At 51.4% G+C, this 57,671-nt stretch carries 48 protein-coding genes, 3 tRNA genes, 3 rRNA genes and 1 pseudogene (2 of these 55 only partly in view); 23 read left to right on the top strand and 32 right to left on the bottom strand.

Annotation, left to right across the window (positions count from 1 at the left end):
- The 3 genes from HVY19_RS20645 to yieF form a co-directional block, all read left to right on the top strand.
- Positions 1-540, top strand: the 3' portion of a protein-coding gene (locus HVY19_RS20645; protein ID WP_181682411.1) for a haloacid dehalogenase-like hydrolase. It extends 390 nt beyond the left edge of the window; 540 of the gene's 930 nt are visible here — the last part of the coding sequence; its start codon lies beyond the left edge, outside the window; the stop codon is at positions 538-540.
- Between the two features lie 204 nt (positions 541-744).
- Positions 745-1,494, top strand: coding sequence for a 4'-phosphopantetheinyl transferase superfamily protein (locus HVY19_RS20640; protein ID WP_181682410.1), 750 nt, complete (start codon positions 745-747; stop codon positions 1,492-1,494).
- Positions 1,495-1,504: 10 nt separating this feature from the next.
- Complete coding sequence (gene yieF, locus HVY19_RS20635) at positions 1,505-2,071, top strand: class I chromate reductase YieF (RefSeq protein ID WP_181682409.1); 567 nt, start codon at positions 1,505-1,507, stop codon at positions 2,069-2,071.
- Between the two features lie 103 nt (positions 2,072-2,174).
- Here yieF and adeP read toward each other — a convergent pair whose 3' ends face one another.
- Positions 2,175-3,512, bottom strand: coding sequence for an adenine permease AdeP (adeP, locus tag HVY19_RS20630; RefSeq protein WP_181682408.1), 1,338 nt, complete (start codon positions 3,510-3,512; stop codon positions 2,175-2,177).
- 166 nt (positions 3,513-3,678) lie between these two features.
- On the opposite strand from adeP, the gene yieH reads away from it, so the two are divergent.
- Positions 3,679-4,344 carry a 6-phosphogluconate phosphatase gene (gene yieH / locus HVY19_RS20625; protein ID WP_181682407.1) on the top strand — a complete coding sequence of 222 codons (666 nt, stop codon included), beginning with the start codon at positions 3,679-3,681 and terminating at the stop codon, positions 4,342-4,344.
- Positions 4,345-4,441: 97 nt separating this feature from the next.
- Here yieH and HVY19_RS20620 read toward each other — a convergent pair whose 3' ends face one another.
- The 26 genes and pseudogenes from HVY19_RS20620 to asnC all read right to left on the bottom strand — a co-directional run bounded on the left by HVY19_RS20620 (position 4,442) and on the right by asnC (position 32,556).
- The gene (locus tag HVY19_RS20620) at positions 4,442-5,161 is read right to left on the bottom strand and encodes a glucosamine-6-phosphate deaminase (protein ID WP_181682406.1); all 720 of its coding nucleotides are present in this window, start codon (positions 5,159-5,161) and stop codon (positions 4,442-4,444) included.
- 46 nt (positions 5,162-5,207) lie between these two features.
- Positions 5,208-6,377, bottom strand: coding sequence for an esterase family protein (locus HVY19_RS20615; protein ID WP_181682405.1), 1,170 nt, complete (start codon positions 6,375-6,377; stop codon positions 5,208-5,210).
- A 26-nt stretch (positions 6,378-6,403) separates the two neighbouring features.
- A complete protein-coding gene (locus HVY19_RS20610; protein WP_181682404.1) occupies positions 6,404-8,020 on the bottom strand; it encodes a carbohydrate porin in 1,617 nt (538 codons plus the stop codon).
- Positions 8,021-8,040: 20 nt separating this feature from the next.
- Positions 8,041-9,444, bottom strand: a complete 1,404-nt coding sequence (locus tag HVY19_RS20605) for a glycoside hydrolase family 1 protein (protein WP_181682403.1) — start codon at positions 9,442-9,444, stop codon at positions 8,041-8,043.
- Between the two features lie 21 nt (positions 9,445-9,465).
- Positions 9,466-11,349: a PTS beta-glucoside transporter subunit IIABC gene (bglF, locus tag HVY19_RS20600; RefSeq protein WP_181682402.1), complete on the bottom strand. Its 1,884-nt coding sequence runs from the start codon at positions 11,347-11,349 to the stop codon at positions 9,466-9,468.
- A gap of 131 nt (positions 11,350-11,480) precedes the next feature.
- A pseudogene (bglG, locus tag HVY19_RS20595) lies at positions 11,481-12,322 on the bottom strand (transcriptional antiterminator BglG).
- 298 nt (positions 12,323-12,620) lie between these two features.
- The gene (phoU, locus tag HVY19_RS20590; RefSeq protein WP_012907987.1) at positions 12,621-13,346 is read right to left on the bottom strand and encodes a phosphate signaling complex protein PhoU; all 726 of its coding nucleotides are present in this window, start codon (positions 13,344-13,346) and stop codon (positions 12,621-12,623) included.
- Positions 13,347-13,360: 14 nt separating this feature from the next.
- Positions 13,361-14,134, bottom strand: a complete 774-nt coding sequence (gene pstB / locus HVY19_RS20585; protein ID WP_220132935.1) for a phosphate ABC transporter ATP-binding protein PstB — start codon at positions 14,132-14,134, stop codon at positions 13,361-13,363.
- Between the two features lie 112 nt (positions 14,135-14,246).
- Positions 14,247-15,137, bottom strand: coding sequence for a phosphate ABC transporter permease PstA (gene pstA, locus HVY19_RS20580; RefSeq protein ID WP_181682401.1), 891 nt, complete (start codon positions 15,135-15,137; stop codon positions 14,247-14,249).
- Positions 15,137-16,096 carry a phosphate ABC transporter permease PstC gene (gene pstC / locus HVY19_RS20575; RefSeq protein WP_181682400.1) on the bottom strand — a complete coding sequence of 320 codons (960 nt, stop codon included), beginning with the start codon at positions 16,094-16,096 and terminating at the stop codon, positions 15,137-15,139. The genes pstA and pstC overlap by 1 nt, the downstream gene beginning before the upstream one ends.
- A 127-nt stretch (positions 16,097-16,223) precedes the next feature.
- The gene (gene pstS / locus HVY19_RS20570) at positions 16,224-17,264 is read right to left on the bottom strand and encodes a phosphate ABC transporter substrate-binding protein PstS (RefSeq protein ID WP_181682399.1); all 1,041 of its coding nucleotides are present in this window, start codon (positions 17,262-17,264) and stop codon (positions 16,224-16,226) included.
- A gap of 306 nt (positions 17,265-17,570) precedes the next feature.
- Entirely contained in the window at positions 17,571-19,400 is a 1,830-nt protein-coding gene (gene glmS / locus HVY19_RS20565) for a glutamine--fructose-6-phosphate transaminase (isomerizing) (protein ID WP_181682398.1), read from the bottom strand.
- A gap of 162 nt (positions 19,401-19,562) precedes the next feature.
- Positions 19,563-20,933 (bottom strand): bifunctional UDP-N-acetylglucosamine diphosphorylase/glucosamine-1-phosphate N-acetyltransferase GlmU, encoded by a 1,371-nt coding sequence (gene glmU / locus HVY19_RS20560; RefSeq protein ID WP_181682397.1) that lies wholly within the window; start codon positions 20,931-20,933, stop codon positions 19,563-19,565.
- Between the two features lie 136 nt (positions 20,934-21,069).
- Positions 21,070-21,489: a F0F1 ATP synthase subunit epsilon gene (locus HVY19_RS20555; protein ID WP_001251962.1), complete on the bottom strand. Its 420-nt coding sequence runs from the start codon at positions 21,487-21,489 to the stop codon at positions 21,070-21,072.
- A gap of 20 nt (positions 21,490-21,509) precedes the next feature.
- A complete protein-coding gene (atpD, locus tag HVY19_RS20550; RefSeq protein WP_181682396.1) occupies positions 21,510-22,892 on the bottom strand; it encodes a F0F1 ATP synthase subunit beta in 1,383 nt (460 codons plus the stop codon).
- A gap of 26 nt (positions 22,893-22,918) precedes the next feature.
- The gene (gene atpG, locus HVY19_RS20545; RefSeq protein WP_181682395.1) at positions 22,919-23,782 is read right to left on the bottom strand and encodes a F0F1 ATP synthase subunit gamma; all 864 of its coding nucleotides are present in this window, start codon (positions 23,780-23,782) and stop codon (positions 22,919-22,921) included.
- Positions 23,783-23,832: 50 nt separating this feature from the next.
- Entirely contained in the window at positions 23,833-25,374 is a 1,542-nt protein-coding gene (atpA, locus tag HVY19_RS20540) for a F0F1 ATP synthase subunit alpha (protein WP_006177557.1), read from the bottom strand.
- 12 nt (positions 25,375-25,386) lie between these two features.
- Positions 25,387-25,920 carry a F0F1 ATP synthase subunit delta gene (gene atpH, locus HVY19_RS20535; RefSeq protein ID WP_181682394.1) on the bottom strand — a complete coding sequence of 178 codons (534 nt, stop codon included), beginning with the start codon at positions 25,918-25,920 and terminating at the stop codon, positions 25,387-25,389.
- 14 nt (positions 25,921-25,934) lie between these two features.
- Entirely contained in the window at positions 25,935-26,405 is a 471-nt protein-coding gene (gene atpF, locus HVY19_RS20530) for a F0F1 ATP synthase subunit B (protein WP_003827022.1), read from the bottom strand.
- A 59-nt stretch (positions 26,406-26,464) separates the two neighbouring features.
- On the bottom strand, positions 26,465-26,704 hold the full coding sequence (atpE, locus tag HVY19_RS20525; RefSeq protein ID WP_000429386.1) for a F0F1 ATP synthase subunit C: 240 nt from the start codon (positions 26,702-26,704) through the stop codon (positions 26,465-26,467).
- A 46-nt stretch (positions 26,705-26,750) separates the two neighbouring features.
- Complete coding sequence (atpB, locus tag HVY19_RS20520) at positions 26,751-27,566, bottom strand: F0F1 ATP synthase subunit A (protein WP_047460083.1); 816 nt, start codon at positions 27,564-27,566, stop codon at positions 26,751-26,753.
- An 8-nt stretch (positions 27,567-27,574) separates the two neighbouring features.
- Positions 27,575-27,955, bottom strand: a complete 381-nt coding sequence (atpI, locus tag HVY19_RS20515) for a F0F1 ATP synthase subunit I (RefSeq protein ID WP_181682393.1) — start codon at positions 27,953-27,955, stop codon at positions 27,575-27,577.
- 622 nt (positions 27,956-28,577) lie between these two features.
- Positions 28,578-29,195: a 16S rRNA (guanine(527)-N(7))-methyltransferase RsmG gene (rsmG, locus tag HVY19_RS20510; protein WP_181682392.1), complete on the bottom strand. Its 618-nt coding sequence runs from the start codon at positions 29,193-29,195 to the stop codon at positions 28,578-28,580.
- A gap of 100 nt (positions 29,196-29,295) precedes the next feature.
- The gene (mnmG, locus tag HVY19_RS20505) at positions 29,296-31,185 is read right to left on the bottom strand and encodes a tRNA uridine-5-carboxymethylaminomethyl(34) synthesis enzyme MnmG (protein WP_181682391.1); all 1,890 of its coding nucleotides are present in this window, start codon (positions 31,183-31,185) and stop codon (positions 29,296-29,298) included.
- A 378-nt stretch (positions 31,186-31,563) separates the two neighbouring features.
- Positions 31,564-32,007 (bottom strand): FMN-binding protein MioC, encoded by a 444-nt coding sequence (gene mioC / locus HVY19_RS20500; RefSeq protein WP_181682390.1) that lies wholly within the window; start codon positions 32,005-32,007, stop codon positions 31,564-31,566.
- A gap of 90 nt (positions 32,008-32,097) precedes the next feature.
- Positions 32,098-32,556 carry a transcriptional regulator AsnC gene (gene asnC / locus HVY19_RS20495; RefSeq protein WP_000433014.1) on the bottom strand — a complete coding sequence of 153 codons (459 nt, stop codon included), beginning with the start codon at positions 32,554-32,556 and terminating at the stop codon, positions 32,098-32,100.
- A 150-nt stretch (positions 32,557-32,706) separates the two neighbouring features.
- Here asnC and asnA point away from each other — a divergent pair, with 150 nt between their 5' ends.
- A complete protein-coding gene (gene asnA, locus HVY19_RS20490; RefSeq protein WP_181682389.1) occupies positions 32,707-33,699 on the top strand; it encodes an aspartate--ammonia ligase in 993 nt (330 codons plus the stop codon).
- Between the two features lie 5 nt (positions 33,700-33,704).
- Here the strand turns inward: asnA and viaA are convergent, their stop codons facing one another.
- On the bottom strand, positions 33,705-35,156 hold the full coding sequence (gene viaA, locus HVY19_RS20485) for an ATPase RavA stimulator ViaA (protein WP_181682388.1): 1,452 nt from the start codon (positions 35,154-35,156) through the stop codon (positions 33,705-33,707).
- Positions 35,150-36,646, bottom strand: coding sequence for an ATPase RavA (ravA, locus tag HVY19_RS20480; protein WP_181682387.1), 1,497 nt, complete (start codon positions 36,644-36,646; stop codon positions 35,150-35,152). Before ravA ends, viaA begins: the two co-directional genes overlap by 7 nt.
- 219 nt (positions 36,647-36,865) lie before the next feature.
- On the opposite strand from ravA, the gene kup reads away from it, so the two are divergent.
- The 7 genes from kup to rbsR all read left to right on the top strand — a co-directional run bounded on the left by kup (position 36,866) and on the right by rbsR (position 44,775).
- Positions 36,866-38,734: a low affinity potassium transporter Kup gene (gene kup, locus HVY19_RS20475; protein ID WP_181682386.1), complete on the top strand. Its 1,869-nt coding sequence runs from the start codon at positions 36,866-36,868 to the stop codon at positions 38,732-38,734.
- A gap of 185 nt (positions 38,735-38,919) precedes the next feature.
- The gene (gene rbsD / locus HVY19_RS20470; protein ID WP_181682385.1) at positions 38,920-39,339 is read left to right on the top strand and encodes a D-ribose pyranase; all 420 of its coding nucleotides are present in this window, start codon (positions 38,920-38,922) and stop codon (positions 39,337-39,339) included.
- A gap of 7 nt (positions 39,340-39,346) precedes the next feature.
- A complete protein-coding gene (gene rbsA / locus HVY19_RS20465; RefSeq protein WP_181684343.1) occupies positions 39,347-40,852 on the top strand; it encodes a ribose ABC transporter ATP-binding protein RbsA in 1,506 nt (501 codons plus the stop codon).
- 4 nt (positions 40,853-40,856) lie between these two features.
- A complete protein-coding gene (gene rbsC, locus HVY19_RS20460; protein ID WP_181682384.1) occupies positions 40,857-41,822 on the top strand; it encodes a ribose ABC transporter permease in 966 nt (321 codons plus the stop codon).
- 24 nt (positions 41,823-41,846) lie between these two features.
- Positions 41,847-42,737 (top strand): ribose ABC transporter substrate-binding protein RbsB, encoded by an 891-nt coding sequence (gene rbsB, locus HVY19_RS20455; protein WP_181682383.1) that lies wholly within the window; start codon positions 41,847-41,849, stop codon positions 42,735-42,737.
- A gap of 106 nt (positions 42,738-42,843) precedes the next feature.
- Positions 42,844-43,773, top strand: a complete 930-nt coding sequence (rbsK, locus tag HVY19_RS20450; protein WP_181682382.1) for a ribokinase — start codon at positions 42,844-42,846, stop codon at positions 43,771-43,773.
- A 3-nt stretch (positions 43,774-43,776) separates the two neighbouring features.
- Positions 43,777-44,775 carry a ribose operon transcriptional repressor RbsR gene (gene rbsR / locus HVY19_RS20445; protein ID WP_181682381.1) on the top strand — a complete coding sequence of 333 codons (999 nt, stop codon included), beginning with the start codon at positions 43,777-43,779 and terminating at the stop codon, positions 44,773-44,775.
- On the opposite strand, the gene HVY19_RS20440 is transcribed toward rbsR, so the two are convergent.
- Positions 44,772-45,491 carry a FadR/GntR family transcriptional regulator gene (locus tag HVY19_RS20440; RefSeq protein WP_181682380.1) on the bottom strand — a complete coding sequence of 240 codons (720 nt, stop codon included), beginning with the start codon at positions 45,489-45,491 and terminating at the stop codon, positions 44,772-44,774. The two genes, rbsR and HVY19_RS20440, sit on opposite strands and share 4 nt — an antisense overlap.
- Positions 45,492-45,987: 496 nt before the next feature.
- Here HVY19_RS20440 and HVY19_RS20435 point away from each other — a divergent pair.
- The 6 genes from HVY19_RS20435 (at position 45,988) to HVY19_RS20410 (ending at position 51,317) form a co-directional block, all read left to right on the top strand.
- Positions 45,988-47,529: ribosomal RNA gene (locus tag HVY19_RS20435) — 16S ribosomal RNA — on the top strand.
- A gap of 84 nt (positions 47,530-47,613) precedes the next feature.
- Positions 47,614-47,689: transfer RNA gene (locus tag HVY19_RS20430), tRNA-Glu, on the top strand.
- A 192-nt stretch (positions 47,690-47,881) separates the two neighbouring features.
- Positions 47,882-50,788 (top strand): 23S ribosomal RNA (locus HVY19_RS20425).
- A gap of 198 nt (positions 50,789-50,986) precedes the next feature.
- Positions 50,987-51,102: ribosomal RNA gene (rrf, locus tag HVY19_RS20420) — 5S ribosomal RNA — on the top strand.
- The 16S, 23S and 5S rRNA genes sit together here with 3 tRNA genes alongside, the layout of an rRNA operon.
- Before the next feature lie 54 nt (positions 51,103-51,156).
- Positions 51,157-51,233 (top strand) — tRNA-Asp (locus tag HVY19_RS20415).
- Between the two features lie 8 nt (positions 51,234-51,241).
- Positions 51,242-51,317, top strand: a tRNA-Trp gene (locus tag HVY19_RS20410).
- A gap of 101 nt (positions 51,318-51,418) precedes the next feature.
- On the opposite strand, the gene hdfR is transcribed toward HVY19_RS20410, so the two are convergent.
- A complete protein-coding gene (gene hdfR, locus HVY19_RS20405) occupies positions 51,419-52,264 on the bottom strand; it encodes an HTH-type transcriptional regulator HdfR (protein ID WP_181682379.1) in 846 nt (281 codons plus the stop codon).
- A gap of 106 nt (positions 52,265-52,370) precedes the next feature.
- On the opposite strand from hdfR, the gene maoP reads away from it, so the two are divergent.
- A complete protein-coding gene (gene maoP / locus HVY19_RS20400; protein WP_181682378.1) occupies positions 52,371-52,709 on the top strand; it encodes a macrodomain Ori organization protein MaoP in 339 nt (112 codons plus the stop codon).
- Between the two features lie 24 nt (positions 52,710-52,733).
- Here maoP and HVY19_RS20395 read toward each other — a convergent pair whose 3' ends face one another.
- Complete coding sequence (locus HVY19_RS20395) at positions 52,734-54,254, bottom strand: YifB family Mg chelatase-like AAA ATPase (RefSeq protein WP_181682377.1); 1,521 nt, start codon at positions 54,252-54,254, stop codon at positions 52,734-52,736.
- 351 nt (positions 54,255-54,605) lie between these two features.
- Between HVY19_RS20395 and ilvL the strand changes: the two genes are divergently transcribed.
- The 4 genes from ilvL to ilvE form a co-directional block, all read left to right on the top strand.
- On the top strand, positions 54,606-54,704 hold the full coding sequence (ilvL, locus tag HVY19_RS20390) for an ilv operon leader peptide (RefSeq protein WP_042326053.1): 99 nt from the start codon (positions 54,606-54,608) through the stop codon (positions 54,702-54,704).
- Between the two features lie 139 nt (positions 54,705-54,843).
- Positions 54,844-56,490, top strand: coding sequence for an acetolactate synthase 2 catalytic subunit (gene ilvG / locus HVY19_RS20385; protein WP_181682376.1), 1,647 nt, complete (start codon positions 54,844-54,846; stop codon positions 56,488-56,490).
- Positions 56,487-56,750 (top strand): acetolactate synthase 2 small subunit, encoded by a 264-nt coding sequence (gene ilvM / locus HVY19_RS20380; RefSeq protein WP_181509874.1) that lies wholly within the window; start codon positions 56,487-56,489, stop codon positions 56,748-56,750. Before ilvG ends, ilvM begins: the two co-directional genes overlap by 4 nt.
- 18 nt (positions 56,751-56,768) lie before the next feature.
- A protein-coding gene (gene ilvE / locus HVY19_RS20375; RefSeq protein ID WP_181682375.1) for a branched-chain-amino-acid transaminase crosses the window boundary here: on the top strand, positions 56,769-57,671 show its 5' portion. It continues 30 nt past the right edge of the window; the window shows 903 of its 933 coding nt (coding positions 1-903); the start codon lies at positions 56,769-56,771; the stop codon falls past the right edge of the window.

Raw genomic sequence — 57,671 nt, 5'->3', positions numbered from 1 at the left:
GCCCGCAAGCTCGTGGAAATGGGGGCTCATATTCTGGTGCTGACGGGAAATCCCAATAACGGCGTGAGCAACCAGGCTCTGGGTAAGGCGGTTAAAACCATCCGGGAAGCAATTGGCGATAGCGCCATCATCATTACTGGAAAAATGCACGGTGCGGGCGTCGTGCGTGAGAGTGGAAGCGCAATTATCACAGATAAAGACGTGGCCTGGTTTGCCAGCCAGGGTGCGGATATCGTGCTTATTCCGGCACCAGGCACGATACCTGGTATGAGCCAGGAAAAAGTGGCCTCCCTCATTGAGTGTGCTCATCAACACGGCGCTCTGGCGATGACCGCCATTGGTACGTCTCAGGAAGGCGCGGATGAAGGGACCATTCGTCAGATTGCCCTCATGAGTAAAATGGCAGGGGCCGACCTTCACCATATTGGTGACACCGGCTATATGGGGATGGCGCTGCCGGAAAATATCCTGGCCTATAGCATCGCTATTCGCGGCGTCAGGCATACCTATACGCGTATTGCCCGCTCAGTTAATCGATAACCCAATTTTGGGACTGATTAATGCCCGGTAACTGCCATTTACCGGGCTCGGGTTTTGAACCAGAAACATGCAACGCGGCGTAAGAAATGTAAATGTTGCGCAATTCAGCCCCTTTTGGCGAACTTTTCGCCAACTAAGCCTGTCCATAATTTCCGTAAATGATAATCTCTTCATCCATCACTGACCATTAATCACGGAGCGAAAATGGCGACACATTTTGCCAGAGGGATATTAACGGAGGGACATCTGGTTTCTTCCCGTCTCCCGTCATCTTGCCACCTTGAAGCCCAAAACCTGCCACCTCATCGACAGTCACGCTTTCTGGCTTCCAGGGGGCTGCTCGCAGAGCTGATGTGCATGCTGTATGGCACTCTGGAATTACCAGAAATCGAACTTCAGGCAAAAGGAAAACCGGCTTTCCGCGACAGATCGCTGCCCAGTTTCTCCATCGCTTATGCGGGAAATATGGTGGGTGTCGCTCTGACAACCGAAGGGGTGTGTGGGCTGGATATGGAATTGCAGCGAGCCACCCGCGTTTTTCATTCGCCTCATACCACCGAAATTCCTACCTTCTCCAGCAACGAAAGCGTGTGGATCAGCAAGCAGAACGATCCTGAGGAAGCGCGCGCTCAAATGATTACCCTGCGCCAGAGCGTTTTGAAACTGACCGGTGACGTCCGCAATGACGATCCTCGCGAGCTACAGTTATTACCGGGATCAGGCCGTCTTAAATGTGCACATGTTACGCAGATAGAGGCTATCTGCGATGCTGAAGAGTTGCTGGTGTGGTCAGTGGCGGTTACGCCAACCATTGATAAACTTCAGGTTTGGGAGTTTGATGGTAAGCAAGGCTGGAAAAGCCTGCCTGATATCCAGACCCGCGCGAATGCCCCTACGGGTCGTCTGATGCGATTTGCGCAATTATCTGCGACGAAATCTTACACGCATAACTGATGGAGTCACCATGTCTGAAACGTTGAATGTTGTTACGTTACTGGGAAGCCTACGCAAGGGTTCCTTTAACGGTATGGTTGCCCGTACCCTGCCAAAAATTGCCCCCGCAGGAATGGAAGTCAAAGCATTACCGTCCATCGCCGATATTCCGCTTTACGATGCTGATATGCAGCAGGAAGAGGGTTTTCCGGCAAGCGTAGAAGCGCTGGCTGAACAAATCCGCCAGGCGGATGGGGTGGTCATCGTGACGCCGGAATATAACTACTCAGTGCCGGGGGGCCTGAAGAATGCCATCGACTGGCTGTCTCGCCTGCCCGAACAACCGCTGGCGGGTAAACCTGTTCTGATTCAAACCAGTTCGATGGGTGCCATTGGCGGCGCGCGCTGCCAGTATCACCTGCGCCAAATCCTGGTATTCCTTGATGCGATGGTAATGAACAAACCGGAATTTATGGGCGGCGTGATCCAGAACAAAGTGGACCCGCAAACGGGTGAAGTGATTGATCAAAGCACGCTGGACCACCTGACCGGTCAGCTCACCGCCTTTGGCGATTACATCCAGCGCGTGAAAGCATAAATAGAGTAAAGTCGCTATGTGCCTGATGGCGCTGCGCTTATCAGGCCGCACGTTCAGATCGTAGGCCGGATAAGCGTTAGCGCCATCCGGCATCAGCGAAAAGTTAGTGCGCGTCGATGAACACGATCTTCAGCACGAACAGCAGGGCAACCACTACCACGCACGGGCTGAGGTCACGCAGGCGTCCGGTTCCGATTTTCATCACGCAGTAAGAAATAAAGCCCAGCGCAATCCCTTCGGTAATTGAGAAGCTGAACGGCATCATCACCGCAGTGATAAAGGCCGGGACGGATTCAGTCAGATCCTCCCACTTCACGCGCGCAAGGCTGGACGTCATCAGCACGCCCACGTAGATCAACGCACCGGCTGCCGCATAGCCCGGCACCATTCCCGCCAGCGGCGACAGGAAGATAACCAGCAGGAAAAGCAGGCCGACAACCACGGCGGTCAGACCGGTACGCCCACCCACGGACACACCGGAAGAAGACTCAATATAGGCGGTGACGGAAGAGGTACCGATAAACGAACCGGTAACTGACGAGACGCTATCCACAAACAGCGCCTGCTTCATGCGTGGGAATTTACCCTTTTCATCCGCCAGGCCGGCTTTATCGGTTACGCCGATCAGCGTCCCGGACGAATCAAACAGGTTAACCAGCATGAAGGAGAAAATGACGCCAGCCAGACCAATGTTAAACGAGCCCGCCAGGTCGACATGACCAATGACCGTCGAGACGCTCGGCGGCGCAGAGACGATGCCGTTGTAGTGAACATCGCCCAGCATCCAGCCCAGCAGGGTGGTCACGATGATTGATACCAGTACGGCAGCATGAATGTTCCGTGAGGCCAGGATCGCAATGATGAAGAAGCCCAGCACGCCCAGCAGTACACTGTGAGAGGTCAGGTTGCCGATGCTCACCAGCGTTTCCGGGTTCGCGACGATCACACCCGCGTTTTTTAGCCCCATCATGCCGATGAACAGGCCGATACCGCTGGTAATGCCGACACGCAGGCTGACCGGGATATTAGCAATCATCCAGTAGCGCACGCGGAAGATGGTCAGCAGCAGCAAACCGACCGCACCCCAGAAAATCGCGCCCATACCGACCTGCCAGGACAGGCCCATTGCGCCGACCACCACGAACGCAAAGAACGCATTCAGCCCCATCGCGGGAGCCAGCGCCACCGGCAGGTTAGCGAACAGACCCATCAGAATGCTACCAAATGCGGCAATCAGACAGGTGGTGACGAAGACGGCGCTGGTGTCCATGCCAGCAACGCCCAAAATTTGCGGGTTAACAAAAACGATGTACACCATCGTCAGGAAGGTTGTGAAACCGGCGATCACTTCGGTGCGTGCCGTCGTGCCATGTTCGCGCAGTTTAAACACGCGTTCCAGCATCCCCTGACCAGAAGTCTGGGTTGTGTGTTGTTGACTCATTATCAATTTCCGAACAAGGAGGGAAAATTCGTCGCTATCCTATACCAAAATGCGACAATAGGGGGCGATTGTGCGATGTTTTTTTCATTGAATTTGCTTATACGGCAACGATTGCGTCTCACGATCACGCAGTACGTAAACGATAAACTAGTGAAAAGGGAAAGGTATGTCCGGAATTGAAGCGGTATTTTTCGACTGTGACGGTACGCTGGTCGACAGTGAAGTTATCTGTGCCCGTGCGTATCTCGCCATGTTCCAGGAATTCGGTATCACGCTCGATCTCGAAGAAATCTTCAAACGCTTCAAGGGCGTAAAACTATACGAGATCATCGATATCATTAACGAGGAGCAGGGCGTTACGTTGGCGAAAGCCGATTTAGAACCCGTCTACCGCGCCGAGGTCGCACGCCTGTTCGACTCGGAACTGGAAGTGATTGCCGGAGCAAACGCGCTGGTGGACAGTATGAAGGTGCCAATGTGCATCGTCTCTAATGGTCCGGTCAGCAAAATGCAGCACTCGCTCGGTAAACTCGGCATGTTGCACCATTTCGAAAACTTGCTGTTTAGCGGCTATGATATTCAGCGCTGGAAGCCAGATCCGGCTCTGATGTTCCATGCGGCAAAAGCGATGAACGTTAACGTTGAGAATTGCATCCTGGTAGATGACTCTTCTGCGGGGGCGCAGGCGGGGATTGATGCCGGAATGGAGGTGTTTTACTTCTGTGCCGACCCGCACAACAAACCGATCGATCATCCAAAAGTCACGACCTTTACCGATCTGGCGCAGTTGCCGGAACTGTGGAAAGCACGCGGCTGGGATATCACGCGTTAACAGTAAAGCCAAATAATCGCGTAGGCCGGATAAGCGTAAGCGCCATCCGGCGATCTGCCCGGTGGCATCAGCCTGCCGGGCCTACAAGACAGCGCGATTATTGGCTCAACAGCGACGCCGCAGCTTTATCGGCAATCACCGTCAATGACGGATGAAGTTGCAGTACAGAAGCCGGAACTTGCTCTGTGACCGGCCCTTCAAGCATATTTTTTAGCGCTTGCGCTTTCGCTTCTCCACTCACGATGACGATCAGGTTTTTAGCCGCCATGATACTTTTCGGTCCCATCGTCACGTAACTCTCTGGCACCAAAGAGAAATCACCGCCAAGCTCACCATGCGCTACGATATCAACCATTTTGCCTTTAATCGGAAATTCCACCGTTGTGTCGTGGAAATGGGTGGTATTGGGTAAATTGCCACAAAAATGGCCATCCGCCCCCAACCCCATCAACACTAAATCCAGACCGCCGTCCTGCGCGATTTTGGCGTCATGTTGTTTATAGTTATTAATGTCTAACTGCTGGATATTTTCTTCTGATATTTCTGCCGGTGTAAAAAACAAATTACGTAAATTGGTGATCGTCACTCCATCACCTGCTTTGCCGCGGAATGGAATTTCATCAAAGTTATAAAAATAGGCCTGCGGATAATACCCCTTCCCTTTTACCGCTTCAGTCAGATACTCATACATTCTCTTTGGCGTGCTGCCCGCGGTAATCGCCAGATTCACTCTTCGCGGTTGCGTCATATACCCCAACAAATGGTGCGCCGCAACCTGACTCATTTCTTCGTAGTCTTTCGTTACGATTAATTTCATAAACGTCTCCCGTAAAACCGGAGCCATACCCATGGCTCCGGTTATCTTATTTAAATAATTTCTGCACGAACTCAGCGTACGCAGGTCGCCAGACATCCATTTCATGATTCAGGCCTGGATAGGCGTGGTATTCAAAATTAATCTTCTGTTTCTTAAGTTCTTCCACCAGACCGGCAATGTCTTTTCCGGTCACGACGTCTTTATCACCCACAACTACGGTGAAATTTCGTAGCTGCTTATTGATAGACTGCGGATTGTTCAGGCGAGCGCTGACGCCAGCATCAGGCACCGTCGTTGTGGTGACGCCGCTAAATGTCGCGAGCCAGCCAAAGCTTTCCAGATGATTCATTCCTGACACCAGCGCCTGATATCCCCCCTGAGATAAACCAGCCAGCGCTCGGCCATCTGCATCTTTACGGACATTAAAACGTTTATCGATCAGTGGGATAATGTCGTTCATCAACTCATTATCTGCCGCTTTGGCATTCTTCGGATAGAATTCTTTGCGCCGGTCCTGTGGTACAAAGTCTTCTGGAACAATACCTTTCGCATCGGTTTCTGTATCCGGCACCACGACCAGCATTGGCTTAATGCGCCCTTCCGCAAGCAGGTTATCCATCATTTGCGCAATGCGCCCCTGGTCTATGGCGGAGCGTCCGGTATCGCCAAAACCATGATAGAAATAGAGCACTGGTAAAGGCTCACCCTGGCCGGTGTAACCTGGCGGTGTCCAGACGTACATCTGTCGCTCAGACTGCAATGCATTTGAATGGTATGTCAGGGTAATGAGATCGCCATGCGGAACCGCTTTGGTGTCCAGAATGCTGCCCGGAACTAACACCATGCTGGAATTCACCTGCCGCTGGGGTTTTGTCATTGCGGTACCCGTATCAATGCTTCGGACACCATCAACGTTGAAAAAGTATTCGTAGAGGTTAGGTTTGAGAACAGGCCCCTGCCAACTCCAGACGCCAGAACCGTCTTTCGTCATGGGATGTATATTTTCAGGCACTGGGATCCCAACGACGACGGAGACGCTTTTAGCCGTGGGGGCAAAAAAGCGCCAGGTCACGCTGTTATCAGCGTTCACCTGAGTCACGTAATGATTCACGGGTTTCGCCGGGTCTGGATTAACAGGAAGATCCCCTGCAAAGCACCCTTGTGATATCAGTGCACCAGCCAGCGCCAGTGCTAAAATCGGTTTTTTAAAGCTCATATCCATGATCCTTTATCAATTGTCCCTTACCACCAGATTTCAGCCTGCGCACCCAATGCAAACTGATCGGTTTTCTGATCTTCAAAGGTGAAGTTATCTAAATCCGTATCTTCCGCTTTAATATATGTCGCGTAGAAACGAATCTCCGGACGAGATGTCAGCATGCTGGTATTAACTTTGAAGGTATGGAATAACGTTGTTTTATAGCCGGATTCGTAATATTTATTACCCACAACATCTTTGTTTTGCTGGGTGAAATAACCCAACTCAACGCCTGTCTGGTTATACTGATCCCAAATATAGGCAGGGCGTACAACGGCACGAATAGACTCAAAGTCGGTATGTGCACCCGTTTCGTAGCTATAGACATCATTACCAAACGAATAGACCAGCGCATTGGCGACGATGAAATGATCACCAAAATAGGCTTCGCCCTGAGAGGCTAAGCGCACCGCCGTCCCATTGGTATGATCGCCATAATATTTACCGTTGAAGGTCGTATAGGGGCTTGAACCGGCATAACGCGAGAAGCTGCTTGCAATAGAGTTATTAGCCAGTAATAAGGAAAATTCGTTAAACCCGCCTTTATCAAATTTTTGGGTTAACGATGTCCCCACCATCCAGGTATCTTTCCAGCGGTAAAAATTATTATTATCCTGGTTATATTTTTCTGATGCACTTTGATTAGCCGCGACGTAACGGCCGCTTACCATTAACGATGCCTTATCCCACAAAGGAATATCTTTGTACCGCATATCAATGGTGTTGGTATTAATTTGCTGCTTGTTAGCTAAAGCGCGGTCGTAGTTATCGACATCTTCGCGAACCAATGCGATATCAATTTTACCGGGACCCATCTGCCAGTTTTCCAGACCGACACCCGCAGCGGCATCGGTGCGCTGCGTTTTCCAGTCCAGCATCTGGATTTCAATCTTCGGCGCACCGTGTTTACCCACCCAAAAATCGGCGTCAGGGGCAAACGGCAAGAAGCCTTTGGCGTTGACGTAAAGATCGGAGAACTGCATATAGTTCTCGTTACCTGCATTATCGCCAAACCAGCCGGTGGAGTATTGCTGACCGACATTACCATCCAGCATGACAATGGCGTCAACACGCTTATTACCCTCGTTATAGACCCGCTGTTTTAACTGCAAATCAAACCAGCCTGAGTATTCATTCCCCAGACGGCCAAGCGAACCAATAGCCCATGATTTCGGCGAACCGTGAGAAGCACTCCCCCAACCTGAACGGTAATAACCGTTATAGCTAAAGCCGATTTCATCTTTTACAAACTTACTGAAATCCTTCATGGTCATTGAGGAGTAAATGGATTCGTTGCCACCAGCACCACTGTTCTCATTTTTAACCAAAACGGCTTCGGGTTTCGCGGCTGAACGGGCAGGGAACGGATTCTCAACAACGCCTTTTTCGCTGGTGCTTTCCTGTTTTTGGGAGGCCCAGGCAATAGTGCGTTTGTTTTCTTCGTCTTTATACTTTTTAAGTTCGGTTTGTGTCTCTTTCAGGGCTTGTTCAAGTTGTTCCAGACGTTGTTCAACCGTTAATGACGTCGCTAAAACCGATGACGAAAAAGAGAACGGTGCCATTAAAAGAATGGCAGAGGTAATAATGTTCTTTTTAAACATAATAATCCTTTATCTTATTATTAGATGCTGTGGCGTTTTAACGATAACCCGTTGGTACGAATCACTTCTGCGTACCAGTAAAAACTCTTTTTCCGCGTTCTCGCTAATGTTCCATTACCTTCATCATCGCGATCGACATAAATAAAGCCGTAACGCTTAGACATTTGGGAATGGGATGCACTGACTAAATCAATAGGCCCCCAACTGGTATATCCCATCACATCCACACCATCTTCAATGGCTTCGTTAATTTGTACGAGGTGATCGTTTAAATATTGAATTCGATAATCGTCCTGAACAGAACCATCCGCTTCAACGCAATCTTTTGCGCCGAGTCCATTTTCAACAATAAATAATGGCTTTTGATAGCGATCCCACAGAGCATTCAGTAGTACACGTAGTCCGGTTGGATCAATTTGCCATCCCCATTCTGAACTTTTCAGGTTCGGGTTCGGGATCATATGCAAAATATTACCCTGCACATTTTTCTTAATCGTCTCATCATGAGAGACACAGCCGGTCATGTAATAGCTGAAGGAAATAAAATCTACAGTATGTTGTAGATCCTCTTTATCCTGATCGGTTATCTCAATGTGGATATTTTGCTCGCGGAAGAAGCGCAGCATATAGCCTGGGTATGAACCACGAGCCTGAACATCACCAAAGAAAAGCCAACTGCGATTTTCCTGCATCGCTTCTAAGATATCCTGGGGATGGCAACTCAGAGGGTAAACCAGTCCACCTAACAACATATTGCCAATTTTGGCATCAGGGATAATGGAATGGCAGGCTTTAACGGCGCGGGCACTGGCAACCAGTTGATGATGAATCGCCTTGTACACGTCCGCTTTACCACTCTCTTCCGGTAATCCCACACCGGTAAACGGCGCATGCAAAGACATATTGATTTCATTAAACGTTAGCCACAGTTTGACCTTATGCTGATAGCGGGTGAATACTGTTTTCGCATAATGCTCAAAATGTTGAATGACCTGACGATTAGCCCAGCCACCATAGTTGCTCACCAGGCCATAAGGCATTTCATAATGAGAGAGGGTGACCAGTGGTTTAATACCCGCGGCCGCTAACTCATCAAACAAGCGATCGTAAAACGCCAGACCTTGTTCATTAGGCTGTTGCTCATCTCCCTGAGGAAAAATACGCGCCCAGGCAATAGAAACACGCAAACAGGTAAATCCCATTTCGGCAAATAGCGCAATGTCTTCTGGATACCGATGATAAAAATCGATAGCCGTATCTTTAATATTTTCTTTACCGGCGATACGGTGCTCCATTTTTCCCATTACGCCATGTGGTTGTAAATCTGAAGTAGATACGCCTTTACCATCGGCTTGCCAGGCACCTTCTATTTGGTTTGCAGCGGTTGCGCCGCCCCAGAGAAATGACTCAGGAAATGCTTTCATTACCATTAACTCCTTTTATGTTTATTGAATTACAGATAGCAGTGGTTCACCGGCATTCACTTTTTCATCAGCCGGAACCAATACGTCGGTAAAATCGTCACTATTACTGATCACCACCGGCGTGGTGAGATCGAATCCCGCTGCACGAATGGCGGGGATATCAAAGGAGATCAAGCGATCACCCGCCTTAACAGGATCACCTACATTGATATGAGCGCTAAAATGCTGGCCTTTCAGTTTGACGGTATCGATTCCGACATGAATCAATATTTCCTTCCCATCTTCAGACTCAATGCCTATGGCATGCAGTGTTTCGAAAAGTGAGGCAACAGAACCATTAACCGGTGATCGAACCTCACCAATAGTCGGTTTAACCGCAACCCCTTTACCCAGCAAACCGCTTGCAAAGGTGGGATCGGTAACGTCAGACAGCGGAACGATCTCTCCGGTGAGTGGTGATAACACCATTGAAATATCATTACTTTTCTTTTCAACAAACGCTGACGGCGGTTGAGTAGTCTCTGTCCGGACACTCTGTTTCTGTTTAAAAATCAGACTGCACACAAGAGTGCCGACAAGCGCGCAACCTACGGCAATCGCGCCCCCTAACACACAAGCCCATACCGTGAAGTCAACGCCGGTTGAAGGTATGGTCTGCATAAATGTGAAAATGCTCGGTATGCCGAAGGAATAAACTTTGGTCTGCGCATAGCCAATTACTGCGGCGCCCAGCGCTCCGCTCAGGCAGGCGATAATGAAAGGGTATTTCCGGGGTAGAGTAACGCCGTAAACCGCAGGCTCTGTGATACCAAACAGTCCGGTAATGGCCGCTGAACCGGCAACCACTTTCTTCTGTGCGTCGCGCTCGCTGAAAAATATCCCCAACGATGCGCCGACCTGCGCCATGATCGCTGGCATCAACAGAGGAAGCATTGTGTCGTAGCCAAGGACGGTAAAGTTATTGATGCAGAGCGGGACAAGTCCCCAGTGCAGACCAAACATGACAAAGATTTGCCATAACCCCCCCATGACGGCCCCCGCAAACCACGGCACCGCGTTGTAAAGGTATAAATAACCTGCGGCAATGAGTTCGCTTATCCATGTTGATAGTGGGCCCACCACCAAAAAAGTCATTGGTGTGATAACGCTCAGGCATAGCAATGGGGTAAAGAAATTTTTAATCGCCGACGGCAGCCAGGCGTTGAGTTTTCGCTCCATGATGCTGCAAAGCCATGCTGAAAAAATAATGGGGATTACTGAGGAGGTGTAATTGATAAAAGTGACCGGTATTCCCAGAAAATGTGTGAGCGCCGCTTCCGCGCTCTGGCTACTTTCAAAAGCTTTCAGAATGAGCGGATGAACGAGAGCCCCGCCAATCACCATTGTGATAAAAGGGTTACCACCAAACCGTTTCCCTGCCGTATAACCAAGGATGAGCGGAAAGAAATAAAACAGTGAATCACTGACGCTAAACAGAATCAGCCAGGTTCCGCTTTGCTCTGTCAGCCATCCGCAACTCACTGCAACAGACAAACTGCCTTTTAGAATCCCGGTTGCCGCCATAAGTCCAATTAGTGGAGTAAAAATACCGGAGATAACAAAGACAAGGCGATTCAGGAGATTTTCCTTTTTGTCTGTTGATGACGCTTGCTGCGGCTTATCGCTTATGCCGGTTACCTCATTGACAGCTTTATAGACATCGGCCACATGGTTACCAATGACTACCTGAAATTGCCCGCCGCTCTCTACGACCATGATAATTCCAGCCATATTTTTTAATTTTTCAGGCTGCGCTTTAGTCGCATCTTTCAACTTAAAACGTAAGCGAGTTGCGCAGTGCATCAAACTGATGATGTTATCTGCGCCACCAACACCAGCCACAATGTTTCTGGCTAATTCCGTCATACCTCTTCCCTAACCGCGTTGCGGCGATTTTCAAAAAAAAACCTGAAGAAGGGTGCCTGTTTATTAACAAGCACCCTTCTTCAGGTTTTGCCCGCGAATGCGGTAACAATCCTGGCTTAAGTGGAAAAAATTTAATGCTCTTTACGCACTCTTTCGATATTGATCGCTAAGAACATGATCTCTTCTGTCGTAATTTTGCGGTGATACTGCAGGCCAATAAAAATCGCTATTCGCTCAGCGCAGCGCAGCGCCATGCTTCCAGATAACTCTTTTTTATTGCCTGTTGTAATGCAATATCATCATCAGTAATTGAAGCTTGTTCCAGAATACGCCAGGACAAAAATTTTAAATGCGTCAGCAGCCGCTGATAACTTAAGCTCTCTTCCTGATAATTAATGCCGAACTGGAATTTTATGAGCTGCAGCATTTCTCGCATTAACTGCGTCACACCCACAACATCCTCCATGTTACCGCTCATTTGTGCACTCACCAGGTGCATAGCGATAAAGCCCACTTCGTCTTCAGGTAACTGAACACCCAGCCGTTTGTGTATTATCGCTAATGCTTCTTCACCAAGCTGGTACTCCTTAGGATAAAGGCGTTGAATATCCCATAACAGAGGGTTAGGCAATCGGATATTCTGTTCGCAACGCTTAATCGCAAACTGGCAGTGGTCGGTAAGCGAAATATAAACGCTATCCTGTAATTTTCCCAGTCGTTCCTTGGCCAGCGAAATGATACGATCGCAGGTTGTCATTATTTCCAGAGGGATATGACTTAATAGTTCACTTAATCTGCCGGTTAATTCATGACTACTTAGTGCGTACTCTTTCTCCACCTGTGATGAACTGAGACGATCCCCTGTTCGCTTTTGAAAACCAATACCTTTTCCCATAACAACCTTTTCTCGTTGGTTGTCATCAATCACCACTAATACATTATTATTCAAGACTCTGGTGATTTTCATATTCATGAGAAAATCCTTTTCCATAAATAAAAAAACCCGACATCACCAGTAAGACTGGTTCAATCAGGTTTTGCCTGCAAATGCAGTAACAATCCATTTATTTACATATTTTTATCGAGATGAATAATTTTATTTAGTAATCTCGAAGAGTGTTAATGTGAATTTAATTCTGGAGAGTAAAAAAAGCAACATGCTCTTTTTTAAAGTGTGACAATGTTCGCTGTTATTAAATCACAACACAAAAATAGGAATTTATAAATATAATTAATCCCAATGTATTACGCATTGGGATTAATTTCACTAATTACTCTTTCGGGTCTTTACCCGCAAGTAGCTTGTCCAGCTCATCCCCGCCGACGTGACGGAAATCCTGCCCTTTCACGAAGTAGAAGATGTATTCGCAGATATTCTGGCAGCGGTCACCGATACGCTCGATAGAGCGGGCGCAGAATAGTGCGGTTAGCACGCTGGGAATGGTACGGGAATCTTCCATCATGTAGGTCATCAGCTGACGCACGATACCTTCGTATTCCTGGTCAACTTTTTTATCTTCACGATAGATACGCACCGCTTCGTCCAGATCCATTCGTGCGAAGGCATCAAGCACATCGTGCAGCATCTGTACGGTATGACGCCCCAGAGATTCCAGGCTCACCAGCAGCGGCTGGTGTTGCTGGGAGAATTTCTCCAGCGCGGTACGACAGATTTTATCCGCCACATCACCAATACGCTCCAGCTCAGCGATGGTTTTGATGATCGCCATCACCAGACGCAGGTCGCTCGCCGTCGGCTGACGTTTCGCAATAATGCGCACGCAGGCTTCGTCGATTGCCACTTCCATCATGTTGACGTGCTTGTCGCCGTCGATGACGCGCTTCGCCAACTCACTGTCCTGGTTGTGCATCGCGGTGATCGCATCAGAAAGCTGCTGTTCCACCATGCCGCCCATGGTCATAACCTGAGTGCGGATGCTCTCCAGTTCAGCGTTGAACTGGCCGGAAATATGTTTATTAAGATTAAGGTTATCCACAACGCGCTCCAGAATTAGCCATAACGACCAGTGATGTAGTCTTCAGTTTGTTTCTTCGCGGGCTTGGTGAACAGATCGTCCGTGTTGCTGAACTCAATCAATTCGCCCAGATACATAAACGCCGTGTGGTCGGAACAACGTGCAGCCTGTTGCATGTTGTGGGTGACGATCACTACGGTGTAATCCTGCTTCAGCTCGGTGATCAGCTCTTCGATACGACCGGTTGAGATCGGGTCCAGCGCTGAACATGGCTCATCCAACAGCAACACTTCCGGGCGAATGGCGATACCACGCGCAATACACAGACGCTGCTGCTGGCCCCCGGAGAGAGAGTACCCGCTCTGGTGCAATTTATCTTTGGTTTCAGCCCATAATGCGGCTTTGGTCAATGCCCATTGTACTCGCTCATCCATATCCGCACGGGATAGCTTCTCAAACAGGCGTACACCGAAGGCGATGTTGTCATAGATCGACATCGGAAACGGCGTCGGTTTCTGAAAGACCATGCCCACTTTGGCACGCAGCAGAGCGATATCCTGGGTGTTAGTGAGGATGTTATCCCCATCCAGCAAAATTTCACCTTCCGCACGCTGTTCCGGATAGAGCGAATACATCTTGTTAAAGGTACGCAATAAGGTGGATTTTCCACAGCCAGATGGCCCAATAAACGCCGTCACCTGGTTCTTTGCGATATCCAGGTTGATGTTCTTCAGGGCATGGAATTTGCCATAGTAGAAGTTCAAATCACGAACCTGAATCTTACCCGGAGCAGTATCAACCATACTCATTTCACTCTTTTCCTCATCATGCCTGATGGCGCTACGCTTATCAGGCCTGGATATATGTCAATCCGTAGGCCGGATAAGGCGTTTACGCCGCCATCCGGCAAGGTATCAAAACTTAACCGTGTTTATTCTTAGCGAATATCACGCGCGCCAGAATGTTCAGCAGCAGTACGCACAGCGTAATGATCAGCACTCCGGCCCAGGCCAGTTGCTGCCATTCGGCAAACGGACTCATCGCAAATTTAAAGATGGTCACCGGCAGGTTGGCGATCGGCTGCATCATGTCGGTACTCCAGAACTGGTTGGAGAGCGCGGTAAACAGCAGCGGGGCAGTTTCACCCGCGATACGCGCAATCGCCAGCAGGATACCGGTCATGATCCCGGAGACGGACGCTTTCAGGGTGATCGCAGAAATCATTTTCCATTTCGGCGTGCCCAGCGCGTAAGCCGCTTCGCGCAGGCTATCCGGCACCAGTTTCAGCATATTTTCGGTAGTACGAATCACGATTGGTACTTGCAGCAGCGCCAGTGCGATCACGCCAGCCCAACCGGAGAAGTGCTCCATTTTCGCCACCACAATGGTGTAAACGAACAGGCCAACCACGATAGACGGTGCGGAAAGCAGAATGTCATTGATGAAGCGAATCACTTCCGCGAGCCAGGATTTACGTCCGTACTCCGCCAGATAAATCCCCGCCATAATACCGAGCGGGGTACCTAACACTGTCGCCCAGAGAATTAACAGCCCGCTACCCGCCAGGGCGTTCGCCAGCCCGCCACCCGCGGTATTCGGTGGTGGCGTCATTTCAGTGAACAGCGCCAGCGACATTCCATCGATACCCCGAGTCAGGGTGGACATCAGGATCCAGATAAGCCAGAACAGGCCAAACGCCATGGTGCCCATAGAGAGCGTCAGCGCGATACGATTTTTCATCCGCCGACGCGCCTGCATTTTGCGGCGAGATTCAGCCAGTGCTTCGGTGTTTTGCATTTCAAGCGTAGCCATTAGCGCGCCCCCTCATTCTTCGCCAGGCGCAGAATCATAAACTTAGACGCGGCCAGCACGATGAAGGTGATAACGAACAGAATCAGACCCAGTTCCATCAGCGCGGCCACGTGCAGACCGGATTCCGCTTCCGCAAATTCGTTCGCCAGTGCAGAGGTAATACTGTTGCCCGGCATATACAGCGAAGCGCTGTCGAGCTGGTAGGTGTTACCGATGATAAAGGTCACCGCCATCGTTTCACCCAGCGCGCGCCCCAGTCCCAGCATAATGCCGCCAATGACGCCATTTTTGGTGTACGGCAACACAATGCGCCAGATGACTTCCCAGGTTGTACAGCCGATACCGTAAGCGGATTCTTTCATCATTACCGGCGTTTGCTCGAAGACATCACGCATAACCGCCGCAATGTACGGGATGATCATAATGGCGAGGATCACACCCGCAGCCAGAATGCCGATACCAAACGCTGGGCCGGAGAACAGCGCACCAACAAACGGAATGTTGGAAAGGACGTTGCCTACCGGTTCCTGGAAATAAGTGGCGAACAGCGGGGCGAAGATAAACAGGCCCCACATGCCGTAAACAATACTTGGGATTGCCGCCAGCAGTTCAATGGCGATACCCAGCGGGCGACGCAGCCAGTTGGGCGCAAGTTCAGTCAGAAATAACGCGATGCCGAAGCTCACCGGAACGGCAATCAGCAGCGCGATAAAGGAGGTCACGAGCGTGCCGTAGATCGGCACCAGCGCACCGTAGATGTCGTTTGGCGCGTCCCAGTCTTTGGTCCACAGGAACGAGAATCCAAACTTCTCAATGCTTGGCCAGGAGGAGATGACCAGAGAGACAATAATGCCACCCAGCATCAATAGCACAATCAGCGCAGCCAGTTTTACCAGCACGCTGAATATCATGTCACCCTTTTTACCCGGTGGGTTAAATGCAGGCTTGGTTGCAGCCATAAATTACTCTTCTGATTGTGACGTTGTACGAATATGCCCGGTGGCGCTAACGCTTACCGGGCCTACAGGGTGAACTGTAGGGCGGGTAAGCGTTAGCGCCACCCGCCATTTTCGCCAGAAAACTATGTTAATACAATGCTTTACCGCTGCTGTCCTTCACATTGGTCTTCCACGCGGCACGAATCTGCTCAACGACGCTATCCGGCAGGCTGGCGTAGTCCAGGTCATTCGCCTGTTTGCCGCCATTTTTGTATGCCCAGTCGAAGAATTTCAGCACTTCTGCGCCCTGCTCAGGTTTCTTCTGCTCTTTATGCACCAGAATGAAAGTGGTGGAGGTGATTGGCCACGCATTGTCACCCTTCTGGTTCGTCAGATCCTGTGCGAAGGACTTGCTCCAGTCAGCACCTTTCGCGGCGTTGGCGAAGTTCTCTTCGGTCGGGCTTACCGGTTTGCCATCCGCAGAAATCAGTTTGGTGTAAGCCAGGTTGTTCTGCTTCGCGTATGCATATTCTACGTAACCAATAGAGCCAGGCAGACGCTGTACGAACGCAGCGATACCGTCGTTACCTTTACCGCCCAGACCGGTCGGCCAGTTAACGGTAGAGCCAGCGCCGACTTTGGTTTTCCACTCTTCGTTTACTTTCGCCAGGTAGCTGGTGAAGACGAAGGAGGTACCAGAACCGTCAGCGCGACGTACCACGGCGATGTTCTGAGAAGGCAGTTTCACACCTGGGTTCAGTTTGGTGATGGCTTCATCATCCCACTTCTTGATTTTGCCCAGATAGATGTCACCCAGCGTTTTGCCGTCCAGCACCAGTTCGCCAGACTTCAGGCCAGGGATATTCACTGCCAGCACCACGCCGCCGATCACGGTCGGGAACTGGAACAAACCTTCCTGATTCAGTTTTTCGTCAGACAGCGGCGCATCAGAAGCACCGAAATCAACAGTATTCGCAGTAATTTGTTTTACACCACCGGAGGAACCAATCCCCTGGTAGTTAACTTTGCTACCCGTTTCTTTCTGATAAGTATCCGCCCATTTGGCATACACCGGCGCAGGGAAAGTTGCACCAGCACCTGTCAAACTTGCTGCTGCGAATACAGAGAAAGAACTCATGGATAAGGTCGCGGCGACAACAGTTGCGACAGTGGTACGCATAACTTTCATAATGTCTCCTGCTAGGATTTTCGTAAATCATTGTTAAGTGGCTACGATGAGCAAAATAGGACAAACAGGTGACAGTTAAATGTACGAAATATGACAGTTTTATGACAATGAAAATCCCACTTAAGATACTGTAAAATAATTCTCTATAAACAATGAGTTAGTGTGATTTATGACAGCGCTATGTCAGAAAAATTTTCTTTTTGTGATACTGAAAAAAGTAGCTGAAGATGACGGTTTGTCACCTAAATTCGTAGAGGGAGTTGATGCAGGACAGAAAAAGGCCCCGCTTTCGCAGGGCCATTATTTTTACTCAACGGTAACCGATTTAGCCAGGTTACGCGGCTGATCCACATCGGTGCCTTTAATCAGCGCCACGTGATAAGCAAGCAGTTGCAGCGGAACGGTATAGAAGATCGGCGCAATCACCTCTTCTACATGCGGCATCTCAATGATGTGCATGTTGTCGCTGCTAACGAAACCCGCATCCCGATCGGCGAAGACGTACAGCTGACCGCCACGCGCGCGGACTTCTTCGATGTTGGATTTCAGTTTTTCCAGCAGTTCGTTGTTCGGCGCCACCACGATAACCGGCATATCGGCATCGATCAGCGCCAGCGGGCCGTGTTTCAGCTCGCCAGCCGCATAGGCTTCTGCGTGGATGTAGGAGATCTCTTTCAGCTTCAGCGCGCCTTCCAGCGCGATCGGATACTGATCGCCGCGCCCAAGGAACAATGCGTGATGCTTGTCAGAGAAATCTTCCGCCAGCGCTTCAATACGTTTGTCCTGAGACAGCATCTGCTCAATACGGCTCGGCAGTGCCTGCAACCCGTGAACGATATCGTGCTCAATAGACGCATCCAGCCCTTTCAGGCGCGCCAGTTTTGCCACCAGCATCAGCAGTACGGTCAACTGTGTGGTGAACGCCTTGGTAGACGCCACGCCGATTTCAGTACCGGCGTTGGTCATCATCGCCAGATCCGATTCACGCACCAGGGAAGAACCCGGCACGTTACAGATAGCGAGAGAGCCCAGATAGCCCAGCTCTTTCGACAAACGCAGGCCCGCCAGCGTATCCGCTGTTTCACCAGACTGAGACAAGGTGATCATCAGGCTGTTACGGCGCACGGCGGATTTACGGTAGCGGAACTCAGAAGCGATTTCGACGTCGCACGGAATACCAGCCAACGATTCAAACCAGTAGCGAGACACCATTCCGGAGTTGTAAGAGGTGCCGCATGCGATGATTTGAATATGCTCAACCTGAGACAGCAGTTCGTTTGCCTTCGGTCCCAGCTCGCTTAAATCCACTTCACCGTGGCTGATACGCCCGGTCAGTGTGTTTTTAATCGCGTTCGGCTGTTCGTAGATCTCTTTCTGCATGTAGTGGCGATAGATACCTTTATCACCAGCGTCATATTGCAGATTGGATTCGATTTCCTGACGCTTAACGTCCACGCCATTTTTATCGAAAATAGAGACAGAACGACGGGTCACTTCCGCAATATCGCCTTCTTCGAGGAAGATAAAGCGACGGGTTACCGGCAGCAGTGCCAGCTGATCGGAAGCGATAAAGTTTTCACCCATGCCCAGACCGATAACCAGCGGGCTACCTGAACGAGCCGCCAGCAGGGTATCTGGATGACGAGTGTCCATGATCACCGTGCCGTATGCACCGCGCAGTTGCGGGATCACACGCAGAACCGCTTCACGCAGCGTACCGCCCTGTTTCAGTTCCCAGTCCACTAAGTGAGCAATCACTTCGGTGTCGGTTTCAGAAACAAAGGTGTAGCCGCGCGCTTTCAGTTCTTCACGCAGGGGTTCATGGTTTTCGATGATGCCGTTATGCACCACCACAATGTGTTCAGAAACATGCGGATGTGCGTTAGCTTCTGAAGGTTCGCCGTGCGTTGCCCAACGGGTATGAGCAATACCCGTCCCGCCGTGCAGCGGATGTTCTTCCGCTGCCTGAGACAGCATCTGCACTTTACCCAGGCGACGCAGACGGGTCATATGACCTTCTGCATCTACCACAGCCAGACCGGCTGAGTCATAACCACGGTATTCCAGACGACGTAAACCTTCGAGGAGGATTTCTGCTACATCACGCTGCGCGATAGCGCCAACAATTCCACACATAGTTTTTAATTCCGATTTTGGCAGTATGCCAGTCGTTGTCGGTCAACCTGTATGCCCGTATTTTCGGGCGCCCCGAGCCTTGTAGAGAGTGGGGTTATTTTTATAGGTACTACTCCTGTCTGCCTGATGGCGGCTACGCCTTATCAGGCCTACAAAAATCACTTACTTCTTTTTCACCGGACGCTGCCAGCCTTGTTTATTGACCTGCGGCACGCGACTCAGGACCAGTTCATTCTCGGCAACATCGCGGGTCACCGTCGTCCCCGCCGCAATCGTTGCACCTTTGCCCACGGAGACCGGTGCCACCAGCTGCGTGTCGGAACCGACAAACACATCATCGCCAATAATGGTTTTGAACTTATTCGCGCCATCGTAGTTGCAGGTAATCGTCCCCGCGCCGATATTCACGTTGTCGCCAATTTCCGCATCGCCAAGGTAGGTCAGGTGACCCGCTTTAGAACCTTTGCCCAGACGCGCTTTTTTCATTTCGACGAAGTTGCCCACGTGAGCGCCTTCCAGCAATTCTGCGCCAGGGCGCAGACGTGCAAACGGACCGATGGTGCAGGCCGCTTCCAGATGTGCATCTTCCACTACGCTGTATGGACTGATTTCACAGTCATCGCCAATCACGCTGTTTTTGATGACGCAGCCGGTACCAATTTTGACGCGGTTGCCCAGCGTGACGTTGCCTTCGATGATAACGTTAGTATCAATTTCGACATCACGCCCGTGAGAGAGTGAACCACGCAGATCAAAACGCAGAGGGTCGCGCAGCATAACGCCCGCGAGCAGCATTTTTTCCGCTTGCTCAGACTGGAAAATACGCTCCAGACGGGAAAGTTGCAGACGGTTGTTTACGCCATCCGTTTCGCTGATGCGCGCCGGATGAACGGCGGCGATTTCCCGCCCTTCCTGATACGCCAGCGCAATGATATCGGTAATGTAGTATTCACCCTGCGCATTGTTGTTCGTCAGCTTCGACAACCAGCGCTTCATATCCGCACCGTTAGCGATCAGGATACCGGTATTGATTTCCTGAATCTGGCGCTGTTCCTCGCTGGCATCTTTATGCTCAACGATGCCGGTCACTTTGCCGTTTTCACGCGTAATTCGGCCATACCCGCTTGGGTCGTCCAGCACAACGGTTAGCAAACCAATACCGCCCTGCGGTTTTGCATCACGCAGGCGCTGTAACGTTTCCAGGGAGATCAGCGGTACATCGCCGTAGAGCATTAAAATATCTTCGTCATCGCCAAAGTAAGGCGCCGCCTGCTGCATGGCGTGTCCGGTTCCCAGCTGCTCTGCCTGAAGTACCCAGTTGAGGTTGTCCTCTTTCAGGGTCTTTTTAAGCAGATCGCCACCGTGACCATAGACCAGGTGCACCTGAGAGGCACCTAATTCATTAGCGGCATCAATGACATGCTGAACCATCGGCTTCCCTGCGAGCTGGTGCAGCACTTTTGGAAGTTCGGAATACATGCGGGTTCCTTTGCCTGCGGCAAGAATAACCACGCTCATCGCACTATTTGACATATACATCCTGACTGTAGTTTGAGTGAGAAGTTAAAACGTTTAATGCCAAAAATTCTACATCTTTTTTATCATGAAAAAAGAGACAAAAAAAAGCCAGCCTGGAACCCAGACTGGCTTTTGTGCTTTCAAGCCGGTGTTACATCGCTTTTTTGGTCAACTCGATAACGCGCAGTTTAGCGATCGCTTTGGCCAGTTCCGCAGACGCCTGAGCGTAATCCACGTCACCATGAGAGCTCTTAATATGCTCTTCGGCCTTACGTTTCGCTTCCAGAGCTCGCGCTTCGTCGAGATCCTGGCCGCGAATCGCGGTATCAGCCAGTACGGTCACGTTGCCAGGCTGCACTTCGAGAATGCCGCCAGACAGATAGATAAACTCTTCATGACCGTGCTGTTTAACGATGCGAATCATACCAGGCTTAATGGCGGTGAGCAGCGGTGCGTGACCCGGGTAAATACCCAGTTCACCTTCACTACCCGTTACCTGGATTTTTTCGACCAGACCAGAGAACATTTGTTGCTCTGCGCTGACGACGTCCAGGTGGTAAGTCATTGCCATATCACCCTCCGATTAAGGCGTTAAAGTTTTTTGGCTTTTTCCACGGCTTCGTCGATAGAACCGACCATGTAGAACGCCTGCTCCGGCAGGTGATCGTATTCGCCTTCCATAATGCCTTTAAAGCCACGGATGGTGTCTTTCAGGGAAACGTATTTGCCCGGAGAACCGGTAAATACTTCCGCAACGAAGAACGGCTGGGACAGGAAGCGCTGGATCTTACGCGCACGTGCTACCACCAGTTTGTCTTCTTCAGACAGTTCATCCATACCCAGGATGGCGATGATGTCTTTCAGTTCCTGGTAACGTTGCAGCAGGGACTGTACGCCACGCGCGGTGTCGTAGTGTTCCTGACCAACAACCAGTGGATCCAGCTGACGGCTGGTGGAGTCCAGCGGGTCAACGGCCGGGTAGATACCCAGAGACGCGATCTGACGGCTCAGTACCACGGTTGCATCTAAGTGCGCAAAGGTGGTTGCTGGTGATGGGTCAGTCAAGTCATCCGCAGGTACATATACCGCCTGAACGGAGGTGATAGAGCCGGTTTTGGTAGAGGTGATACGTTCCTGAAGAACACCCATCTCTTCCGCCAGCGTCGGCTGATAACCTACCGCTGAAGGCATACGACCCAGCAGTGCAGATACTTCAGTACCGGCCAGGGTGTAACGGTAGATGTTATCGACGAACAGCAGTACGTCACGACCTTCGTCACGGAACTTCTCAGCCATGGTCAAACCGGTCAGCGCAACGCGCAGACGGTTTCCTGGCGGCTCGTTCATCTGGCCGTAAACCAGGGATACTTTGTCCAGAACGTTGGAGTCAGTCATTTCGTGGTAGAAGTCGTTACCCTCACGAGTACGCTCACCTACGCCCGCAAACACAGAGTAACCGGAGTGCTCGATCGCGATGTTACGGATCAGCTCCATCATGTTTACGGTTTTACCTACACCCGCACCACCGAACAGACCAACTTTACCGCCCTTCGCAAACGGACACATCAGGTCGATAACTTTGATGCCGGTTTCCAGCAGTTCCTGAGAGCTGGAGAGCTCTTCATAGGAAGGTGCCGCACGGTGGATAGCCCAACGTTCTTCTTCACCGATGTCGCCTTTCATGTCGATGGGCTGGCCCAATACGTTCATGATACGACCCAGTGTTGCTTTACCTACCGGGACTTCGATCGGGTGCGCAAGGTCAGTCACTTCCAGACCACGACGCAGACCGTCGGAAGAACCCATCGCGATGGTACGCACGATACCACCACCGAGCTGCTGCTGAACTTCCAGCACCAGGGTCTCGTTACCATTCTTAACCTCAAGAGCATCGTACACGCGCGGTACGGCATCCTGAGGGAATTCGACGTCAACCACGGCGCCGATTACCTGGACAATTTTTCCAGTAGCCATCTTGAATCCTCTACGAATTAACCTGGTTATACCGCGGATGCACCACCGACGATTTCGGTGAGTTCCTGAGTAATGCTGGCCTGACGAGCTTTGTTGTATACCAACTGCAGCTCTTTAATCAGGCTGCCGCCATTGTCGGTAGCGGCTTTCATCGCCACCATACGTGCGGCCTGCTCGCTGGCCAGGTTTTCTACCACGCCCTGATAAACCTGAGATTCGACATAACGACGCAAGAGAGTATCCAGCAGCGCTTTCGGATCCGGTTCATACAGGTAATCCCAGGATTTATGTTTCAACTCTTCATCCTCTGCCGCGGGTAAAGGCAGCAGTTGGGTGATCGTCGGAACCTGAGACATGGTGTTAATAAATTTGTTGCTGACAACGTACAGCTTGTCCAGACGGCCTTCGTCATAGGCCTGCAACATCACTTTAACCGGGCCGATCAGTTCGGACAGGGACGGGTTATCACCCATACCTGTAACCTGAGCAACAACATTGCCGCCCACGGAGTTAAAGAAAGACACGCCTTTAGAGCCGATCATTGCGAGTTCGCACTGAACGCCTTTATCGGACCATGCCTTCATTTCCGCCAGCAGTTTTTTGAACAGGTTAATGTTCAAACCACCGCACAGACCACGGTCGGTAGACACCACCAGGTAGCCCACGCGCTTAACGTCGCGTTCTTCCAGGTAAGGATGCTTATATTCCAGATTACCGTTAGCAAGGTGACCAATCACTTTGCGCATGGTATCTGCATAAGGACGGCTGGCCGCCATGCGATCCTGCGATTTACGCATTTTGGAAGCGGCGACCATCTCCATCGCTTTAGTGATCTTCTGCGTGTTCTGGACGCTTGCGATCTTACTACGTATCTCTTTTGCGCCGGCCATGAGCTTCTCCTCAATGCCTTGCGGCCTGTCCTAAGACAAGCCGCCGGACGTTACCAGGACTGGGTTGCTTTGAAGGAATCGAGGATAGCTTTCAGCTTGCCTTCGATTTCGTCGTTATAGCCACCGGACTGGTTGATCTCTTGCATCAGCGGAGCGTGATCACGGTCAACGTAAGCCAGCAGAGCGGCTTCGAAGCTACCGATTTTCGCCAGTTCCACATCTTCGAGGTAACCGCGTTCAGCCGCGAACAGGACCAGACCCTGCTGAGCAACAGACATTGGAGCGTACTGTTTCTGCTTCAGCAGCTCGGTCACTTTCTGACCGTGGCTCAGCTGTTTACGGGTTGCTTCATCAAGGTCAGAAGCAAACTGCGAGAACGCAGCCAGTTCACGATACTGTGCCAGCGCGGTACGGATACCACCGGACAGTTTCTTGATGATCTTGGTCTGAGCAGCACCACCCACACGGGATACGGAGATACCTGGGTTAACCGCCGGACGGATACCGGAGTTAAACAGGTTGGTTTCCAGGAAGATCTGACCATCGGTAATGGAGATTACGTTGGTCGGAACGAACGCAGAAACGTCACCCGCCTGAGTTTCAATGATCGGCAGAGCGGTCAGAGAACCTGTTTTACCCTTCACTTCACCTTTGGTGAAGTTCTCGACGTATTCCGCGTTAACGCGGGAAGCACGCTCCAGCAGACGAGAGTGAAGGTAGAATACGTCGCCCGGGAATGCTTCACGTCCTGGCGGACGACGGAGCAGCAGGGAAACCTGACGATAAGCAACAGCCTGTTTGGACAGGTCATCGTATACGATCAGTGCATCTTCGCCACGGTCGCGGAAGTATTCGCCCATTGCGCAACCGGCATATGGCGCCAGGTATTGCAGTGCAGCAGATTCAGAAGCGGTTGCAACAACAACGATGGTGTTAGACAGCGCGCCGTGCTCTTCCAGTTTACGAACCACGTTAGAAATGGTGGACGCTTTCTGGCCGATAGCTACGTATACGCATTTGATGCCGGAGTCACGCTGGTTGATGATGGCATCAATAGCCATCGCGGTTTTACCGGTCTGACGGTCACCGATGATCAGTTCACGCTGACCACGACCGATTGGGATCATGGCGTCAACGGACTTATAACCAGTCTGTACTGGCTGATCAACGGACTGACGGTCGATAACGCCTGGCGCGATAACTTCGATAGGGGAGAAGCCATCGTGCTCAACCGGACCTTTACCGTCGATTGGCGCACCCAGGGTGTTAACAACGCGACCCAGCAGGCCACGGCCAACCGGCACTTCCAGAATACGGCCAGTACACTTAACTTTCATGCCTTCGGCAAGGTCAGCGTACGGACCCATCACAACTGCACCCACGGAGTCGCGCTCCAGGTTCAGTGCGATAGCGTAACGGTTACCCGGCAGGGAGATCATTTCACCCTGCATACAATCGGCCAGGCCGTGGATGCGGATAACACCGTCACTTACAGAAACAATAGTACCTTCGTTGTGAGCTTCACTCACAACATTGAACTGAGCAATGCGCTGCTTGATCAGTTCGCTGATTTCGGTGGAATTCAGTTGCATGCTCCAGTCCCCTTAAGACTGCAAGACGTCTGCAAGGCGTTCAAGACGGCCGCGTACGCTGCCATCAATGACCATATCACCCGCACGGATGATAACGCCTGCCATTACAGACTTATCGATTTTGCAATTCAGCTTAACTTTGCGTGACAGACGTTTTTCCATCGCAGCGCTAATTTTCGCAAGCTGTTCTTCACTCAGTTCGGTGGCGGAAGTGACTTCTACCTCAGAGGTAGACTCACTCGCTGCACGCAGGTGAATGAACTGCTCCAGTACATCCGGGAGCGCGTTCAGACGGTTATTTTCAGCCATGACCTTAATCAGGTTCTGACCGTTTTCGTCCAACTGCTCACCGCAGACTGCGATAAACGACTCAGCGAGCGTTTCCGGCGCCAGTGCGCCAGAGAGAAGCTCTGCCATTTGTTCGTTCTTAGTTACCTCGGCGGCAAACGCCAGCATGTCCTGCCAGCGCTCTACACTTTGGTGTTCGACGGCAAAGTCAAAAGCTGCTTTGGCGTAGGGGCGAGCTACCGTAACAAATTCAGACATCGGCCCCTCCCTCCTTACAGTTCAGCGACAAGTTTATCCACGATGTCGCTGTTAGCAGCTTCATCCACGGAACGTTCGATGATCTTCTCGGCGCCAGCGACAGCCAGGATAGCAACTTGCTTACGCAGCTCTTCACGGGCACGTTTACGCTCGGCATCAATTTCCGCCTGCGCCTGTGCGACGATTTTAGTACGTTCCTGCTCTGCTTCAGTTTTGGCTTCGTCCAGGATCTGAGCGCGGCGTTTGTTCGCCTGCTCAATGATTACCTGAGCTTCCGCCTTCGCTTTTTTCAGCTGGTCGGTCGCGCTGGCCTTTGCAAGGTCAAGATCCTTATGTGCTCGTTCAGCAGAAGCAAGGCCGTCAGCAATTTCTTTTTGACGCTTTTCGATGGCAGCCATTAACGGCGGCCATACATACTTCATGCAGAACAGAACGAACAGGACAAACGCGATGGCCTGGCCGAGGATTGTTGCGTTAAGATTCACAGCACAATGCCTCTATCTAGTTAACGTTCTGATATTGCTCTTAATTCAAGCAACGCTTACTACGCGACAGCGAACATCACGTACAGACCCAGACCTACAGCGATCATCGGGATAGCATCCACCAGACCCATAACGATAAAGAACTGAGTACGCAGCAGAGGAATCAGATCTGGTTGACGCGCTGCGCCTTCCAGGAATTTACCCCCGAGGATGCCGATACCGATCGCAGCACCGATTGCCGCCAGACCCATCATCACAGCGGCAGCCATGTACAGCAGATCCATATTCAGGTTTTCCATGACAGTCTCCAGTTTGTTTCAGTTAAAACGTAGTAGTGTTGGTAAATTAATGCTCTTCAGACGCCATCGACAGATAGACGATCGTCAGAACCATGAAGATGAAGGCTTGCAGCGTAATAATCAGGATGTGGAAAATGGCCCACGGCACATTCAGGATCCACTGTGACCACCACGGCAACAGACCAGCAATCAGAATGAAAATCAGCTCACCGGCATACATGTTGCCGAACAGTCGCAGACCGAGAGAAACCGGTTTGGACAGCAGACTTACCCCTTCAAGGATTAAGTTGACAGGGATGAACGCCCAGTGATTGAACGGCTGCAGCGTCAACTCTTTCGTGAAGCCACCGATGCCTTTCATTTTGATGCTGTAGAACAGAATGAGGATAAATACGCCGAGCGCCATGGACAGGGTGATGTTCACGTCAGCAGACGGAACCACGCGCAGTGCAGGCAGACCGAAGATATGCTCGCCGATGTACGGCAGCAGGTCGATTGGCAGTAAGTCCATCAGGTTCATCAGGAATACCCAGACGAAAATCGTCAGGGCCAGCGGTGCAATCAGCTTGCTTTTGCCATGGTACATGTCTTTCACGCTACCATGCACAAAGCCGATTACCAGCTCAATCGCGGTCTGAAATTTGCCTGGTACGCCGCTGGTCGCCTTTTTGGCCACGCTGCGGAACATAAGCAGGAACAACAGACCCAGAACCACCGAGAAAAACATGGAGTCAATATTGAGCGTCCAGAAGGTGGCTGGGGGGTTATGCGGATCCACCAGCGAGAATGTACGCAGGTCCAGCTGAAGGTTATTCAGATGGTGTCCTATGTAATCCTGCGGCGTCATATTTTCTGAAGCCATGATGCCTTTTACCCTTTGTTGTTAATTACAGCCGGCGCCAGTATCTGAACCACCAGCACCAAAACCCACGTCACGATGAGCGGCAAAAAAACCGCCTTCAAAACCGCCAGCGCCACCACCAGCAAAACAAGCATCGCTAACACCTTCAACGCTTCACCGAAGGCGAACGTCCAGGCCACTCGGCCTTTAGCAGGTGTATGCGCCTGGTGACGCCAGGCAAATATCATAAACAACACGTTTGGCAGAAAGACTGCCAAACCACCGCAAATTGCGGAAGTGCCCCAGAAGGGGTCTTTGAGGCCGAACAGCAATCCACTTGCTGCTACTGCCAGAAACTGAATGAGCAAAAGCTTACGAGCAACGTTTCGACTCAAGAGCGACACAGACATCACGTTTTTACTCCTGCTCCCTACGAGGTATGCCGCGTGTCGTATAAAACGTTCTTTGAGGCCAGGAGTCAAGCATCAAAAAGCGGTCAAATTATACGGTGCGCCCTCGTGATTTCAAACAATAAGTAGCCAAAAGGTGAATAAATGTTTAAATAATTTTCGTCAGCCCACATTTATCACTTTTAGCCAAACTGTGAACGATCATGCAAAACTGCAAATACCGCGAAAACACTGGTTATAAAGCGTGCTTCAGATCACAGAACGAGCATCTTCGCTCTGACCCTGTTTATTTACTTGGCAAATGATGCCTTATCAACATTTTGATATTTAAGCCTAAAATCACTCACTGTTTTAAAAACGCTTACTTACAACTCAAAAACCCACCATTGACATTTTTAATAATAATTTAACAGCCCAGTTTGATTCTGTGACTCGATATTTAGCAGCCTGATATTTTCATGGTTGACTATTTTTTGTTTTTACCAAAAAAAGCCACGTTGCTCTGTTGATAATAGACAGTAAACATGGCGTTAAGTGTAACGAGCTATATCGCTTGAATGACTAATGATTTTTAACAAGTTCGTTTGCGATTTTTCTCGAATATTTTTGATAAAAATTAATATCAGTTTGGCTTAATGACCACCAGATGACGCTCGCCTTCCAGTTGTGGAACGCGCAGTTTCACCACTGACTCGACGCAAAATGCAGCAGGGAGCGTAGCAATTTCATCTTCCGGCAACAGACCTTTGAGCGCATAAAAACGACCATTCTCGCCAGGCAGGTGGTGACACCAGCCTACCATGTCGTTCAACGAGGCAAATGCCCGGCTGATAACGCCATCAAACGGTGGCTCCGCAGGAAACTCTTCGACGCGACTCTGCACCGGCGTAATATTATCCAGTTTCAACTCGTGCTGAACCTGACGAAGGAACCGAACACGCTTGCCCAGGCTGTCCAGCAGGGTGAAATGCGACTCTGGACGCACGATAGATAACGGTATCCCCGGTAACCCAGGTCCTGTCCCCACGTCGATAAAACGATCGCCCTGCAAATGAGGGGCAACAACGATGCTGTCGAGGATATGACGCACCAGCATTTCACCAGGTTCCCGCACAGACGTCAGGTTGTACGCTTTATTCCATTTATGCAGCATTTCAACATACGCAATCAGCTGATTTTTCTGGTGATCGGTAAGAGAAATGCCCGCTTCATCCAGCAGACGATTGAGTTTGTTAAGCACGGTGATTACCTGTAGTTATCCTTGCCGGATGGCGGCTTCGCCTTATCCGGCCGACGAAATTGTCGGGCGGGAAAGCAAAGTGCCCCCGCCAAAACTGTCTTTAAGCGCTACGGCGCAGCATTCCCTGTTTTTTCAGCCACACCAGCAGAATAGAGATAGCCGCTGGCGTCACACCAGAGATACGCGATGCCTGACCGATAGAAACCGGCTTGTGATCGTTCAGCTTGGCGATCACTTCGTTAGACAGACCGGAAACCTGGCGGTAATCCAGCGTCGCAGGCAAAAGCGTATTTTCATTGCGTAGCTGTTTTTCGATCTCATCCTGCTGACGCGCGATGTAACCTTCGTATTTCACCTGGATTTCAACCTGCTCAGCAGCCTGAACGTCTTCCAGTGCAGGCGCAAACGGCGTCATCGCCGTCAACTGAGCGTAGGTCATATCAGGGCGACGCAGCAGGTCTTCACCGCTGGCTTCACGAGAGAGAGGCGTAGAAAGGTGAGCGTTCACTTCGGCAGCAGATTCAGCCATTGGGTTAACCCAGGTGGATTTCAGGCGCTGACGTTCGCGTTCGATGCTTTCCTGCTTCTCGTTGAAGCGCGCCCAACGCACGTCGTCCACCAGACCCAGTTCGCGGCCCATTTCCGTCAGACGCAGATCGGCGTTGTCTTCACGCAGCATCAGGCGGTATTCCGCACGGGAAGTAAACATACGGTATGGCTCTTTGGTGCCCAGCGTGCAGAGGTCATCCACCAGTACGCCCAGGTAAGCCTGAGAACGAGCAGGTGCCCAGCCCTCTTTGTCCGCAGAAAGACGGGCGGCGTTCAGACCGGCAAGTAGACCTTGCGCAGCCGCTTCTTCGTAACCCGTGGTGCCGTTAATTTGTCCGGCAAAGAACAGACCCTGAATAAATTTACTCTCCAGCGTCGGCTTGAGATCGCGCGGGTCGAAGAAATCATACTCAATGGCGTAGCCCGGACGGACGATTTTCGCGTTTTCCATCCCCTGCATGGAACGAACGATCTGCATCTGCACATCGAATGGCAGGCTGGTGGAGATACCGTTCGGATAAATTTCGTTGGAGGTCAGCCCTTCTGGCTCCAGGAAGATCTGGTGCTGGTTACGATCGGCAAAGCGCATGACTTTGTCTTCGATCGACGGGCAATAACGTGGGCCGATCCCTTCGATAACGCCAGCGTACATTGGGCTGCGATCGAGGTTATTGCGGATCACGTCATGGGTTTTCTCGTTAGTGTGTGTGATGTAACACGGCACCTGCTGCGGATGTTGCGCTGCATTGCCCATGAACGAGAAGACCGGCATTGGGTTATCACCATGCTGTTGCGCCAGCACGCTGAAATCGATAGTGCGCGCATCAATACGCGGCGGCGTACCGGTTTTCAGGCGACTGACGCGCAGCGGCAGTTCACGCAGACGGCGCGAAAGAGGAATGGACGGCGGATCGCCAGCACGGCCACCGCTGTAGTTGTCCAGCCCGATATGTATTTTGCCATCAAGGAATGTTCCGACGGTCAGCACAACGGCTTTTGCACGGAATTTAAGTCCCATCTGGGTCACGGCGCCAACGACACGATCGTTCTCGACAATCAGATCTTCAACCGCCTGCTGGAAGATCATCAGGTTTGGTTGATTCTCTAGTGCGGTGCGAACTGCCTGACGATAGAGCACGCGATCTGCCTGAGCACGAGTGGCGCGTACCGCCGGACCTTTGCTCGCGTTTAGTATCCTAAACTGAATACCCGCCTGATCGATCGCCCTTGCCATCAGCCCACCAAGCGCATCCACTTCTTTTACCAGGTGTCCCTTGCCAATACCGCCAATTGCCGGGTTGCAGCTCATCTGCCCCAACGTGTCGATATTGTGTGTCAAAAGCAGGGTCTGCTGACCCATACGCGCTGCGGCCATCGCGGCCTCAGTGCCTGCATGACCCCCGCCAATGATGATGACGTCGAAAGGATCCGGATAAAACATGGTAATTGCCTCGCATAACGCGGTGTGAAAATGGATTGAAGCCCGGGCGGTGGATTCTACTCAACTTTAGTCGATCGAGAAAGTCCTGGGATCCTGGGTATTAAAAAGAAGATCTTTTTATTTAGAGATCTGTTCTATTGTGATCTCTTATTAGGATCGCGATGTGCTGTGGATAAGCCGGATCCGTCATTTAAGATCAATACGTTGGCAAGGATCACTAGCTGTGAATGATCGGTGATCCTGGTCAGTATAAGCTGGGATCAGAATGCGTAGTTATACACAACTCAAAAAGTGAGCAAGGGTTGTTCTTTGGATAACTACCGGTTGATCCAAGGTTTCTGACAGAGTTATCCACACTCGATCGCACGATCTTTACACTTATTTGAGTAAATTAATCCAGGATCCCAACCAAACCTCTGCCGGATCTTCCGGAATATCGTGATCGAGGATGTTGATCTTGAGTGTTTCGCCCAGCTGTTTTGCTCCCGCATTCTTCAGTTCAGACTCAATCTTGTCGATCGCGCCACAGAATGTGTCATATTCGCGGCTACCGATACCGATGGCACCAAAACGCACCGCTGACAGATCGGGAGTCTGTTCCTGTAACTCTTCATATAAAGGAAGAAGGTTGTCTGGAATATCGCCTGCGCCGTGAGTGGAGCTGATAACCAGCCAGATCCCGGAGGTGGAAAGATCCTCTAACAGCGGACCGTGCAGGGTTTCGGTGGAAAAACCGGCATCTTCCAGCTTTTCAGCCAGGTGTTCTGCAACATATTCAGCACCACCAAGGGTGCTTCCGCTAATAAGAGTAATGTCAGCCATTGATCGCTCGCTCATATAAAGAGGCAGTCATTGTACGCTGTGAGTGAGCTGGGATCTACCTGTGGAAAAATGTGGGATTAAAAAAGCCGATCACGGCTTAATGGTGCGCATGATCGGGTTCTGCAAGACGATCAACGTCTCGGTGGACTGAATTTCATCAATTGTTTGGATCTTGTTGATAAGTACATGCTGGAGTGCATCGATGGACTTGCACATGACCTTAATAAAGATGCTGTAATGGCCGGTGGTGTAATACGCTTCGGTGACTTCATCAAGGCTTTCCAGTCTGGCCAGTGCGGAAGGATAGTCCTTTGCACTTTTAAGGATGATGCCGATAAAGCAGCCGACGTCATAACCCAATTGTTTCGGACTGACGTCAATACGGGCGCCAGTGATGATGCCTGCCTGTTTCATCTTTTCTACGCGAACGTGAATGGTCCCGGGGCTGACACCAAACTGTTTAGCCAGTTCTGCGTAGGCGGTGCGGGCATTGGCCATCAAGGCGTCAAGAATGCCCCGGTCCAGATTGTCGATTTGATAATTTTCCATAGGTTTTTCTTATGTGTATTAATGATTCGTTCTATTTTAGCGGTAATTTTTATCGAATCAAAATCAACAACGGCTTTTTGTTTGTGGATTATTGAATATTGACCTCATTCTGTTGCTTAATCATAGGCAACAGGACGCAGGAGTTAAAAAATGAAAACCGCTTACATCGCCAAACAACGTCAAATTAGTTACGTGAAATCTCACTTCTCTCGCCAGTTAGAGGAGCGTCTGGGTCTGATCGAAGTTCAGGCACCGATCCTCAGCCGTGTTGGAGATGGCACACAAGATAACTTGTCGGGCTGTGAAAAAGCGGTACAGGTAAAAGTGAAAGCGCTGCCAGATGCCCAGTTCGAAGTGGTGCATTCTCTGGCGAAGTGGAAACGTCAAACCCTGGGACAACACGACTTCAGCGCTGGTGAAGGGCTCTACACGCACATGAAAGCCCTTCGTCCGGACGAAGATCGCCTCTCTCCACTCCATTCAGTCTACGTTGATCAATGGGACTGGGAGCGCGTGATGGGCGACGGTGAACGTAAATTCTCCACGCTGAAAAGCACGGTAGAGGCTATCTGGGCGGGCATTAAAGCCACCGAAGCCGCTGTCAGCAAAGAGTTTGGTCTGGCACCGTTCCTGCCAGCGCAGATCCACTTTGTTCATAGCCAGGAGTTGCTGTCTCGTTACCCAGATCTCGATGCAAAAGGGCGTGAACGTGCGATCGCCAAAGAGTTAGGCGCGGTATTCCTGGTTGGGATCGGCGGCAAGCTCAGCGATGGTCACCGCCATGACGTTCGTGCGCCGGATTATGATGACTGGAGCTCCGCTTCCGAGCTGGGCTATGCGGGTCTGAACGGCGATATTCTGGTGTGGAACCCGGTACTTGAAGATGCGTTTGAGCTCTCTTCAATGGGGATTCGTGTCGATGCTGATGCGCTGAAATACCAGCTTGCGCTGACCGGCGATGAAGATCGTCTGAGCCTCGAATGGCACCAGGCGCTGCTGCGCGGCGAAATGCCGCAGACCATCGGCGGCGGCATCGGCCAGTCTCGTTTGACCATGCTGCTGCTGCAACTGCCGCACATTGGTCAGGTTCAGTGCGGCGTATGGCCTGCTCAGGTTCGTGAAAGCGTCGCGTCGCTGCTGTAATTCTCTTATCGCCGCCAGCGTCTCAGCAGGCGGCTTCGCATCCCGGTATCAAAGCGCCAGATATGATCGAAAATGCGCATTATGCCGGGTTTGCCATGCGCGGACATCGCTACCGCGTGAAAGCGATGCTGATGTACCCGCTGCAACTCCCCCACCTTACTGACCACGTCATCCGGCAGGCGCTGAGCGATAAAATCTGATATCACCACCGCATCAGCATCAAACCATTCTCGTCCCTGCATTCGCTCAATAATAGCGCGAAAACAGCTGGCAATATCCGTGCCCCCGCGAAAACGCTGGCTTAAGAAACGGATTGCCTGTTCGATACCTTCCGGCCCGGATAGCTCATAACGCACCACTTCAGTGGAAAAAAGCATAATAAAACAGCGACGGTTATCTGCGAGGGCGATACGCATCAGCGCAAGGCAAAACGCTTTCGCACACTGTTCATTAAAGCCGCCCATTGAACCTGACGTGTCCACACAGACGATAAACGGTCCGCGCGGCTGTTCGTCGAAATCCTGGTGAACCACCGGGCGTTCGGTCACCTTTTCACGCCAGGCTTCTCCGTGCAGGCGATAGGTCAAAAGCTGTTTTTCTACCAGACGACGATAAAACTCATATTCCAGTTCGGTGATGCCGAGTGTGGCCAGTTCAGGCGGTAACAGGCGCAGAATGTCGTCACTTTGTTGAATGCCGTCAACTTGCTCAGGAACCGTTGCAGGCTCACGAACTAATGTGCGGAAGGTTTCCATTGGCGCATCTTTACGCGGTACCGACTTCGCTTCTCTGGAACGTCCTAACTGTTCCGCCAGACGTTTTAGCTCAGGTTGTTCAGTCAGAAAATCACCGTACTTCACGATCAACTGGTAATCGCCGCGTCTGATTTGGCCTGCGCTCATATCCCACAGACGGCCTGCGGCTGTGTCGTTTTCTGCCAGTACCGGATCCAACTGGCCGCTCAGGGTCATCCGTTCCTGCACTTCGCTCAATAACTGTTCACGTTCTTCTTCGAGCAACTGCTGGTTGAGCGTGGTGGCTTGTACCACCAGACTCAGACGCCAGCGCTGCAAAAAAAGCGTATGCAGGGCGGGGGTAAAAACCGCATTGCTGTCGACCAGTTGTTGCGCCTGCCCGGCATAAGGAGAATGCAGTCGATGCAATAGCGTTAATATTTGCGGAAGCTGGACAATGAACTGCGCGGTCGAAAGGAGCTGGCTTTGCTGGTAACACATCACCTCTTCCGTCAGTTCTGGCGGCACGTGCGTATCTTTTAAACGACTGCGTAGCGCTTCACGCCAGCGGGGAAGATCGTCTGTAATGGCGGTCTTAAGTCGGGGAAATTTTTCAAAAAAAATCGCCAACTGCGGTGAGGCCAGCAGCGCGAGGATCATCTCTTCAATCATCCCCTCTTCGCTGACGGCCAACATCACATTCAGCGTATCGAGTGTCAGCATTGTTGCGCCTGGCGAATTTGTTCTCCCACATCCTGCAGGCTGGCTTCAATGCGACCTAACCAGTCGCTATGGATAAACAAACATTTTTGCTGGTCGCTAAACCGGGTGTGCTGCTGACGCCAGTCGTTTTCCAGCTCTTCCAGTTGCTGCTTAATTTCAACAGGCATGGCTTCTTCGGACGAACCGGGCAGCGCCAGGCGAGCCCCCTGAAGACTGACGTCGCGAACGACCAGATGCTGAGCGCTATCGACTTCCAGATTCAGCGTCTGGGCAAAACCGATCCCATTAAGCTTGCCACGGATCTCACCGCCTTTCGCCAGCCAGAGATCCAGCGCGCTGCGTTCGAAAGTAATATGAATTACCTCCATATCATGCAATTTCAATGACTTTTGCAGCAGTAAAGTAAGCGTGGATGCGGTGATATCGGCCGGAAGATCATAATGCGGGCGGCGGCTGAACATTCCCCCCTGTCGAATGACTGTAAAGGCCGTTTTATCGCTTTGCTGTTGCTGCAACTGGATACGGCGTTGGACAATTCCACCGAGTCGAGTGAGCAGTGCCTGCTGCTGCCACGCGTGTCCGGTCATCAATATTTCAAGCTGTTGCTGCATCATGTTCAGGCTTTGGGCGTCGTACCATAAACAGTCTTTCAGCAGAATGAGGTCAATGGGGGCAACCGCGTCACGCCCGCTAAAGAAGGCGCTGGCCTGTAACAGACGTATCGCTTTTTTCCAGCGACGGTCCGAAACGTAGGGCGCGTTTGGCAAATTTTCCAGTTGCTGACGCAAAGTAAAAATCAGCTCAAAAACGTGATCGGGCAGCTGAATTGCGCCGATCTCTTTTTGCCACTGGTAATACTCGTCATCGCTGACCTGTAGCGCAGCGGGAACCGGGTTTTCGCTTTCGTCCTGTTGACTGGTGAGCATGGAGCGAAAGTTGGCTTTGTCCTGCACTTTGTCCAGCCAAAGACGGATCAGCATGCGGTCGTATAAAGCCTCCAGGCTGCTGTCCGCCTCGGGGAGTTCGTTAGAGGCTGCCACCAGCAGGCGCATCGGAATTTTTTCTTCGTGTGCGCCGTTGCGGAAGTGGCGTTCGTTAATCGCCGTCAGCAGGGTGTTAAGAATTGCCGGGCCTGCTTTCCAGATCTCATCTAAGAAAACAATCTCCGCTTCCGGGAGATATCCGGCGGTTAAGCGCTCGTAGCGACCTTCATCTTTCAGCGCCTGAATAGAGAGCGGTCCGAAGACCTCTTCCGGGGTGGAAAAACGCGTCATCAGATATTCGAACGCCCGCGCATTCTGAAAGGCAAACTTCAATCGCCGCGCGATGAGGCTTTTTGCGATCCCAGGAGGGCCAAGCAGGAAAACACTCTCACCGCTAAGGGCTGCCAGCAGGCAAAGGCGAATGGCATGGCTTCGCTCGTAAAGGCCCTTTTCCAGCGCACTGCTCAGGCGGGAAATTCTTTCCGCTAATAAATGTGGGTGAGCCATAATAGAGTGGCATCCTTTCAAAAATAGTACTGCGTAAACAGCGATTATAGACGTTTCGTAGATGAGGTCGTCATTGTCTGATGAAGCATTTCTTATTCTTTGCGCCAGAATAATCTGGCTTCATTTAGGGGTACGATTTTTTGTTTAATCGTGCATACTGTGCGCTTTTGTGGGCCAAGGGACTAAGCACACATTTCTTTATATTAAAAAGACTAGTCTATGAGCACTGATAATAAGCAATCGTTATCTGCAATTACCCTGGCAGCCATTGGGGTTGTCTATGGTGATATTGGTACCAGCCCACTTTATACACTGCGTGAATGTTTGTCCGGCCAGTTCGGTTTTGGCGTTGAGCGAGACGCGGTGTTCGGTTTCCTGTCTCTTATCTTTTGGCTGTTGATCCTGGTCGTTTCTGTTAAATATCTCTCCTTCGTCATGCGCGCGGATAACGCCGGTGAAGGGGGGATCCTGACGCTGATGTCATTGGCGGGCCGTAATACATCCGCCCGAATGACCTCTGTGCTGGTGATTATTGGTCTTATCGGCGGCAGCTTCTTCTATGGGGAAGTGGTGATAACGCCTGCGATTTCGGTTCTCTCGGCGATAGAGGGGCTTGAGATTATCGCACCACAGCTTGATACCTGGGTCGTTCCGCTGGCGCTTATTGTTCTGACCCTGCTGTTTGCGATTCAAAAACACGGTACCGGGCTGGTGGGTAAACTGTTTGCGCCAATCATGCTGGCGTGGTTTCTGATTCTGGCCGCACTGGGTTTACGTAGCATTATTGCCAATCCGGAAGTGCTTCAGGCACTGAATCCGATGTGGGCGGTGCACTTCTTCCTGGAGTACAAAACCGTTTCCTTTATTGCGCTTGGTGCAGTCGTCCTGTCGATCACCGGCGTTGAAGCATTGTATGCAGACATGGGGCACTTCGGTAAGTTTCCCATTCGGCTGGCATGGTTTACGGTTGTATTGCCTTCGCTGGTGCTCAACTATTTTGGCCAGGGCGCGCTGCTGTTAAAGCATCCGGAAGCAATAAAAAACCCGTTCTTCCTGTTAGCCCCTGACTGGGCTCTGATTCCGTTGTTGATTATCGCTGCAATGGCGACCGTGATCGCCTCTCAGGCGGTTATTTCGGGCGTCTTCTCTCTGACGCGGCAGGCGGTTCGTCTGGGCTATTTATCGCCGATGCGCATTATTCACACCTCCGAAATGGAGTCCGGGCAAATCTATATTCCGTTCGTAAACTGGATGCTTTATATCGCGGTAGTCATTGTCATTGTCAGTTTTGAACACTCCAGCAACCTGGCGGCGGCGTATGGTATTGCCGTCACCGGTACGATGGTACTGACGACGATCCTCTCCACCACCGTGGCGCGTAACAACTGGCACTGGAATAAGTACTTTGTGGCACTGATTCTGGTGGCGTTCCTGTGTATCGATATTCCGTTGTTCTCGGCAAACCTCGACAAGATTATTTCCGGTGGTTGGCTGCCGCTGACGCTGGGTCTGGTGATGTTTACGATCATGACCACCTGGAAGAGCGAACGTTTCCGTCTGCTGCGTCGAATGCATGAGCACGGTAACTCTCTGGAAGCGATGATTGCCTCCCTGGAAAAATCGCCGCCGGTGCGTGTGCCAGGTACTGCTGTGTATATGTCACGCGCGCTTAACGTGATTCCATTTGCGCTGATGCATAACCTTAAACACAACAAAGTGCTCCATGAGCGCGTGATCCTACTGACGCTACGTACAGAAGATGCGCCGTATGTGCATAACGTTCGCCGTGTACAGATTGAGCAGTTGTCGCCGACCTTCTGGCGCGTGGTGGCAAGCTATGGCTGGCGTGAAACACCAAACGTGGAAGAGGTCTTCCACCGCTGCGGCCTGGAAGGGCTGAGCTGTCGCATGATGGAGACGTCGTTCTTTATGTCGCACGAGTCGTTAATCGTCGGCAAACGCCCCTGGTATCTGCGCCTGCGCGGTAAGCTGTATCTTATTCTCCAGCGTAACGCGCTGCGTGCGCCGGACCAGTTCGAGATCCCCCCTAACCGGGTTATTGAACTGGGAACCCAGGTCGAGATATAAGTCTCTTTAGAAAAGCCGGATGGTGTTGCTCCATCCGGTAATTACTCTCGCTAAACCTACGCTCCTATTTCACTTAGCGAAACGTTTCGACGTTGATCACAATTCTGCTACGTAATGGTGGTTTTCTGCGCACTTTCCAGAATAAACTGAAAACCAGCGAAACGTTTCGCTAGTGGAGTAAGAAAATGAAGAAAGGCACAGTACTCAATTCTGAGATTTCATCGGTGATCTCCCGTCTGGGACATACTGATACGCTGGTGGTGTGTGATGCAGGTTTACCCATCCCGAACAGCACAACGCGTATTGATATGGCATTAACCCAGGGCGTACCTACTTTTATGCAGGTGCTGGAGGTAGTGACCCAGGAAATGCAGGTTGAGGCGGCCATTCTCGCTGCGGAAATTAAACAACATAATCCGCACCTCCACGAAACGTTGCTCAGCCACATTGAGCAACTGCAGCAACACCAGGGAAACACCATTGAAGTTCGTTACACCTCACATGAACAATTTAAAAAACAAACCGCAGACAGTCAGGCGGTAATTCGCAGCGGGGAGTGTTCCCCGTATGCGAATATCATTCTCTGTGCTGGCGTCACTTTCTGAGGCCATCATGGACGCATTACTGCAACTTAAAGGGATAGATAAATCGTTCCCGGGCGTAAAAGCCCTCTCCGGTGCCGCACTCAACGTTTATGCCGGCCGCGTCATGGCGCTGGTAGGGGAAAACGGCGCGGGTAAATCCACCATGATGAAAGTGCTGACCGGGATCTACACCCGTGACGCCGGTTCGCTCTTATGGTTGGGTAACGAAACCACCTTTACAGGCCCAAAATCCTCTCAGGAAGCCGGAATTGGCATCATCCACCAGGAACTGAACCTGATCCCGCAACTCACCATTGCAGAGAACATCTTCCTTGGTCGCGAGTTTGTGAATCGCTTTGGCAAAATCGACTGGAAAACAATGTACGCAGAAGCGGACAAACTGTTAACCCGGTTGAATCTGCGCTTTAAGAGCGATCGCCTAGTGGGGGAATTATCGATTGGCGACCAGCAGATGGTCGAAATTGCTAAGGTACTGAGCTTCGAGTCGAAGGTCATCATTATGGATGAACCGACGGATGCGCTTACCGATACCGAAACGGAATCCTTATTCCGCGTGATCCGCGAATTGAAATCGCAAGGGCGCGGCATTGTTTATATTTCTCACCGCATGAAAGAGATCTTCGAGATTTGCGATGACGTCACCGTTTTCCGCGATGGGCAATTTATCGCTGAACGCGAAGTGGCCTCGCTAACGGAAGATTCACTGATTGAAATGATGGTGGGACGTAAACTGGAAGATCAGTATCCACGTCTGGATAAAGCACCTGGCGAAATCCGCCTCAAAGTCGATAACCTGTGCGGCCCGGGTGTGAATAATGTCTCTTTCACACTGCGTCAGGGAGAGATCCTGGGCGTTTCGGGTCTGATGGGCGCGGGGCGTACCGAACTGATGAAAGTGCTCTACGGCGCACTGCCGCGCACCAGTGGTTATGTCACTCTCGACGGTCATGAAGTCGTCACGCGTTCTCCACAAGATGGCCTGGCGAACGGTATCGTCTATATTTCGGAAGACCGTAAGCGTGATGGCCTCGTTCTCGGTATGTCAGTGAAAGAGAATATGTCGCTGACCGCACTGCGCTATTTCAGCCGTAGCGGTGGGGGTCTGAAGCATAAAGATGAACAGCAGGCGGTGAGCGATTTTATTCGTCTTTTCAACGTCAAAACCCCGTCAATGGAACAAGCGATTGGCCTGCTTTCCGGGGGAAACCAGCAAAAAGTGGCGATTGCGCGCGGGCTGATGACGCGTCCTAAGGTATTAATTCTCGACGAGCCAACCCGTGGCGTGGATGTTGGCGCCAAGAAAGAAATCTATCAGCTTATCAATCAGTTTAAGGCCGACGGCCTGAGCATTATTCTGGTTTCCTCAGAGATGCCAGAAGTATTAGGCATGAGTGACCGCATTATCGTCATGCATGAAGGGCATCTCGGCGGTGAATTCACTCGCGAGCAGGCCACCCAGGAAGTTCTGATGGCTGCCGCAGTAGGTAAGCTAAATCGCGTGAATCAGGAGTAATAAGATGACTACCCAGGCCGTTTCTGGACGCCGATATTTCACAAAAGCGTGGCTGATGGAGCAGAAATCGCTTATCGCCCTGCTGGTGCTGATCGCGATTGTTTCCACATTAAGTCCGAACTTTTTCACCGTAAATAACCTGTTCAACATTCTTCAGCAAACCTCCGTTAACGCCATTATGGCGGTAGGTATGACGCTGGTGATTTTGACCTCGGGTATCGACCTGTCCGTCGGTTCTCTGCTGGCGCTCACCGGTGCGGTTGCCGCTTCGATTGTCGGATTTGAAGTCAACGCGCTGGTGGCCGTTGCCGCTGCGCTGGCATTGGGTGCCGCAGTAGGTGCGGTCACTGGGGTGATTGTGGCAAAAGGCCGTGTGCAGGCGTTTATCGCCACGCTGGTGATGATGTTGCTACTTCGCGGTGTAACGATGGTGTACACCAACGGCAGCCCGGTTAATACCGGATTTACCGAAAATGCCGATCTGTTTGGCTGGTTCGGTATCGGTCGCCCACTGGGCGTACCAACGCCGGTCTGGATCATGGCTATTGTCTTTATTGCTGCCTGGTACATGTTGCACCATACCCGTCTGGGGCGTTACATCTACGCGCTGGGCGGTAATGAAGCGGCGACCCGTTTATCCGGGATTAGCGTCAATAAAATCAAGATTATCGTTTATTCATTGTGTGGTCTGTTGGCATCGCTGGCGGGAATTATTGAAGTGGCGCGTCTCTCTTCCGCGCAGCCGACGGCAGGTACGGGTTATGAGTTGGATGCCATCGCAGCCGTTGTGCTGGGTGGTACCAGCCTGGCAGGTGGTAAGGGACGTATAGTTGGGACCTTGATCGGCGCATTGATTCTTGGTTTCCTTAATAATGGATTGAATTTGTTAGGTGTTTCCTCCTATTACCAGATGATCGTCAAAGCGGTGGTGATTTTGCTGGCGGTACTGGTAGACAACAAAAAGCAGTAATAACGACTACAGGACATCTTGAATATGAACATGAAAAAACTGGCTACCCTGGTTTCTGCTGTTGCGCTAAGCGCCACCGTGAGTGCGAATGCGATGGCGAAAGATACCATTGCGCTGGTCGTTTCCACGCTTAACAACCCGTTCTTTGTCTCCCTGAAGGATGGAGCGCAGAAAGAAGCGGATAAGTTAGGCTACAACCTGGTGGTTCTGGACTCCCAGAATAACCCGGCGAAAGAGCTGGCGAACGTTCAGGATTTAACCGTTCGTGGCACCAAAATTCTGCTGATTAACCCAACCGATTCTGACGCTGTAGGTAACGCCGTGAAGATGGCAAACCAGGCGAAAATCCCTGTGATTACGCTTGATCGTCAGGCGACCAAAGGTGACGTTGTTAGCCATATCGCGTCTGATAACGTACTGGGCGGTAAAATTGCCGGTGACTACATCGCGAAGAAAGTCGGTGAAAACGCAAAAGTAATCGAACTGCAGGGTATTGCCGGTACATCTGCAGCGCGTGAACGTGGCGAAGGCTTCCAGCAGGCCGTTGCTGCGCATAAATTTAACGTTCTGGCGAGCCAGCCAGCAGACTTCGACCGTACCAAAGGTCTGAACGTAATGCAGAACCTGCTGACCGCGCATCCTGACGTGCAGGCTGTATTTGCACAGAACGACGAAATGGCGCTGGGCGCGCTGCGTGCTCTGCAAACTGCGGGTAAATCAGATGTGATGGTCGTCGGATTTGACGGCACGCCAGATGGCGAGAAAGCCGTAAATGATGGCAAACTGGCAGCGACTATTGCCCAGTTACCGGACCAGATTGGCGCGAAAGGCGTTGAGACGGCAGATAAGGTACTGAAAGGCGAGAAAGTTCAGGCCAAATACCCTGTTGACCTGAAACTGGTCATCAAGCAGTAAAAGCGATTCAGGCGAACCCGTGTCGCCCGATGGACAATAAATAAAGAAAAGTGTGGCATACGCCACCGGGTCATTCCGGTGGCGCTCTCAGATGGACACTCCAAACATGAAAACCGCAGGCAATCTTGTCGTCCTTGGCAGTATCAATGCTGACCATATCCTCAACCTGGAGACATTCCCAACACCGGGGGAAACGGTAACAGGTAACCATTATCAGGTTGCTTTTGGCGGAAAAGGCGCGAATCAGGCGGTTGCTGCGGGTCGCAGTGGGGCAAATATTTCGTTTATTGCCTGTACCGGTGATGACGATATCGGCAGTAATATTCGCAAACAACTGGTCAGTGACAATATTGACGTCGAGCCCGTTAGCGTTATTCGTGGCGAATCAACCGGTGTGGCGCTTATCTTTGTTAACGGCGAAGGTGAAAATGTCATTGGCATTCATGCGGGGGCAAATGCGGCGCTTTCTCCTGCGCTGGTGGAGGCTCAGCGTGAGCGTATTGCTCAGGCTTCCGCCTTGCTCATGCAACTGGAGTCACCGTTCGAAAGCGTGCTGGCTGCAGCGAAAATTGCGCAGCGTAATCACACCACCGTAGCGCTGAACCCAGCGCCGGCGCGTGAATTATCCGACGAACTGCTGGCGCTGGTAGATATCATTACCCCCAACGAAACCGAAGCGGAAAAGCTGACCGGGGTCCGCGTTGAAAGCGATGAAGATGCCGCTAAGGCTGCCCAGGTTCTGCATGCAAAAGGTATTGATACCGTATTGATCACGTTAGGCAGTCGCGGTGTCTGGGCCAGCGTGAAAGGCGAAGGCCGCCGAGTACCGGGATTTAAAGTCGAAGCTGTCGATACTATCGCCGCGGGAGACACCTTCAACGGGGCGTTGATTACCGCCCTACTGGAAGAAAAATCCCTCTCTGATGCCATTCGCTTTGCGCATGCAGCAGCAGCGATTGCGGTCACCCGGAAAGGTGCTCAGCCTTCTGTTCCGTGGCGGGACGAAATCGAGGCGTTCTTAGATCAGCAGAGGTAACGCTTGGCTACAATGAAGGATGTTGCCCGCGTGGCGGGCGTTTCCACCTCTACCGTTTCGCATGTCATCAACAAGGATCGCTTTGTCAGTGAAGCGATAACTGAAAAAGTTGATGCGGCGATCAAGTCTTTAAATTACGCACCTTCCGCGCTGGCGCGTAGCCTGAAGCTCAATCAGACGCGCACTATCGGTATGCTTATCACGGCAAGTACCAATCCGTTTTACTCTGAACTGGTGCGCGGCGTGGAGCGTAGTTGTTTCGAACGTGGCTACAGCCTGGTGTTGTGCAACACCGAAGGTGACGAGCAGCGGATGAATCGCAATCTGGAAACCCTGATGCAAAAGCGAGTCGATGGCTTATTACTGCTTTGTACCGAAACGCATCAGCCATCGCGCGAAATCATGCAGCGTTATCCTTCTATTCCAACGGTAATGATGGACTGGTCGCCGTTTGATGGTGAAGGGGATAGCGATCTCATCCAGGATAACTCATTACTCGGTGGCGACCTTGCCACTCAGCATCTGATAGATAAAGGTTTTACCCGCATCGCCTGTATTACAGGGCCACTGGATAAAACCCCGGCGCGACTGCGTCTGGAAGGGTATCGTGCCGCCATGAATCGCGCTGGACTGAATATCCCAGAGGGTTACGAGATTACCGGTGACTTCGAATTTGGCGGCGGTTTTGAAGCGATGCAAAAACTGCTTAATCACCCGCAACGTCCCCATGCTGTATTTGCCGGCAACGATGCCATGGCTGTGGGCGCCTATCAGGCGCTATATCAGGCGGGTTTGCGGATCCCGCAAGATATGGCCATCGTGGGTTATGATGATATTGAACTGGCACGCTATATGACGCCTCCACTCACTACCATTCATCAACCGAAAGATGAACTGGGCGAGTTAGCAATTGATGTCCTGATTCATCGCATGGCGCAACCCACGCTACAGCAGCAACGTCTACAACTGACGCCAGTTTTGATGGAGCGAGGTTCTGTTTAACGCGGTGTTCCGTTTTGAGCCGGTGACTCATTTGGTGCCATCAGTAATACCTGACACGCCTTGAACGCACCTTCGCCATCACATTGGGCAATGGCATCAACAATCGCCTGGTGCAAGTCCAGTTTTACGACAGTGTTGTAGGTGATTGAATTAAAATAGGTGTGGTAGACAGAATGAAACAGCGACGCAAAGGATGTTAAGAACGGGTTCGCGCTCATTTCATAGATATGCTCATGCCATTCCATATCAACTTCTATCCAGCGTTCGCGTTTAAAATTCTTTTTCAGCGCGACCATCTCTTCCATTAATATGTTCAACCGTGCTTTTTGCTCCGCTGTGCCAATAGTGGCTGCCAGTAAACAAGCTTGAGGTTCCAGGCTGATACGCATCACCAGAAAATGTTCGATAACTTGCTGGAAGTTTTTGTCAGTCATCCACCAGGTGAGCAGCTCTTGATCGAGGAAGTTCCAGTTTGCCTGGGGCATTACCCGGGTACCAATGCGTGGACGGGGTAAAACCATACCTTTCGCCGTTAATGTTTTAACGGCTTCTCTGACAGCAGTACGGCTTACGCCAAACTGATCGCCCAACTCAATTTCACCGGGGAGAATTGAACCAGGGGCATATTCACCTTTTAAAATCCGCTGCGCCAGCTTCTCTGCCAGTACATAGGAAAGGTTTTTCTGTGCGGCCAACTGTTGTGCGCTTAACGGCATTACTCTCGTCCTTTCTTATTTTTCTTACCCAATAGTATGCCACCAGGAAGTGTGATTGCGGTTGCAAAATCAACAAATTGCTTATTTTATGGTACGTTATCTTCTGTTTTGGTGAAAAAAGAAACACTCGGATAATTATTTCAAATTTCCCCTTGTCAGCCCGAAATAACTCCCTATAATGCGCCTCCACTGACACGGAACAACGGCACGCAAGCCGCCGGGTCAGCAGGGTTCTCCGGTGAAAACCAGTGATGAATGCCGACAGAGAAAAGCGAAAATAAATGCTTGACTCTGAATGAGGAAAACGTAATATACGGGACCTCGCGACAGAGCGCTGAAGCGCGTCGCAACTGCTCTTTAACAATTTATCAGACAATCTGTGTGGGCACTCAAAGTGACATGGATTCTTAATGTCCTCGGACACTAAATGAATACCAAGTCTCAAAGAGTGAACACGTAATTCATTACGAAGTTTAATTCTACGAGCATCAAACTTAAATTGAAGAGTTTGATCATGGCTCAGATTGAACGCTGGCGGCAGGCCTAACACATGCAAGTCGAACGGTAACAGGAAGCAGCTTGCTGCTTTGCTGACGAGTGGCGGACGGGTGAGTAATGTCTGGGAAACTGCCCGATGGAGGGGGATAACTACTGGAAACGGTAGCTAATACCGCATAACGTCGCAAGACCAAAGAGGGGGACCTTCGGGCCTCTTGCCATCGGATGTGCCCAGATGGGATTAGCTTGTTGGTGAGGTAACGGCTCACCAAGGCGACGATCCCTAGCTGGTCTGAGAGGATGACCAGCCACACTGGAACTGAGACACGGTCCAGACTCCTACGGGAGGCAGCAGTGGGGAATATTGCACAATGGGCGCAAGCCTGATGCAGCCATGCCGCGTGTATGAAGAAGGCCTTCGGGTTGTAAAGTACTTTCAGCGGGGAGGAAGGTGTTGAGGTTAATAACCTCAGCAATTGACGTTACCCGCAGAAGAAGCACCGGCTAACTCCGTGCCAGCAGCCGCGGTAATACGGAGGGTGCAAGCGTTAATCGGAATTACTGGGCGTAAAGCGCACGCAGGCGGTCTGTCAAGTCGGATGTGAAATCCCCGGGCTCAACCTGGGAACTGCATTCGAAACTGGCAGGCTAGAGTCTTGTAGAGGGGGGTAGAATTCCAGGTGTAGCGGTGAAATGCGTAGAGATCTGGAGGAATACCGGTGGCGAAGGCGGCCCCCTGGACAAAGACTGACGCTCAGGTGCGAAAGCGTGGGGAGCAAACAGGATTAGATACCCTGGTAGTCCACGCCGTAAACGATGTCGACTTGGAGGTTGTGCCCTTGAGGCGTGGCTTCCGGAGCTAACGCGTTAAGTCGACCGCCTGGGGAGTACGGCCGCAAGGTTAAAACTCAAATGAATTGACGGGGGCCCGCACAAGCGGTGGAGCATGTGGTTTAATTCGATGCAACGCGAAGAACCTTACCTGGTCTTGACATCCACAGAAGAATCCAGAGATGGATTTGTGCCTTCGGGAACTGTGAGACAGGTGCTGCATGGCTGTCGTCAGCTCGTGTTGTGAAATGTTGGGTTAAGTCCCGCAACGAGCGCAACCCTTATCCTTTGTTGCCAGCGGTCCGGCCGGGAACTCAAAGGAGACTGCCAGTGATAAACTGGAGGAAGGTGGGGATGACGTCAAGTCATCATGGCCCTTACGACCAGGGCTACACACGTGCTACAATGGCATATACAAAGAGAAGCGACCTCGCGAGAGCAAGCGGACCTCATAAAGTATGTCGTAGTCCGGATTGGAGTCTGCAACTCGACTCCATGAAGTCGGAATCGCTAGTAATCGTGGATCAGAATGCCACGGTGAATACGTTCCCGGGCCTTGTACACACCGCCCGTCACACCATGGGAGTGGGTTGCAAAAGAAGTAGGTAGCTTAACCTTCGGGAGGGCGCTTACCACTTTGTGATTCATGACTGGGGTGAAGTCGTAACAAGGTAACCGTAGGGGAACCTGCGGTTGGATCACCTCCTTACCTTAAAGAACCTGCCTTTGTAGTGTCCACACAGATTGTCTGATGAAAAGTAAATAGCAAGGCGTCTTGCGATTGAGACTTTACGTCCCCTTCGTCTAGAGGCCCAGGACACCGCCCTTTCACGGCGGTAACAGGGGTTCGAATCCCCTAGGGGACGCCACTTGCTGGTTTGTGAGTGAAAGTCACCGGCCGTCATATCTCAAAACTGACTTACGAGTCATGTTTGAGATATTTGCTCTTTAAAAATCTGGATCAAGCTGAAAATTGAAACGACACACAGTCAATGTGTGTTCGAGTCTCTCAAATTTTCGCAAGTCGATGATGAATCGAAAGAAACATCTTCGGGTTGTGAGGTTAAGCGACTAAGCGTACACGGTGGATGCCCTGGCAGTCAGAGGCGATGAAGGACGTGCTAATCTGCGAAAAGCGTCGGTAAGGTGATATGAACCGTTATAGCCGGCGATGTCCGAATGGGGAAACCCAGTGCAATTCGTTGCACTATCGTTAACTGAATACATAGGTTAACGAGGCGAACCGGGGGAACTGAAACATCTAAGTACCCCGAGGAAAAGAAATCAACCGAGATTCCCCCAGTAGCGGCGAGCGAACGGGGAGCAGCCCAGAGCCTGAATCAGCATATGTGGTAGTGGAACGGTCTGGAAAGGCCGGCGATACAGGGTGACAGCCCCGTACACAAAATCACACATGTTGTGAGCTCGATGAGTAGGGCGGGACACGTGGTATCCTGTCTGAATATGGGGGGACCATCCTCCAAGGCTAAATACTCCTGACTGACCGATAGTGAACCAGTACCGTGAGGGAAAGGCGAAAAGAACCCCGGCGAGGGGAGTGAAAAAGAACCTGAAACCGTGTACGTACAAGCAGTGGGAGCCTCTTTTATGGGGTGACTGCGTACCTTTTGTATAATGGGTCAGCGACTTATATTCTGTAGCAAGGTTAACCGAATAGGGGAGCCGAAGGGAAACCGAGTCTTAACTGGGCGTTAAGTTGCAGGGTATAGACCCGAAACCCGGTGATCTAGCCATGGGCAGGTTGAAGGTTGGGTAACACTAACTGGAGGACCGAACCGACTAATGTTGAAAAATTAGCGGATGACTTGTGGCTGGGGGTGAAAGGCCAATCAAACCGGGAGATAGCTGGTTCTCCCCGAAAGCTATTTAGGTAGCGCCTCGTGAATTCATCTTCGGGGGTAGAGCACTGTTTCGGCTAGGGGGTCATCCCGACTTACCAACCCGATGCAAACTACGAATACCGAAGAATGTTATCACGGGAGACACACGGCGGGTGCTAACGTCCGTCGTGAAGAGGGAAACAACCCAGACCGCCAGCTAAGGTCCCAAAGTCATGGTTAAGTGGGAAACGATGTGGGAAGGCTCAGACAGCCAGGATGTTGGCTTAGAAGCAGCCATCATTTAAAGAAAGCGTAATAGCTCACTGGTCGAGTCGGCCTGCGCGGAAGATGTAACGGGGCTAAACCATGCACCGAAGCTGCGGCAGCGACACTATGTGTTGTTGGGTAGGGGAGCGTTCTGTAAGCCTGTGAAGGTGTACTGTGAGGTATGCTGGAGGTATCAGAAGTGCGAATGCTGACATAAGTAACGATAAAGCGGGTGAAAAGCCCGCTCGCCGGAAGACCAAGGGTTCCTGTCCAACGTTAATCGGGGCAGGGTGAGTCGACCCCTAAGGCGAGGCCGAAAGGCGTAGTCGATGGGAAACAGGTTAATATTCCTGTACCTGGTGTTACTGCGAAGGGGGGACGGAGAAGGCTATGTTGGCCGGGCGACGGTTGTCCCGGTTTAAGCGTGTAGGTGTGTGTACCAGGTAAATCCGGTTCACTTTAACACTGAGGCGTGATGACGAGGCACTACGGTGCTGAAGTGACAAATGCCCTGCTTCCAGGAAAAGCCTCTAAGCATCAGGTAACATCAGATCGTACCCCAAACCGACACAGGTGGTCAGGTAGAGAATACCAAGGCGCTTGAGAGAACTCGGGTGAAGGAACTAGGCAAAATGGTGCCGTAACTTCGGGAGAAGGCACGCTGATATGTAGGTGAAGCGACGTGCTCGTGGAGCTGAAATCAGTCGAAGATACCAGCTGGCTGCAACTGTTTATTAAAAACACAGCACTGTGCAAACACGAAAGTGGACGTATACGGTGTGACGCCTGCCCGGTGCCGGAAGGTTAATTGATGGGGTTATCCGTAAGGAGAAGCTCTTGATCGAAGCCCCGGTAAACGGCGGCCGTAACTATAACGGTCCTAAGGTAGCGAAATTCCTTGTCGGGTAAGTTCCGACCTGCACGAATGGCGTAATGATGGCCAGGCTGTCTCCACCCGAGACTCAGTGAAATTGAACTCGCTGTGAAGATGCAGTGTACCCGCGGCAAGACGGAAAGACCCCGTGAACCTTTACTATAGCTTGACACTGAACACTGGTCCTTGATGTGTAGGATAGGTGGGAGGCTTTGAAGCGTGGACGCCAGTCTGCGTGGAGCCGCCCTTGAAATACCACCCTTTAATGGCTGGTGTTCTAACGTAGGCCCGTGATCCGGGTTGCGGACAGTGTCTGGTGGGTAGTTTGACTGGGGCGGTCTCCTCCTAAAGAGTAACGGAGGAGCACGAAGGTTAGCTAATCCTGGTCGGACATCAGGAGGTTAGTGCAAAGGCATAAGCTAGCTTGACTGCGAGCGTGACGGCGCGAGCAGGTGCGAAAGCAGGTCTTAGTGATCCGGTGGTTCTGAATGGAAGGGCCATCGCTCAACGGATAAAAGGTACTCCGGGGATAACAGGCTGATACCGCCCAAGAGTTCATATCGACGGCGGTGTTTGGCACCTCGATGTCGGCTCATCACATCCTGGGGCTGAAGTAGGTCCCAAGGGTATGGCTGTTCGCCATTTAAAGTGGTACGCGAGCTGGGTTTAGAACGTCGTGAGACAGTTCGGTCCCTATCTGCCGTGGGCGCTGGAGAATTGAGGGGGGCTGCTCCTAGTACGAGAGGACCGGAGTGGACGCATCACTGGTGTTCGGGTTGTCATGCCAATGGCACTGCCCGGTAGCTAAATGCGGAAGAGATAAGTGCTGAAAGCATCTAAGCACGAAACTTGCCCCGAGATGAGTTCTCCCTGAGACTATAAGTCTCCTGAAGGAACGTTGAAGACGACGACGTTGATAGGCCGGGTGTGTAAGCGCAGCGATGCGTTGAGCTAACCGGTACTAATGAACCGTGAGGCTTAACCTTACAACGCCGAAGATGTTTTGGCGGAATTGAGAGAATTTTCAGCTTTGATTACAGATTGTAGTGCGCAATAGTTTGCGCAGCGGCAAGGCGGCAAGTGAAGCGACGGAAGGAGCATACACAGGTATGTGACTGAGGTTCGCGAATGCGGCCAACGCAGCTGATGCGATAAAATATTGCGTACTGAGCACAAAGAATTTGCCTGGCGGCTTTAGCGCGGTGGTCCCACCTGACCCCATGCCGAACTCAGAAGTGAAACGCCGTAGCGCCGATGGTAGTGTGGGGTCTCCCCATGTGAGAGTAGGGAACTGCCAGGCATCAAATTAAGCAGTAAACTGATGTAAAAATCAGTGGTTGTAGAAAAATTCGGTGGAGCGGTAGTTCAGTTGGTTAGAATACCTGCCTGTCACGCAGGGGGTCGCGGGTTCGAGTCCCGTCCGTTCCGCCACCCTAATTAGGGGCGTAGTTCAATTGGTAGAGCACCGGTCTCCAAAACCGGGTGTTGGGAGTTCGAGTCTCTCCGCCCCTGCCAGAAAATAATCCTTAGCATTTGCTAAGGATTTTTTTTGTCTTTTAAACAGCCCTTCTTCATATCTTTCCCTGGCTGGCATCCTTGCCGGCGTACCTTAAATATTATTCTTCCAGGACTTTGATATTTAAAAGATCCTTGATCAGCGCGTATTTATCACTGTTTTGCAGCCATATAGCGTAAAGCGGGCGTGAAAGCGTTGCGCTGTCAGCAACCGTATGTAATCCACCTTTTTCTTTAGCCCATTTCATTGGTAACCAGGTACAACCGTTCAACGGCGCGAGCTGTTGCTTCGCTAGCTCTGCAGAGCTGGTTGTGAGGGTGGGCACCTCATCTGCAGCAATTAACCCCATCTCATGCTGCTGAAAGTCCGGCCCCCATTCCAGGCGTAAATAATTCAGACTGGCTTTTAAGGTTGAAGGAGTCGTGCAATACAGCGCAAGATTGAAATGCCCTAACAGCTGACTACTAAACTCATCCATTTTTGGGGCTTCAGTCGTAATAAGCAGATCAAGTTGGCGCTCATGCAATTGTTTAACCAGCGACTGACGCTGGGCGATACGCGCCTCAAATTGCAGGCTAGTCTGCGGATCCTGGGACTGGTAGAGCCTTCCTAACCAGTTATTGAGCATACACTCCCATAGCGAAGCGCTGGCCCCGATAGAAAACTCATTATGTCGCGATGTATGAGCAACTTCTTTACGTGCTGCCTGCCACGTATTCATCAGCGTTTCCGCATAAGGCAGTAATTTCTCACCGGCTGCGGTTAAACGGATATTGTTCCTGTGTCGGGTAAAAAGATTCACGCCCAACTGATTTTCTAATTGTCTAATCCGAAAGCTTACCGCTGATTGAGTCAGGTAGAGCGCTTCGGCGGCACGGCCAAAGTGGCGCGTCCGGCTTACTTCCAGGAAAGTTTTTAACAATTCCGTATCCACAGTGCTCTCCACAAAATTATTTGTCGTTATGATTTAAATGTTTTGTTTTACACTCTGTCAAGCGTAACTAATACTCCGCGCCATAAATAGCTCGGCCAAAGAATTAGGAGCGTGCAGGATGGCGGAAAGCTTTACGACGACTAATCGATATTTCGACAACAAATATTACCCACGAGGATTCTCTCGTCATGGTGATTTCACCATCAAAGAGGCACAACTGCTTGAACGTCACGGTTATGCCTTCAACGAGCTGGATCTGGGCAAACGTGAGCCGGTAACCGAGGAAGAGAAACTCTTTGTTGCGGTGTGCCGTGGTCAGCGTGAGCCGGTGACTGAGGCGGAACGCGTCTGGTCAAAATACATGTCGCGTATTAAGCGACCAAAGCGCTTCCATACCCTGTCAGGCGGTAAGCCGCAGATGGAAGGCGCAGAAGACTATACTGAGTCTGATGATTAATAAAAAAGGGCGTAAGCCCTTTTTTTATGCCAGTAACTTTTGCAGGTGCGTAAGGAGTCGATCAATCGCCCGGTAGCTAACTGCTTCCTGCAAATGTCGACGTGCGATACTGTCGGCCTGTTCGAGGTCGGCAATGGTCCGGGAGACTTTTAATAGCCGTTGCCACGCCCTAATAGATAATCCCAGGTGGATAAGTGTCTCCTCAAGCCACTGCGAATCCTCACTATCCAGCCGACAGAATTTACGTATCTCCTGATTTGCCAACTGCGCGTTGAGTTTACCCTGGCGTTCATACTGCCGTTTCTGAGCCGCCATAACGCGTATTTTTACCGTCGCACTACTTTCTCCTTTAATGTCGGTCTGGCTAAGAATGCCTGGTGGAGGAAGTGGGATCTCCAGTGAGAGATCAAAGCGGTCAAGAAAGGGGCCGGAGAGTCGGCTGAGATAGCGCAAAGTCTGCTCTGGACTACAGCGGTTATGATTCCCCTGATAATGTCCTGTAGGGCTGGGATTCATCGCCGCCACAAGTTGAAAGCGAGCGGGATAGGATATTTTGGCGCGAGTACGAGAAAGATGGATTTGCCCGGACTCTATGGGTTCACGTAATGCATCTAAAGTTCGGCGCTCGAACTCAGGCAGTTCATCCAGGAACAATATGCCATTGTGGGCCAGAGAAATTTCCCCCGGCGCGGGAATGGAACCTCCGCCAACCATCGCCGTCAGAGAGGCGCTGTGGTGAGGGGAACGGAAGGGGCGCTGCTTCCATTGTTTTTGCACGGACGTGGAATTGACCAGGCTGAGAATAGCCGCACTTTGCAGTGCTTCTTCATTACTCAGTGGCGGCAGCAATCCATTGAGTCGGCTGGCGAGCATGGTTTTACCCGTGCCGGGTGGACCGATCAATAGCAGATTATGTCCACCTGCGGCCGTGATCTCGAGCCCTCGCTTTCCCTGTTCCTGGCCGATAATGTCACTAAGATCGTCAAGCGAAGCAGTGAAATGAGCATCCCCCGTGACGGGGTGACACAGATCTTGCTTCCCCTCCAGAAAGGCACAAACCGCTTGCAGGTGATCCGCAACCAGGCAGCCTTTGCCATTAATAAGCCCGACCTCTTCCTCATTCTCTTTGGCGACAATAATGCCCCTCCCGGCTCGAATAGCTTCAGTTGCACTTGATATCGCGCCGGGAACGCCGCGTAACGCGCCTGTAAGGGCTAATTCCCCCACAAGCTCATATGCATCAAGTTTATGCGTTATAAGTTGCTCAGAAGCGACCAGAAGCGCGACAGCAATAGGTAGATCATATCTTCCACCCTCTTTAGGCAGATCTGCAGGCGCGAGATTGATCGTGATTTTCTTTGCGGGGTATTCATACCCGCTATTAATTAGTGCGCTGCGCACCCGATCACGGGCCTCTTTAACGGTCGTTTCGGGCAAACCTACCATGGTAAGACCGGGTAGGCCGTTACTGATATGTACTTCAATGGTAATGGCGGGCGCATTAACGCCAAGAGCGGCACGAGTGTGAACGATTGACAGTGACATAGTTCCTCCGGTTACCGCCAGTATGGCGAAAATCGCTCCGCTAATATTTCTGCAAATCACGTTCTTTCTGCATGAATTCCAGTATTTTTACGTATTTTCAAAACATCTTTGTCGGTTCTGGAATCTGCCTCGCATAAAAGGGCTGGACGGATTCTCTTGCTGAATCGATGTTTCCCGGAAGGACGAAAAATGAATTTTTTTCAGATTCCTCTTTTCTTATAAAAAACAACGCGTTTTTGCGAAGTCGTGATCTCTGAAAGAAAAACGTGAGCAAAAATATCTTGTGCTATTGGCAAAATCTATGGTAACTCTTTAGGCATTCCTTCGAACAAGATGCAAGAATAGACAAAAATGACAGCCCTTCTACGAGTGATTAGCCTGGTCGTGATTAGCGTGGTGGTGATTATTATCCCATCGTGCGGGGCTGCACTTGGACGAGGAAAGGCTTAGAAATCAAGCCTTAACGAACTAAGACCCCCGCACCGAAAGGTCCGGGGGTTTTTTTTGACCTTAAAAACTTAAATGAGGAGCAGAAAATGAGTGCCAGCATAAAATTCTGTTTCTCAAGATTTACGGCGGGGAACTAACTATGAATGGAGCTCAGTGGGTGGTACATGCGTTGCGAGCACAGGGTGTCGAGGCTGTTTTCGGCTACCCCGGTGGCGCAATTATGCCGGTCTACGATGCGTTATACGACGGTGGCGTGGAGCACCTGTTGTGCCGACACGAGCAGGGTGCGGCAATGGCGGCCATCGGTTACGCCCGCGCAACGGGGAAAACTGGCGTGTGTATCGCCACATCCGGTCCAGGGGCGACCAACCTCATCACCGGCCTGGCTGACGCGCTGTTAGATTCGGTTCCCGTTGTTGCCATCACCGGCCAGGTTGCCGCACCGTTCATCGGTACTGATGCGTTTCAGGAAGTTGACGTGTTAGGGCTGTCACTGGCGTGTACCAAGCACAGCTTTCTCGTGCAGTCACTGGAAGAGTTGCCGCGCATCATGGCAGAAGCGTTCGACGTTGCGAATTCAGGCCGTCCGGGGCCGGTACTGGTCGATATTCCCAAAGATATCCAGTTAGCCAGTGGGGCGCTGGAGCCGTATTTCACCACTGTCGAAAACGAAGCCGCTTTCCCGCACGCTGAGGTTGAAAAGGCGCGACAGATGTTGGCCCTGGCGCAAAAGCCGATGCTGTACGTTGGCGGTGGCGTGGGTATGGCGCAAGCGGTTCCCGCGCTGCGTGAGTTCCTCGCGGTCACGCAAATGCCAATAACCTGCACATTGAAAGGCCTGGGCGCGGTTGAGGACGATTATCCGTACTATCTGGGCATGTTAGGCATGCATGGCACCAAAGCAGCGAACTATGCGGTACAAGAGTGCGACTTGCTGATCGCCGTAGGCGCACGTTTTGATGACCGGGTAACTGGCAAGCTGGATACCTTCGCACCTAACGCCAGCGTAATCCATATGGATATCGACCCGGCTGAACTGAACAAACTGCGGCGTGCACACGTAACCTTGCAAAGCGACCTGAACGCATTGTTACCGGTGCTGCAGCAACCATTAAGCATCGATGAATGGCGTCAACATAACGCTGAACTGCGCGCAGAGCATGCCTGGCGTTACGATCACCCTGGCGAGTCTATCTACGCGCCATTGCTGCTGAAACAGCTGTCAGAACGTAAACCAGCTAACTGCGTGATCACAACGGACGTGGGGCAGCATCAGATGTGGTCAGCGCAGCATATGAGCCACAACCAGCCGGAAAACTTCATCACCTCCAGTGGCCTCGGCACAATGGGGTTTGGCTTACCGGCAGCGGTGGGCGCTCAGGCTGCCCGGCCGAATGACACAGTTATCTGTATCTCCGGTGACGGCTCCTTCATGATGAATGTTCAGGAGTTGGGCACCGTAAAACGCAAGCAGTTACCGTTAAAGATCGTCTTACTGGATAACCAACGGTTAGGTATGGTTCGACAATGGCAGCAACTGTTTTTCCAGGAACGATATAGTGAAACCACCCTGACCGATAACCCCGATTTTCTTACGTTAGCCAGCGCCTTCGGCATCCCTGGCCAACACATCACCCGTAAAGACCAGGTTGAAGCGGCACTCGACACCATGCTGAATAGTGAGGGGCCATACCTGCTTCATGTCTCAATAGACGAACTTGAGAATGTCTGGCCTCTGGTGCCGCCTGGCGCCAGCAACGCTGAAATGCTGGAGAAATTATCATGATGCAACATCAAGTCGCCGTAGAAGCTCGCTTCAATCCGGAAACGTTAGAACGCGTGTTACGCGTGGTCCGCCATCGCGGTTTTCAGGTGTGCGCCATGAACATGGAGGCCGCCAGCGACGCGCAGAATATAAATATTGAATTGACCGTTGCCAGCCCGCGCTCGGTCGACTTACTGTTTAGTCAATTAAGTAAACTGGTGGATGTGGCGCATGTTGCCATCTGCCAGAGCACAACCACATCACAACAAATCCGTGCTTAAGCGCGACAGGAAGAAAAGATGACGACAAAAAAAGCTGATTACATTTGGTTCAACGGTGAGATGGTTCGCTGGGAGGACGCGAAAGTCCATGTGATGTCCCACGCCCTGCACTACGGTACGTCTGTGTTCGAAGGTATCCGTTGCTACGATTCTCACAAAGGACCAGTGGTGTTCCGCCATCGCGAACATATGCAGCGTCTGCATGATTCAGCAAAAATTTATCGTTTCCCGGTGTCTCAGAGCGTCGATGAACTGATGGAAGCCTGCCGCGAAGTGATCCGTGAGAACAACCTGACCAGCGCTTACATTCGTCCTCTGGTGTTTGTCGGAGATGTGGGCATGGGCGTTAACCCACCTCCGGGATACACCACTGATGTCATCATTGCCGCGTTCCCGTGGGGGGCTTATCTGGGCGCTGAAGCGCTGGAGCAGGGGATCGACGCAATGGTTTCCTCATGGAACCGCGCTGCGCCGAACACCATCCCAACCGCCGCCAAAGCGGGCGGCAACTATCTGTCTTCCCTTCTGGTTGGGAGTGAAGCGCGTCGTCATGGCTACCAGGAAGGTATCGCACTGGATGTGAATGGCTATATCTCTGAAGGCGCAGGTGAGAATCTGTTTGAAGTGAAAGACGGCGTACTGTTTACGCCGCCGTTTACCTCTTCCGCGCTGCCTGGCATTACGCGTGATGCCATCATCAAGCTGGCGAAAGATCTGGGCATTGAAGTACGTGAGCAGGTCCTTTCCCGCGAATCGCTGTACCTTGCCGACGAAGTCTTCATGTCTGGTACCGCAGCGGAAATCACCCCCGTGCGCAGCGTAGACGGCATTCAGGTAGGGGAAGGGCGCTGCGGTCCGGTTACTAAACGCATCCAGCAAGCATTCTTCGGCCTGTTTACCGGTGAAACCGAAGATAAATGG

The sequence above is a fragment of the Citrobacter sp. RHB25-C09 genome (genome assembly GCF_013836145.1).
Taxonomy (GTDB): Bacteria; Pseudomonadota; Gammaproteobacteria; order Enterobacterales; family Enterobacteriaceae; genus Citrobacter_A.
This window is presented reverse-complemented; position numbering and strand designations above follow the sequence as displayed.

Excerpts from the sequence above, each read along its gene's own strand:
- glmU (WP_181682397.1), bottom strand. The coding sequence starts at position 20,933 with ATGTCAAATAGTGCGATGAGCGTGGTTATTCTTGCCGCAGGCAAAGGA.
- rbsD (WP_181682385.1), top strand. The coding sequence starts at position 38,920 with ATGAAGAAAGGCACAGTACTCAATTCTGAGATTTCATCGGTGATCTCC.
- pstS (WP_181682399.1), bottom strand. The coding sequence starts at position 17,264 with ATGAAAGTTATGCGTACCACTGTCGCAACTGTTGTCGCCGCGACCTTA.
- viaA (WP_181682388.1), bottom strand. The coding sequence starts at position 35,156 with ATGCTGACACTCGATACGCTGAATGTGATGTTGGCCGTCAGCGAAGAG.
- HVY19_RS20640 (WP_181682410.1), top strand. The coding sequence starts at position 745 with ATGGCGACACATTTTGCCAGAGGGATATTAACGGAGGGACATCTGGTT.
- HVY19_RS20555 (WP_001251962.1), bottom strand. The coding sequence starts at position 21,489 with ATGGCAATGACTTACCACCTGGACGTCGTCAGCGCAGAGCAACAAATG.
- HVY19_RS20440 (WP_181682380.1), bottom strand. The coding sequence starts at position 45,491 with ATGCCGTTAAGCGCACAACAGTTGGCCGCACAGAAAAACCTTTCCTAT.
- ravA (WP_181682387.1), bottom strand. The coding sequence starts at position 36,646 with ATGGCTCACCCACATTTATTAGCGGAAAGAATTTCCCGCCTGAGCAGT.
- ilvG (WP_181682376.1), top strand. The coding sequence starts at position 54,844 with ATGAATGGAGCTCAGTGGGTGGTACATGCGTTGCGAGCACAGGGTGTC.
- asnA (WP_181682389.1), top strand. The coding sequence starts at position 32,707 with ATGAAAACCGCTTACATCGCCAAACAACGTCAAATTAGTTACGTGAAA.
- ilvM (WP_181509874.1), top strand. The coding sequence starts at position 56,487 with ATGATGCAACATCAAGTCGCCGTAGAAGCTCGCTTCAATCCGGAAACG.
- pstA (WP_181682401.1), bottom strand. The coding sequence starts at position 15,137 with ATGGCTACGCTTGAAATGCAAAACACCGAAGCACTGGCTGAATCTCGC.
- pstB (WP_220132935.1), bottom strand. The coding sequence starts at position 14,134 with ATGAGTATGGTTGATACTGCTCCGGGTAAGATTCAGGTTCGTGATTTG.
- asnC (WP_000433014.1), bottom strand. The coding sequence starts at position 32,556 with ATGGAAAATTATCAAATCGACAATCTGGACCGGGGCATTCTTGACGCC.
- atpD (WP_181682396.1), bottom strand. The coding sequence starts at position 22,892 with ATGGCTACTGGAAAAATTGTCCAGGTAATCGGCGCCGTGGTTGACGTC.
- mnmG (WP_181682391.1), bottom strand. The coding sequence starts at position 31,185 with ATGTTTTATCCGGATCCTTTCGACGTCATCATCATTGGCGGGGGTCAT.
- pstC (WP_181682400.1), bottom strand. The coding sequence starts at position 16,096 with ATGGCTGCAACCAAGCCTGCATTTAACCCACCGGGTAAAAAGGGTGAC.
- atpG (WP_181682395.1), bottom strand. The coding sequence starts at position 23,782 with ATGGCCGGCGCAAAAGAGATACGTAGTAAGATCGCAAGCGTCCAGAAC.
- adeP (WP_181682408.1), bottom strand. The coding sequence starts at position 3,512 with ATGAGTCAACAACACACAACCCAGACTTCTGGTCAGGGGATGCTGGAA.
- bglF (WP_181682402.1), bottom strand. The coding sequence starts at position 11,349 with ATGACGGAATTAGCCAGAAACATTGTGGCTGGTGTTGGTGGCGCAGAT.
- yieF (WP_181682409.1), top strand. The coding sequence starts at position 1,505 with ATGTCTGAAACGTTGAATGTTGTTACGTTACTGGGAAGCCTACGCAAG.
- atpA (WP_006177557.1), bottom strand. The coding sequence starts at position 25,374 with ATGCAACTGAATTCCACCGAAATCAGCGAACTGATCAAGCAGCGCATT.
- atpB (WP_047460083.1), bottom strand. The coding sequence starts at position 27,566 with ATGGCTTCAGAAAATATGACGCCGCAGGATTACATAGGACACCATCTG.
- HVY19_RS20615 (WP_181682405.1), bottom strand. The coding sequence starts at position 6,377 with ATGAGCTTTAAAAAACCGATTTTAGCACTGGCGCTGGCTGGTGCACTG.
- HVY19_RS20620 (WP_181682406.1), bottom strand. The coding sequence starts at position 5,161 with ATGAAATTAATCGTAACGAAAGACTACGAAGAAATGAGTCAGGTTGCG.
- yieH (WP_181682407.1), top strand. The coding sequence starts at position 3,679 with ATGTCCGGAATTGAAGCGGTATTTTTCGACTGTGACGGTACGCTGGTC.
- rbsA (WP_181684343.1), top strand. The coding sequence starts at position 39,347 with ATGGACGCATTACTGCAACTTAAAGGGATAGATAAATCGTTCCCGGGC.
- HVY19_RS20395 (WP_181682377.1), bottom strand. The coding sequence starts at position 54,254 with ATGTCACTGTCAATCGTTCACACTCGTGCCGCTCTTGGCGTTAATGCG.
- maoP (WP_181682378.1), top strand. The coding sequence starts at position 52,371 with ATGGCGGAAAGCTTTACGACGACTAATCGATATTTCGACAACAAATAT.
- rbsC (WP_181682384.1), top strand. The coding sequence starts at position 40,857 with ATGACTACCCAGGCCGTTTCTGGACGCCGATATTTCACAAAAGCGTGG.
- rbsB (WP_181682383.1), top strand. The coding sequence starts at position 41,847 with ATGAACATGAAAAAACTGGCTACCCTGGTTTCTGCTGTTGCGCTAAGC.
- atpH (WP_181682394.1), bottom strand. The coding sequence starts at position 25,920 with ATGTCTGAATTTGTTACGGTAGCTCGCCCCTACGCCAAAGCAGCTTTT.
- HVY19_RS20610 (WP_181682404.1), bottom strand. The coding sequence starts at position 8,020 with ATGTTTAAAAAGAACATTATTACCTCTGCCATTCTTTTAATGGCACCG.
- atpE (WP_000429386.1), bottom strand. The coding sequence starts at position 26,704 with ATGGAAAACCTGAATATGGATCTGCTGTACATGGCTGCCGCTGTGATG.
- kup (WP_181682386.1), top strand. The coding sequence starts at position 36,866 with ATGAGCACTGATAATAAGCAATCGTTATCTGCAATTACCCTGGCAGCC.
- mioC (WP_181682390.1), bottom strand. The coding sequence starts at position 32,007 with ATGGCTGACATTACTCTTATTAGCGGAAGCACCCTTGGTGGTGCTGAA.
- HVY19_RS20605 (WP_181682403.1), bottom strand. The coding sequence starts at position 9,444 with ATGAAAGCATTTCCTGAGTCATTTCTCTGGGGCGGCGCAACCGCTGCA.
- glmS (WP_181682398.1), bottom strand. The coding sequence starts at position 19,400 with ATGTGTGGAATTGTTGGCGCTATCGCGCAGCGTGATGTAGCAGAAATC.
- ilvL (WP_042326053.1), top strand. The coding sequence starts at position 54,606 with ATGACAGCCCTTCTACGAGTGATTAGCCTGGTCGTGATTAGCGTGGTG.
- atpI (WP_181682393.1), bottom strand. The coding sequence starts at position 27,955 with ATGTCTGTGTCGCTCTTGAGTCGAAACGTTGCTCGTAAGCTTTTGCTC.
- rbsK (WP_181682382.1), top strand. The coding sequence starts at position 42,844 with ATGAAAACCGCAGGCAATCTTGTCGTCCTTGGCAGTATCAATGCTGAC.